The 56,097-nt window shown below is 64.6% G+C and carries 58 protein-coding genes (1 of these 58 only partly in view); 30 read left to right on the top strand and 28 right to left on the bottom strand.

From position 1 onward, the window contains the following. Positions 1–277, top strand: partial view of a hypothetical protein gene (locus tag E3T43_RS13385; RefSeq protein ID WP_241978979.1) — the 3' portion only. 149 nt of this gene lie to the left of the window's left edge; the window shows 277 of its 426 coding nt (coding positions 150–426); the start codon falls outside the window, past its left edge; its stop codon occupies positions 275–277. Positions 278–1,112: 835 nt separating this feature from the next. Next, positions 1,113–3,425 (top strand): catalase/peroxidase HPI, encoded by a 2,313-nt coding sequence (gene katG, locus E3T43_RS13380; RefSeq protein ID WP_134472795.1) that lies wholly within the window; start codon positions 1,113–1,115, stop codon positions 3,423–3,425. A gap of 439 nt (positions 3,426–3,864) precedes the next feature. Here the strand turns inward: katG and E3T43_RS13375 are convergent, their stop codons facing one another. From E3T43_RS13375 to E3T43_RS13360, 5 genes are all read right to left on the bottom strand, one after another. Then, positions 3,865–4,287 (bottom strand): YkvA family protein, encoded by a 423-nt coding sequence (locus E3T43_RS13375; RefSeq protein WP_134472794.1) that lies wholly within the window; start codon positions 4,285–4,287, stop codon positions 3,865–3,867. Next, entirely contained in the window at positions 4,284–4,427 is a 144-nt protein-coding gene (locus E3T43_RS18820) for a hypothetical protein (protein WP_166791331.1), read from the bottom strand. Before E3T43_RS18820 ends, E3T43_RS13375 begins: the two co-directional genes overlap by 4 nt. Positions 4,428–4,907: 480 nt before the next feature. Further along, positions 4,908–5,282, bottom strand: coding sequence for a rhodanese-like domain-containing protein (locus E3T43_RS13370; protein WP_134472793.1), 375 nt, complete (start codon positions 5,280–5,282; stop codon positions 4,908–4,910). Then, complete coding sequence (locus E3T43_RS13365; protein ID WP_134472792.1) at positions 5,279–5,812, bottom strand: hypothetical protein; 534 nt, start codon at positions 5,810–5,812, stop codon at positions 5,279–5,281. Before E3T43_RS13365 ends, E3T43_RS13370 begins: the two co-directional genes overlap by 4 nt. Further along, positions 5,802–6,362, bottom strand: a complete 561-nt coding sequence (locus E3T43_RS13360) for a hypothetical protein (protein ID WP_241978978.1) — start codon at positions 6,360–6,362, stop codon at positions 5,802–5,804. The genes E3T43_RS13365 and E3T43_RS13360 overlap by 11 nt, the downstream gene beginning before the upstream one ends. 131 nt (positions 6,363–6,493) lie before the next feature. Between E3T43_RS13360 and E3T43_RS13355 the strand changes: the two genes are divergently transcribed. Next, positions 6,494–6,784 (top strand): metal-sensitive transcriptional regulator, encoded by a 291-nt coding sequence (locus E3T43_RS13355; RefSeq protein ID WP_092453080.1) that lies wholly within the window; start codon positions 6,494–6,496, stop codon positions 6,782–6,784. Between the two features lie 15 nt (positions 6,785–6,799). Here the strand turns inward: E3T43_RS13355 and E3T43_RS13350 are convergent, their stop codons facing one another. The 3 genes from E3T43_RS13350 to E3T43_RS13340 form a co-directional block, all read right to left on the bottom strand. Beyond that, positions 6,800–7,564, bottom strand: a complete 765-nt coding sequence (locus tag E3T43_RS13350) for a sulfite exporter TauE/SafE family protein (protein WP_134472791.1) — start codon at positions 7,562–7,564, stop codon at positions 6,800–6,802. After that, a complete protein-coding gene (locus tag E3T43_RS13345; RefSeq protein WP_241978986.1) occupies positions 7,561–8,121 on the bottom strand; it encodes a rhodanese-like domain-containing protein in 561 nt (186 codons plus the stop codon). The genes E3T43_RS13350 and E3T43_RS13345 overlap by 4 nt, the downstream gene beginning before the upstream one ends. A gap of 178 nt (positions 8,122–8,299) precedes the next feature. Further along, on the bottom strand, positions 8,300–9,676 hold the full coding sequence (locus E3T43_RS13340; RefSeq protein ID WP_134472790.1) for a rhodanese-like domain-containing protein: 1,377 nt from the start codon (positions 9,674–9,676) through the stop codon (positions 8,300–8,302). Positions 9,677–9,801: 125 nt separating this feature from the next. On the opposite strand from E3T43_RS13340, the gene trxA reads away from it, so the two are divergent. From trxA to E3T43_RS13325, 3 genes are all read left to right on the top strand, one after another. Beyond that, complete coding sequence (gene trxA / locus E3T43_RS13335) at positions 9,802–10,158, top strand: thioredoxin (protein WP_104131200.1); 357 nt, start codon at positions 9,802–9,804, stop codon at positions 10,156–10,158. A 561-nt stretch (positions 10,159–10,719) separates the two neighbouring features. Next, positions 10,720–11,631, top strand: a complete 912-nt coding sequence (locus E3T43_RS13330; protein WP_134472789.1) for a hypothetical protein — start codon at positions 10,720–10,722, stop codon at positions 11,629–11,631. Next, positions 11,632–11,943 carry a transcriptional regulator gene (locus tag E3T43_RS13325; protein WP_134472788.1) on the top strand — a complete coding sequence of 104 codons (312 nt, stop codon included), beginning with the start codon at positions 11,632–11,634 and terminating at the stop codon, positions 11,941–11,943. Between the two features lie 120 nt (positions 11,944–12,063). Here E3T43_RS13325 and E3T43_RS13320 read toward each other — a convergent pair whose 3' ends face one another. From E3T43_RS13320 to E3T43_RS13300, 5 genes are all read right to left on the bottom strand, one after another. Next, complete coding sequence (locus tag E3T43_RS13320) at positions 12,064–12,591, bottom strand: hypothetical protein (protein ID WP_134472787.1); 528 nt, start codon at positions 12,589–12,591, stop codon at positions 12,064–12,066. An 839-nt stretch (positions 12,592–13,430) separates the two neighbouring features. Beyond that, the gene (locus E3T43_RS13315; RefSeq protein WP_241978977.1) at positions 13,431–13,757 is read right to left on the bottom strand and encodes a RidA family protein; all 327 of its coding nucleotides are present in this window, start codon (positions 13,755–13,757) and stop codon (positions 13,431–13,433) included. A gap of 78 nt (positions 13,758–13,835) precedes the next feature. Further along, positions 13,836–14,387, bottom strand: a complete 552-nt coding sequence (locus tag E3T43_RS13310) for a dihydrofolate reductase family protein (RefSeq protein ID WP_134472785.1) — start codon at positions 14,385–14,387, stop codon at positions 13,836–13,838. A gap of 33 nt (positions 14,388–14,420) precedes the next feature. Then, on the bottom strand, positions 14,421–15,347 hold the full coding sequence (locus E3T43_RS13305; RefSeq protein WP_134472784.1) for a Ppx/GppA phosphatase family protein: 927 nt from the start codon (positions 15,345–15,347) through the stop codon (positions 14,421–14,423). 26 nt (positions 15,348–15,373) lie between these two features. Beyond that, positions 15,374–17,608 carry a hypothetical protein gene (locus E3T43_RS13300; protein ID WP_134472783.1) on the bottom strand — a complete coding sequence of 745 codons (2,235 nt, stop codon included), beginning with the start codon at positions 17,606–17,608 and terminating at the stop codon, positions 15,374–15,376. A gap of 175 nt (positions 17,609–17,783) precedes the next feature. Here E3T43_RS13300 and E3T43_RS13295 point away from each other — a divergent pair, with 175 nt between their 5' ends. Beyond that, positions 17,784–19,244, top strand: a complete 1,461-nt coding sequence (locus E3T43_RS13295; RefSeq protein ID WP_134472782.1) for a glycoside hydrolase family 1 protein — start codon at positions 17,784–17,786, stop codon at positions 19,242–19,244. 9 nt (positions 19,245–19,253) lie between these two features. On the opposite strand, the gene E3T43_RS13290 is transcribed toward E3T43_RS13295, so the two are convergent. Then, entirely contained in the window at positions 19,254–19,988 is a 735-nt protein-coding gene (locus tag E3T43_RS13290; protein WP_134472781.1) for an ABC transporter permease, read from the bottom strand. Continuing rightward, positions 19,985–20,734, bottom strand: coding sequence for an ABC transporter ATP-binding protein (locus E3T43_RS13285; protein WP_134472780.1), 750 nt, complete (start codon positions 20,732–20,734; stop codon positions 19,985–19,987). Before E3T43_RS13285 ends, E3T43_RS13290 begins: the two co-directional genes overlap by 4 nt. Before the next feature lie 107 nt (positions 20,735–20,841). On the opposite strand from E3T43_RS13285, the gene E3T43_RS13280 reads away from it, so the two are divergent. The 3 genes from E3T43_RS13280 to E3T43_RS13270 all read left to right on the top strand — a co-directional run bounded on the left by E3T43_RS13280 (position 20,842) and on the right by E3T43_RS13270 (position 23,072). Next, the gene (locus E3T43_RS13280) at positions 20,842–21,426 is read left to right on the top strand and encodes a heme-binding protein (RefSeq protein ID WP_134472779.1); all 585 of its coding nucleotides are present in this window, start codon (positions 20,842–20,844) and stop codon (positions 21,424–21,426) included. A 181-nt stretch (positions 21,427–21,607) separates the two neighbouring features. Next, a complete protein-coding gene (locus E3T43_RS13275) occupies positions 21,608–22,174 on the top strand; it encodes a LemA family protein (protein WP_092450401.1) in 567 nt (188 codons plus the stop codon). Positions 22,175–22,187: 13 nt separating this feature from the next. Then, entirely contained in the window at positions 22,188–23,072 is an 885-nt protein-coding gene (locus tag E3T43_RS13270; protein WP_134472778.1) for a M48 family metalloprotease, read from the top strand. Positions 23,073–23,115: 43 nt separating this feature from the next. On the opposite strand, the gene E3T43_RS13265 is transcribed toward E3T43_RS13270, so the two are convergent. Further along, positions 23,116–24,306 carry a winged helix-turn-helix domain-containing protein gene (locus E3T43_RS13265; RefSeq protein ID WP_134472777.1) on the bottom strand — a complete coding sequence of 397 codons (1,191 nt, stop codon included), beginning with the start codon at positions 24,304–24,306 and terminating at the stop codon, positions 23,116–23,118. Positions 24,307–24,498: 192 nt separating this feature from the next. Between E3T43_RS13265 and E3T43_RS13260 the strand changes: the two genes are divergently transcribed. From E3T43_RS13260 to ilvA, 6 genes are read left to right on the top strand one after another with little or no spacing between them, the layout of a single operon-like run. Next, entirely contained in the window at positions 24,499–25,608 is a 1,110-nt protein-coding gene (locus E3T43_RS13260) for an ABC transporter substrate-binding protein (RefSeq protein WP_134472832.1), read from the top strand. Next, complete coding sequence (locus E3T43_RS13255; protein ID WP_370449962.1) at positions 25,505–26,458, top strand: ABC transporter permease; 954 nt, start codon at positions 25,505–25,507, stop codon at positions 26,456–26,458. Before E3T43_RS13260 ends, E3T43_RS13255 begins: the two co-directional genes overlap by 104 nt. After that, positions 26,455–27,300, top strand: coding sequence for an ABC transporter permease (locus E3T43_RS13250; RefSeq protein WP_134472776.1), 846 nt, complete (start codon positions 26,455–26,457; stop codon positions 27,298–27,300). The genes E3T43_RS13255 and E3T43_RS13250 overlap by 4 nt, the downstream gene beginning before the upstream one ends. Beyond that, positions 27,297–28,400, top strand: a complete 1,104-nt coding sequence (locus E3T43_RS13245) for an ABC transporter ATP-binding protein (RefSeq protein ID WP_166791330.1) — start codon at positions 27,297–27,299, stop codon at positions 28,398–28,400. Before E3T43_RS13250 ends, E3T43_RS13245 begins: the two co-directional genes overlap by 4 nt. A gap of 21 nt (positions 28,401–28,421) precedes the next feature. Further along, positions 28,422–29,840: an AI-2E family transporter gene (locus E3T43_RS13240; RefSeq protein ID WP_241978976.1), complete on the top strand. Its 1,419-nt coding sequence runs from the start codon at positions 28,422–28,424 to the stop codon at positions 29,838–29,840. A gap of 3 nt (positions 29,841–29,843) precedes the next feature. Beyond that, positions 29,844–31,079: a threonine ammonia-lyase gene (gene ilvA, locus E3T43_RS13235; protein WP_104132091.1), complete on the top strand. Its 1,236-nt coding sequence runs from the start codon at positions 29,844–29,846 to the stop codon at positions 31,077–31,079. 468 nt (positions 31,080–31,547) lie between these two features. On the opposite strand, the gene greA is transcribed toward ilvA, so the two are convergent. Continuing rightward, on the bottom strand, positions 31,548–32,039 hold the full coding sequence (gene greA, locus E3T43_RS13230; protein WP_092450387.1) for a transcription elongation factor GreA: 492 nt from the start codon (positions 32,037–32,039) through the stop codon (positions 31,548–31,550). 98 nt (positions 32,040–32,137) lie between these two features. Beyond that, positions 32,138–32,623, bottom strand: a complete 486-nt coding sequence (locus E3T43_RS13225; RefSeq protein ID WP_166787605.1) for a DUF4307 domain-containing protein — start codon at positions 32,621–32,623, stop codon at positions 32,138–32,140. 100 nt (positions 32,624–32,723) lie between these two features. On the opposite strand from E3T43_RS13225, the gene mca reads away from it, so the two are divergent. After that, positions 32,724–33,572 (top strand): mycothiol conjugate amidase Mca, encoded by an 849-nt coding sequence (gene mca / locus E3T43_RS13220; protein WP_092450462.1) that lies wholly within the window; start codon positions 32,724–32,726, stop codon positions 33,570–33,572. Next, complete coding sequence (locus E3T43_RS13215; RefSeq protein WP_134441560.1) at positions 33,569–33,826, top strand: hypothetical protein; 258 nt, start codon at positions 33,569–33,571, stop codon at positions 33,824–33,826. Before mca ends, E3T43_RS13215 begins: the two co-directional genes overlap by 4 nt. A gap of 4 nt (positions 33,827–33,830) precedes the next feature. On the opposite strand, the gene E3T43_RS13210 is transcribed toward E3T43_RS13215, so the two are convergent. Then, positions 33,831–34,532, bottom strand: a complete 702-nt coding sequence (locus E3T43_RS13210) for a hemolysin III family protein (RefSeq protein ID WP_092450381.1) — start codon at positions 34,530–34,532, stop codon at positions 33,831–33,833. A 67-nt stretch (positions 34,533–34,599) separates the two neighbouring features. On the opposite strand from E3T43_RS13210, the gene E3T43_RS13205 reads away from it, so the two are divergent. From E3T43_RS13205 to E3T43_RS13190, 4 genes are all read left to right on the top strand, one after another. Continuing rightward, the gene (locus E3T43_RS13205) at positions 34,600–35,385 is read left to right on the top strand and encodes an isoprenyl transferase (RefSeq protein ID WP_134441558.1); all 786 of its coding nucleotides are present in this window, start codon (positions 34,600–34,602) and stop codon (positions 35,383–35,385) included. Between the two features lie 36 nt (positions 35,386–35,421). Then, positions 35,422–36,543, top strand: a complete 1,122-nt coding sequence (locus E3T43_RS13200) for an aminotransferase class V-fold PLP-dependent enzyme (RefSeq protein ID WP_134472775.1) — start codon at positions 35,422–35,424, stop codon at positions 36,541–36,543. 217 nt (positions 36,544–36,760) lie between these two features. Then, on the top strand, positions 36,761–38,110 hold the full coding sequence (locus E3T43_RS13195) for a PhoH family protein (RefSeq protein WP_092450375.1): 1,350 nt from the start codon (positions 36,761–36,763) through the stop codon (positions 38,108–38,110). Positions 38,111–38,209: 99 nt separating this feature from the next. Then, entirely contained in the window at positions 38,210–38,740 is a 531-nt protein-coding gene (locus E3T43_RS13190; protein WP_134472774.1) for a GNAT family N-acetyltransferase, read from the top strand. Between the two features lie 182 nt (positions 38,741–38,922). Here the strand turns inward: E3T43_RS13190 and E3T43_RS13185 are convergent, their stop codons facing one another. The 5 genes from E3T43_RS13185 to xseA all read right to left on the bottom strand — a co-directional run bounded on the left by E3T43_RS13185 (position 38,923) and on the right by xseA (position 43,173). Further along, on the bottom strand, positions 38,923–40,338 hold the full coding sequence (locus E3T43_RS13185; protein WP_134441552.1) for an aspartate ammonia-lyase: 1,416 nt from the start codon (positions 40,336–40,338) through the stop codon (positions 38,923–38,925). A 63-nt stretch (positions 40,339–40,401) separates the two neighbouring features. After that, complete coding sequence (locus E3T43_RS13180) at positions 40,402–41,052, bottom strand: carbonic anhydrase (RefSeq protein ID WP_134441550.1); 651 nt, start codon at positions 41,050–41,052, stop codon at positions 40,402–40,404. Next, on the bottom strand, positions 41,049–41,702 hold the full coding sequence (locus tag E3T43_RS13175) for a DUF4245 domain-containing protein (RefSeq protein ID WP_166791329.1): 654 nt from the start codon (positions 41,700–41,702) through the stop codon (positions 41,049–41,051). Before E3T43_RS13175 ends, E3T43_RS13180 begins: the two co-directional genes overlap by 4 nt. Next, complete coding sequence (locus E3T43_RS13170; RefSeq protein ID WP_092450460.1) at positions 41,699–41,950, bottom strand: exodeoxyribonuclease VII small subunit; 252 nt, start codon at positions 41,948–41,950, stop codon at positions 41,699–41,701. Before E3T43_RS13170 ends, E3T43_RS13175 begins: the two co-directional genes overlap by 4 nt. Positions 41,951–41,955: 5 nt before the next feature. Next, complete coding sequence (xseA, locus tag E3T43_RS13165; RefSeq protein WP_092450365.1) at positions 41,956–43,173, bottom strand: exodeoxyribonuclease VII large subunit; 1,218 nt, start codon at positions 43,171–43,173, stop codon at positions 41,956–41,958. A gap of 132 nt (positions 43,174–43,305) precedes the next feature. Here xseA and E3T43_RS13160 point away from each other — a divergent pair, with 132 nt between their 5' ends. Then, a complete protein-coding gene (locus E3T43_RS13160; RefSeq protein WP_134467389.1) occupies positions 43,306–44,346 on the top strand; it encodes a 4-hydroxy-3-methylbut-2-enyl diphosphate reductase in 1,041 nt (346 codons plus the stop codon). Between the two features lie 28 nt (positions 44,347–44,374). On the opposite strand, the gene E3T43_RS13155 is transcribed toward E3T43_RS13160, so the two are convergent. Both E3T43_RS13155 and fbaA read right to left on the bottom strand, forming a co-directional pair. Continuing rightward, positions 44,375–44,989, bottom strand: a complete 615-nt coding sequence (locus tag E3T43_RS13155; protein WP_134472772.1) for a DUF6264 family protein — start codon at positions 44,987–44,989, stop codon at positions 44,375–44,377. A gap of 38 nt (positions 44,990–45,027) precedes the next feature. After that, the gene (gene fbaA / locus E3T43_RS13150) at positions 45,028–46,053 is read right to left on the bottom strand and encodes a class II fructose-bisphosphate aldolase (RefSeq protein ID WP_134472771.1); all 1,026 of its coding nucleotides are present in this window, start codon (positions 46,051–46,053) and stop codon (positions 45,028–45,030) included. Between the two features lie 171 nt (positions 46,054–46,224). Here fbaA and E3T43_RS13145 point away from each other — a divergent pair, with 171 nt between their 5' ends. The 5 genes from E3T43_RS13145 (at position 46,225) to glpX (ending at position 52,082) form a co-directional block, all read left to right on the top strand. After that, on the top strand, positions 46,225–46,935 hold the full coding sequence (locus E3T43_RS13145; protein ID WP_134441542.1) for a FadR/GntR family transcriptional regulator: 711 nt from the start codon (positions 46,225–46,227) through the stop codon (positions 46,933–46,935). Positions 46,936–47,030: 95 nt separating this feature from the next. Then, on the top strand, positions 47,031–48,488 hold the full coding sequence (locus E3T43_RS13140; RefSeq protein ID WP_134472770.1) for a four-carbon acid sugar kinase family protein: 1,458 nt from the start codon (positions 47,031–47,033) through the stop codon (positions 48,486–48,488). After that, on the top strand, positions 48,485–49,405 hold the full coding sequence (locus E3T43_RS13135) for an NAD(P)-dependent oxidoreductase (RefSeq protein WP_370449959.1): 921 nt from the start codon (positions 48,485–48,487) through the stop codon (positions 49,403–49,405). The genes E3T43_RS13140 and E3T43_RS13135 overlap by 4 nt, the downstream gene beginning before the upstream one ends. Positions 49,406–49,484: 79 nt before the next feature. Next, positions 49,485–50,954, top strand: a complete 1,470-nt coding sequence (locus E3T43_RS13130) for a GntP family transporter (protein WP_134472769.1) — start codon at positions 49,485–49,487, stop codon at positions 50,952–50,954. Positions 50,955–51,149: 195 nt separating this feature from the next. After that, positions 51,150–52,082, top strand: coding sequence for a class II fructose-bisphosphatase (gene glpX, locus E3T43_RS13125; RefSeq protein ID WP_092450458.1), 933 nt, complete (start codon positions 51,150–51,152; stop codon positions 52,080–52,082). Positions 52,083–52,202: 120 nt separating this feature from the next. Here the strand turns inward: glpX and rmuC are convergent, their stop codons facing one another. Together rmuC and E3T43_RS13115 are read right to left on the bottom strand one after the other, a co-directional pair. Continuing rightward, a complete protein-coding gene (gene rmuC / locus E3T43_RS13120; protein ID WP_134472768.1) occupies positions 52,203–53,630 on the bottom strand; it encodes a DNA recombination protein RmuC in 1,428 nt (475 codons plus the stop codon). Between the two features lie 64 nt (positions 53,631–53,694). Then, the gene (locus tag E3T43_RS13115; RefSeq protein WP_134472767.1) at positions 53,695–54,309 is read right to left on the bottom strand and encodes an exonuclease domain-containing protein; all 615 of its coding nucleotides are present in this window, start codon (positions 54,307–54,309) and stop codon (positions 53,695–53,697) included. A gap of 76 nt (positions 54,310–54,385) precedes the next feature. Between E3T43_RS13115 and ychF the strand changes: the two genes are divergently transcribed. Both ychF and E3T43_RS13105 read left to right on the top strand, forming a co-directional pair. Next, positions 54,386–55,459, top strand: a complete 1,074-nt coding sequence (ychF, locus tag E3T43_RS13110; RefSeq protein WP_134472766.1) for a redox-regulated ATPase YchF — start codon at positions 54,386–54,388, stop codon at positions 55,457–55,459. 125 nt (positions 55,460–55,584) lie between these two features. Continuing rightward, positions 55,585–56,004, top strand: coding sequence for a hypothetical protein (locus tag E3T43_RS13105; RefSeq protein WP_134472765.1), 420 nt, complete (start codon positions 55,585–55,587; stop codon positions 56,002–56,004). Positions 56,005–56,097: the final 93 nt, after the last annotated feature.

Here is a 56,097-nt window from a genome sequence, read left to right as displayed (position 1 = left end):
CTTCGCCCTTCCCTATCTGCAAGAAAACCTCTATCTCATGATGGCTATGAGCGGAATTTTCGCGGCTCTGCACGTGCTGGGCGCGGTCGGGCTTCTGAGGAACAGATTGTGGGGACTTGCGCTCTCCTTGATCAATTGCGTTGTGACGCTGGCGCTGATGGTTTTACTGCTTCCCGCTGGCCTGTTAGACGGGGTGTTGTCAGGCGCCGCCCTCGTACTCCTGCTCTTTGCCCGATTCGGTCAGACGCCAGATGGACGGCCGAAGCTGATTCTCTGATTGTCGGCCCACGCCGTCTAAGGGGGAGTCGGACGGGCCGTCCCGCACAGGGTTGGTCGTCAGGGGTGCGCTACTCCCTGATTCCGGTGGCCGGGTGGTCATCGTCAAGCCGAGAGTGCTGCCGTAGGGGATACTGCACTTATGGGGAAGAGAAAAGAAATGCTCGCATGGTGGTCAGTGATTGGGATCGCGGTCCCCGCGATGGGGTTTGGCGTGTTTTTACTCGCACAGGCCTCGTCCATGCAGACAATGTTGGCCGGAGGCGTTCTCGTTCTCGTCGCACTCACCACAGTGTTCAAAGCAGTGCTGAGTCTGCGGAGGCTATCGCGAGCGACCGCGCGGTTTTCTGCGCAATGACAAACCAAGATGCGGCCAAACGCTCCGGATTGATCTGACGGCAGCCGTCCCGCAGAGGGTTCCCCACTAGGAGCCTCTGGCGGGGGTGCTCCCAGGTCACCGCGAGTGGAACACGATTCTCGGAAATCAAGCTCTCGACAGCCCCCATCTTCCGGCGTCGGTTTCACCGGGCTTCGCACCGCCCGCACCGCAGCAATCGGCGCAGGGCTTTATTTGGGTTGGCCGTCGTGCGCTCGGCCACCGCACCACCGCCGTCTAGAAGTCAGTCACTTTCTTGGCATGCCACGCGCACCTTGCGGGAATACGATCTCTCTATCGGGCTTCCCGTCACGTCGGGAGCCCGCGACGCACCGCCTCACAGCAGCGTCGAAGCATCGCTGCACCACAGATTGACGCCGCTGCGATGCGGCGGCTAATCGTTAAATTGTGACCCCGACGACACCGTTTCTCATCCAGCTAAAGCACACAGGGAGCATCAATGAGCACTGACGACCAGACCAACACATGCAGTTTCCACATGAGCGGTGCGCTGCCAGCAGGTGGCGACCACCTCGGTGGCACCTTCGGTCAGTCGCCGACCCTGGACCGTTGGTACCCGCAGCGTCTCCGGGTTGAGCTTCTCCACCGGAACGGCGTAGACGCCGACCCGCTCGGCGCGGACTTCGACTACGCGGCGGCTTTCGCCACGATCGACCTCACGACGCTCAAGTCGGACATCAAGCGACTGCTCACCACATCGGTCGACTGGTGGCCGGCGGACTACGGCAACTACGGTCCACAGATGATCCGAATGGCGTGGCATGCCGCCGGCACGTACCGAATTGCCGACGGCCGTGGCGGAGCGGGCACCGCGATGCAGCGGTTCGCACCAATCGGAAGCTGGTGGGACAACGGCAACACCGACAAATCACGACGACTCCTACAGCCGATCAAGCACCAGTACGGCAACGCTCTGTCGTGGGCCGACCTGATGGTCTTGACCGGCAACTGCTCCCTCGAGTTGATGGGCCTGCCGACGTACGGCTTCGGTGGTGGACGACTCGATGCGTGGGAACCGGACGACGGCACCTGGTGGGGCCCGGAGGTCTGGAACCCGCACGCGGTCGCGAGCCCTGACGAGATGGTGAGCCGCGACGAACGCTGGCATGGTCAGAACGGCGACGCGGACTACGACTTGCAGAGCCCCCTGGCCGCGTCGCACCAGGCGCTCATCTACGTCAACCCTGAGGGGCCCTATTCGAACGGCGACCCGCTGGGCTCAGCACGCGACATTCGCATCACGTTCACGCGGATGGCGATGAACGACGAGGAAACGGTGGCATTGATCGCCGGTGGCCACGCGTTCGGTAAGAGCCACGGCCAGGTACCCGCATCCGACATCGGACCATCACCCGAGAAAGCCCCGATCGAGTCGATGGGGCTCGGTTGGCACAACCCGGTGGGTACCGGCAGTGCCGAGCACACTTCGACCAACGGCATCGAGGGCAGCTGGACTCCGAACCCGACACAGTGGGACAACGCCTACCTCGAGAACCTGTTCGCGTACGACTACGAGCAGACGAAAAGCCCGGCCGGCGCGCTGCAGTGGACACCGACTGACTCGGAGGCGCCGAAGACTCCGGACGCCCACGTACCCGGTCAGATGAACCCGCTCATGATGATGACCTCGGACATCGCACTCAAGGTCGACCCGGAGTATCGGGCCATATGCGAGCGTTTCCTGGCCGACTTCGATCTGTTCACCCTCGCGTTCTCGAAGGCCTGGTACAAGCTCACGCACCGCGACATGGGGCCGAAGCACCGGTACCTCGGCCCGGAGGTCACCATCGCCGACGACCTGCTCTGGCAGGACCCGCTCCCGGACGCAGCAGGATACTCACTCGACGAGGCCGACGTGGCAGCGCTCAAGGAAGCCGTCCTCGCGACCAGGCTGTCCGTGTCCGACCTCGTCTACACGGCGTTCTCCGCCGCCTCGACCTACCGCGACAGCGACAAGCGCGGAGGGGCGAACGGTGCCCGCCTGGCCTTATCGCCGCAGAAAGACTGGGCGGTCAACCGACGCACCGTCCCAGTCATCGACGCGCTGCGGAACGTGCAGGCGACTTTCACGGCGACGTCGGGCGGACGGAAGGTATCTCTCGCCGACCTCATCGTCCTCGCCGGCAGCGCCGCCGTGGAGCAGGCGGCACGGGCGGCAGTATCTGACGCCAGCGTGCCGTTTACGCCAGGCCGTGTCGACACGACGCAGGAGTTGACCGACATCGAGATGTTCGAGTGGCTGCGACCCATTGCGGACGGGTTCCGCAACTTCGTGTCCGAGCGCTTCGAAGAGTTTGCTCCGGGCGTCGCGCCCGAGGCGGCATTCCTCGACAAGGCGAACCTGTTCACTCTCACCGCACCGGAGTGGACCGTCCTGCACGCCGGGCTCCGCGTGCTCGGCAGCAACTGGGACGGTTCCGACGTGGGTGTGCTCACGGATCACGTCGGAGTCCTGACGACCGACTTCCTCGTGAATCTGACCGACACCGACCTCATCTGGACGAAGGACGACGAGACCGCGATGACCTTCACTGGTCGGGTTCAGGCGACCGGCGAGGCTCGCTGGAGGGCCTCCCGGAATGACCTGGTATTCGGCTCGAACGCGCAACTGCGGTCGATCGCCGACGCCTACGCGGGCAGCGACGGGCAAGAGCGGTTCGTCCGCGAATTCATCCGCGTCTGGTCGAAGGTCATGATGCTCGACCGCTACGACGTCAATGGCCACAAGCGTTACGGGGCGATGGCCGCCTGACTCCGGAGGTCGCGTCCCGGCGAGCTGACGGCGTGGAGGCACGGCGCGGTCACGCGCTGAGCCTCCAAGTCGTCGAGGCCTTGACCGAACGACGCTTGAGGCCGCGAGCCGAACGTTTCACGGATTGATCAGGCTGGGGACGGCCAAGGAACCTCCGCGGGCAGCACGTGGTCGACCACACTCGCACCTCGACGGCCTGCGAGGGTGGACGGGCCGCTATGCCCTGGAATCCGTTGCCCTCACTCGTAGAGACGCCGGCCGGATTTGCTTTGGCCTCGGGTCGCGAGAGGGTGCCGCTGATGTTCTCTGTGGCGGATCGTAAGGCCTGAGCCTTCCGGGGTCATGTCTCGCTGAGGAATGCGCGTGACCGGTAGAGGTTCGCCGAACCCTCAACGGGACGCCCGCCCGACGGTTTCGGATCGTTCGCTGAACGCGAGCATTACGGCGAGGGTTGCAAGCCAGCCAGTCTTAGCACGGCTGAGAGCCCTTCGGGAGTTCCTGGCCAATGTCTCTTTACCGCATCGCTGCCTGCCCGACGAGTCGCGAATCGTAGAGCGATCGCGACAACGATGGCGTCGTCGGCGTAACCGAGAACGGGTATGAAATCCGGAATGAGATCGATCGGCGACAGCAAGTAGAGCAAAAGCACCGCGATCCAGATTCGAACGCCGATCAACACGGTTCGATCGGCGGCGAGGCGTTTGAGTAGCCGGGCGACGTCGGGCGCGAGGCGCAAGAGATCACGAAGTGAAGCACCGCCAGGATGCCGGCGTTGCTCGATCCAGAGAACCAGAACAAGGGCCAGCCACAGCACCAGCAATCCGCCGAGCACGATCAGAGCGACGTCCCACCAGGTCGTCATGAGCTGCCCCCGTTCGAACGAAAGATGCTGAGGGCCTCACGAGCCGCGTAATAGACGATGATGAGGTTCCACTCCAGCGTGATCCCTTCGAGACCCTTTTCCCGCCCAACGAGCATCGCCGCGTAATCGATGGAGGTCATGTACTGATTCTCGCAGTCCGCGATCGGCTGCTGACAAGAAAGCCGCGGGTACATCGCTGCGAGGCATCACGGCCGTCAGAAAACGACCGCAAGCGGAACCTTGAGCGACACGGGTTCGGGCCCAGTCGCAAAGTCAGGGCTGGCCTCGCTCCTCGTTTCACAGGGGAACCCCGTGAGTGGCGGCAGCTAACCGTAGGCAGGCGTCGTATTCGCAAGTTTCGAGATCGACACGATCTTTTGGTAGTGAAGAACTTCGCGACGCCCGCGGGTGGTTAGGAGTTCGGGCGGGTGGCGCAGGTGCACTGCTGACTCGTTGGGACGTCGGCCATAACCTCATCGACGTGCATGCCGCATCCGGTCCAAGTGATTTTTCCGCAATTGTCGCATCGCATGGGACTGCACATAGTGACTCCTTAGTTGGTCGAGCTGAAGTGTCCAGTATACCCCGTGGGGTATAAAGCAAGTGCGGGCATAGGGAACTTATCTGTCGATGGCGATGGCCAGTCCGGTGGCGGCGGACGCGTCCGTGATGCCGCCAGCATCGGTCAGCGTGGTGAACCCGAGGTTGGCCATGCGGGTGGCTGCTGCAGCCGATCGGTTTCCGGTGGCGCAGTAGATGATGTAGTCCCCGTCGATTGGCAGCGCCGCGATCAGAGTGTCGAAGTTCGGGGATTGCACGTCAATATTGATGGCGTCCTGAAGGTGTCCACCGACATACTCTGGTGCGGTGCGCACATCGATGATGACCGTACTGGAGGTGACAGCGATGGAGGGCGCCGGCGCGGGGCTCGCGCAGGCGGCCATGCTGAGCAGTGCCGCCACGGCGATTGTGATGCCGGTGAGTGCTTTCTTCATGGCTGGGTATCCTGACCGGTGCGTGCAGTGGGTGGCAGTGTGATCGGCTCTGGGGTGACTTTCCGGGAGCGAGGGAACAAGGGCGTGCAGGTAGTGCAGACCTCACCCTCAGCGGACTCTGACGATTCGCGGCGGGTGGTGGCTCGGCGTTCACTGACCAGTCGTTCGCGCAGGGCCCAGATCAACAGGGTGAGGGCGGCGGCGGCCAGAACCGGGCGCGCAGCACCGCTCACTATCGGGTCGAGGGAGCGCACTTCGGTGGTCAGATACAGCGCTATCAGACCCAGAGCTGGCCACCGTGTGTCGCAGAGAGTTGCGTCGGCGCCGATGGGGGTGCCGATATAACTGGCAACGATCAAGCCGATCAAGCTCGCTCCGAGTGCGGTGGCCGCGACCGTCCACCACAGGGCACCGTCTACGTCGTCCGCCCGGGGCGCGTAGCCCGTTACAAAAGCAATGAACGCGGCTGCGGCAACGGGGGCCGCGATTATCCAGCGTCGAGTCGACCAAGATTGTAGGTCAGAGAACACGATCAAGGGCCTCTGTCACGGCAGTGGTCCGAGCGGGAAGACCGCAAGAATTTTCTCGAGTCATGCGCGCATAGAGAGCCCAGCCGAGCAAAACGATCGACGCGGCGGCCAGATACGGCTGGACCGGCTCGAAGAATTGCATCGCTCCGGTTGCGCCGAGGGCGAGGAGAACTAATTTGTTGCAGACGGGGCATCCCACCGCGAAGAACGTTACCAGCCAACCGGCCATGCCCAATCGTCCGGCGGCCCTACTGGGCGGGGCGCCTTCCGGGTGCGCCACATAGGTGGCGGTGACCATGCCCGTCAAGACCGCGCTGAGGATGAGCACCGGCCACGACCAGGCGGTCGGCGGGATCTGTCGCGAAAAGAATGGCGTGTCAATCAAGTCCGTCGGGATGGCAATGAAGACCACCGTAAATAGTGCTGTTGCCAGAGCAACCCACCAGCGGCGAGAGGGCCAGCGACGCAGGTCCCCGCCGAGCCCGGGCAGCTTGCCGCGCCAAGGGGCACGCCGTGGTGATTCGTCCCTGCTGGTGCGTTGGTCACGCATTCGAATAGCCCTCATTTACTGTTCATCGTGAAACGTTTGCTGCCATATTTGAATACACTGATACCCTAAGGGGTATCCTGGTCTTAGACAAAACCAGCCTCGCATCCGCCTACGAACAGGAGCACACCCTCATGGGGATCACCGAACCCGCGACCCACGCCAGCGACGACCTGCGCAAGACCCTCAATCGGCTCAAGCGCGCGCAGGGGCAACTCGGCGCCGTCATCACAGCCGTTGAGTCCGGCGCTGATTGTCGTGCCGTGGTCACCCAGCTGGCTGCTGTCTCGAGTGCCATTGACCGGGCGGGGTTCACGATCATCTCGTCGGCGATGAAGGAGTGTCTCATCGATAGCGGCGCGGATGGGGAAACCAAGCAGCTCAGTGTCAATGAGCTTGAAAAACTTTTCCTGTCCCTCGCCTGACCCCGCTCGCGAGAGCTAGCCAGCGACGGCGCGAATCGCGACGTACACGGCGATGCAGAGCACAAGGATCGCGAAGCTTGTTTTGAGAACGCGGTCGGGGAGTCTTCGGCTGAGTCTGCCCGCGATGAGGGATGCCAGCATGGCGGTGCCCGCGAAGGCGCCGGTGACGGCCCAGTCGATCTGCACGTCGCTCAGGTGGGCGCTGAAGCCGGCGACCGAATTGATGACGATGATCACGAGGGACGTGCCGATCGTGACGCCCATGGGGAGTCCGAGAACGAGGGCCAGTGCCGGAACGATGAGGAACCCGCCGCCGACGCCGAGCAGCCCAGTCAGGAACCCGACCACGGTGCCCGTTGCCAGCGCACGGGGCAGACAGCTGCGCCACCGGGTTCCGCCGCCGGGCAGCGCGCAGGGGCCGGTTGCGGCGGGGGTGGCAAAGAACATTCGCACGCCAGCGATGACCATGATCACGCTAAAAGCGCCGAGCAGAAGCTGAGGATCAACCAGTCGGTTTACGAGGGTGCCGAGGTAGGCGGTGGGAATGCCGGCGGCGCCGATGATACCGGCCAGACGCCAGTTCACGCCGGTGCGCAGCCGCGGAAGCACGGCGACCGCCGACGCCGCTCCCACGACGATCAGCGAGGTTGGTATCGCCTCGTCGAGGGGTAACCCGACACCGTAGACCAAGGCCGGAACGGCCAGGATTGACCCGCCCCCGCCGACCAGGCCGAGCAGCGCACCCACGATCACTCCCAGAAGCAGCGCAGTCAGGATCATGCGTGCGGCGCCAGTTGCGCGAGGACGTCGCTCTTCGTGGGTTCGGAAACCGGGCGGTTCCAGGGCATCCACGACAGAATTCGCCCCAGCGTGCAACTGTTGGTGGCGGCCGATACCGTGAGGCCGGCACCGATGACGCCGGCGAGAAGACGAAACTGCGGATGAATGAACCTTCCCGCCAGCACGCTCGCCAACACCAGAGATCCGGCCGTCATACGTACCTGTCGATCCATGGCCCACGTGGAGCGACCGCTGGTGATATCGCCGCCGGCGGCGGCATAGCCCGCCACACCACCGGTCAACACACGAGCACCGCTCAGGCCAGCTGTGTCAAGATTCTTTCGCGCTTCTTCCGCGCGTCGACCCGACTGGCACACCAGCACAACCCGCGGGGCCAGCTGCGCCGCAAACTCGTCAGTGTGTTCTTTGAGCAGGTGGAGCGGCACGTGATACGAACCCCGGATATGCCGTGCTTCAAACTCCGAGCCGTCCCTCACATCGATGACCATCAGGTCGTCATGATGGAGAACCCACTGATGGAATTCGTCTGCCCCAATCGGTGACGGGAAGGTGTTGACGGTGTGCGTGGTGTCAGAGATAGTAAATCCGTTTCAGTTTGGTGCGGGAGCGGAACAATGCCGGCAGCCCGGAGGCCTGCCGCTGAGGCAGGCCGCTGGCGATCGTGTCTGCCGTGAAGCCAACGTTGGTTAGGTGTTCAGCCGTGGGTCATCGCCATCAGGCTTTCACTGAATATTGGGCAGCCCATGCGGTATAGCCGCCGATGAGGTCGGTGACGTCCGCATGGCCAAGGCCCCGCAGCGCACTCGCGGCGACGCTCGAACGCCAGCCGCTGGCACAGTGGATGATCACGGGTCCGGCGGGTACTTCGGCGTGGCGCTGGCTCAGCTCGGCCAGGGGAATGCGCAGGGAGCCCGGGATCGCGCCCTGCTCGACCTCGCCGGGATTGCGTACGTCGAGGATCATTGCGGCGGTGTCCCGGCGAAGAGCCTCGAAGTCGTCAAGCTCGACCCGCGCACCGACCTGCACCAGCGGGCCGAGGTCGGTGAACGCCTGCGCCGGGTTTGTCAGATATCCGGCGACCCGGTCGAAGCCGATGCGGGCCAGCCGCATTCCGGCCTCGGCTTCACGGCCGGAGTCGGCGATGATCACGATGCTGTCGTCGTGCTCGATGACCATTCCGGCCGTCTCGGAGAAGCGTCCGTCCAGTCCCACGTTAATGGACCCGGCCAAGTGCCCGAGTGCGAAGTCTTCGGGGCTGCGGGTGTCGAGAACGCGGGCCCCGCGCTCAACGGATGCGCGAACATCCGTCAGATTCAGCGGTGCCAGTTCGCGGGTGGAACCTATGATTTCGTGCGCGCTACGGTTGATCATCGCGTCGACGGCGAAATAGCCGGGGATTGCGGGCTGACCGCTGCGGATCATCGTCACGAAGTCGTCTTCACTCATCGGCTGCACAGACGCGTTCGTCAGGCGCTGGTTGCCGATGGTGGATTCGAGCTCGTCGGAGAGGTTCTTGCCGCAGGCGGAACCAGCGCCGTGGGCGGGGAGAACACGCACCGCATCGGGCAAGGCGAGAAGCGTCGTGTGGATCGACGCGTACAGGGCGCGGGCCAGTTGGTCGGGATCTGCGCCGACGGATGCGGCCAGGTCGGGACGGCCCACGTCACCGATGAAGAGGGTATCGCCGGTGAGGACGGCATGGGCCACGGCATCGCTGGCGTGTTCACGAACGACGATGCTGATGGACTCCCAGGTGTGCCCGGGGGTGTCGAGAATTTCTAGTTCCACCTCTCCGAGCGAGATCTTCTCGCCATTGGCGAGGTGACGGATCTCGTACTCGGTCTCGGCGCGGGCACCGTAGCCGATCCAGGCGCCAGTAGCTGCGGCCAGCTCGAGGTGACCGGCGACGAAGTCAGCGTGAAAATGCGTGTTGATCACGCCGATAATGGTCAGGTTATTCGCCTGCGCATCGGCGAGGTATTCGTCGATGTCGCGGCGGGGGTCCACGACGACGGCTTGACCGCTCGTCGAATCACCGACGAGGTACGAGCCATGGGACAGGCAGTTGAGGTAATACTGGGTCAAAATCATCGTGGCCTCCAAAGGTCGGGGCCCACCACGCCGACACGAATTGGGGCGTGTAGTGGGTATGTGCCCCAGTCTCACACATACCCCGCACGGTATGCAAGATACCCCTAAGGGTATAGTCTGCGTGTATGGCTATTACGGATCTCACCGAGACCACCTTTGACGCGACTATTGCCCAGAGTCCCATCGTGTTGGTTGATTTTTGGGCCGAGTGGTGCGGCCCGTGTCGCAGTTTTGCCCCGACATTCAGCGCGGCGTCTGAAAAACACCCCGCAATCACCTTTGGAAAAGTCGACACCGAAGCGGAACAGGGATTGGCCGCAGCCGCGGGCATCCGTTCCATCCCCACGCTGATGGCGTTTCGGGACTCCGTACTCGTCTTTTCCCAAGCAGGCGCCCTGAACGCGGCCAGCCTGGAAGAGCTCATTGCCGGCGTCGAGAACCTGAACATGGACGACGTGCGCGCCAGTATCGCCACCCGCTAAACCTTGTTCCCTGTGAGAAACCGCATGACCGCTTCACAGCAGGGTCACATGAGCACGTCCCTGCCCTCCAGTAAGTAAATTACTCCCAGGGGTATAATTCTTTTAGCAGCTCACCTTATTGAATGGAGATCTATTATGTGTCGTGCCGTAACGTGCAAAGTGTGCCAAAAGACAACGTGGGCGGGCTGCGGTCAGCACGTTGATCAGGTCATGCGCGGCGTGCCTCGCAACCAGCAATGCGCCGGGCATATGAAAGAAAAATCGACCGGATCATTTTGGTCCCGGCTACTCGGACGCTAACGGCGGTACTCCTGCTCTCGACGCTCGACAGCGCTGGCCAGACCGCCAACCGGGCCACCGGCGCGGCTACGGCTGACACGGCCGGGGGCGAGGACGTCCTCGTTCCACGGTCGGGTATGTGCGCAGCCCTCATGTCAGAAAGAGCGCCGCCGCGCGCTGCTTTACACAGCATCAGCGACACCCTCCTGTCACTTGCAAGATGGAAACTAGATGTTATATTGACAGTAATGGATTGGGGCTTGGCCAGTTGGGGGATACAAGATGAGCGATCAATCTGAAGACACTTGCGATGGGATGACAGTTTCCGGAGCCACAGCTCATGCTCGATCACTGCTGAAAGCCGGGGATGACGTTGGTGTCCGGGTTGGGGAGGCCATCGACGCGCGCACTCGAGCCATTGCTGAAGCCTGGATGGCTATGGCAACCCTCACCTGCGCCCTGACGTTGATCTTGAGTAGTGCGAGCGTGGCGGCCGAAGGTTGGGCCGTGAGTCCCGGCATCGAGATACCCAGGCTCAACATTATTCATTTGCTCCTGGTTCCTTTTTTTGTAGCGTCCATGCTCGAAATGGGACTGCGCGATCAGCTGCCCGCGGAGCATACTGGAGAGACTCGCCGTCACGGACGGCTGGTCTCGACTGCGTCTGCGCTCGCGCTGGTAGTGCTTCTCTTGCTTTCCTTATTTCCCGGTGGGATCTCGTTGCCAATTCTGGTCGGGATCGTTACACTTGCCGTTTTGCCGCTTAGTACCTTGGCGCTCCGGTCTGCTCTGCGGGCCCGGGAAGCCGGTGTTCGCCGCTCGGCCGCCACATTGCTGGCGCCGTTGAGCCTGACCGCCCGTGTGGTGACACTTGTGCTCGGGACCTGGCTAGGAGTGCTCGGCGCAGCAGCAGGATTGTCCTCGTCCAATGCTTGGTCCATAGCCAGCGCGGCACTGATTCTTGCGATCATGTCCACGCGAGATAGCCGTTGGGGTTTATCTCGTCTCGCCCAAGAGTGGGGCCGCGTCCAGTGGATCGCCTTTGGTTGTACTTTTCTCCTGATGAATGCCCTCGCCGCCGTGCTTGCCCGCACGGATTGGGATCTCACCATCGTTGGCTTCGTTGGTGGCATCTGCGTTGCAGCTCCGTTGGTAGTTGCGTCGTTCAGGCCCGCCCCAATCCGGGAAGCTTGAATGGCCGGCCACCCTCGGCACGATCTAGACGATGCCTTGCTCACACCGCTGCGCTTCTCGGTGATGGCCGCTCTGCGATCAGATATTGAAATTGACTTCTCTTCCCTTCGCGATCTACTGGAAACCGACGACTCAGCCTTGAGTAAAGCGATCAGCACGCTAAAGACGGCGGGCTATCTAGTGGTGCGCAAGGGATACGTGGGCAACCGGCCGCGTACCTGGCTGACTGCGACACCGGCTGGGTCCGCGACCATGAAAATCCACATCGCCGCCCTGCAGGCCATCGCGGCGGGGATGGCGCCGACGGCATAGATCAATGCCTTACTCCAAACGCCGCACGCCGCTCCTGGATATGCCGTGGCGAATCGGATCAGGATTCCCGCAAGGGGTTCCCCTATCGGGAACGGACCCAGAGCCAGCGACCGCAGGGAGCTAAGAAGCCCACTCTTCAGCGACGATCTGCATCGATGCTGTTGCACGGTATGCCTCGATGTCGTCGGCGGCGAGAATGGCGGTGATCAGCTCTTCGGTTCCTGAGACATAGACGCTCGCGCCGTAGAGGTCGTTACCGACTGCCCACACACCATCCGCGGGCATCCACCACTGAGCACTTCTGCCGCCGGTCATCCCATCGAAGGGCTCCCCGCCATCGGCGAGGTCGCCGGCGAGAATGAGTACTTCACGACCGGGCAGGATCTTAATGCTTGCCGTGTCTCGTAGGTCATCGCGCATCCCGGCGTACCCTTCCCAGACGAGGAAGAAACACTCGGTGGGTGCCGGCGTGTGTGCTCGGAGAATCCGTGCGAGCGTTGCGGCGACACCGGGTTCGATGGTTCCAATTGTGCGATTTACTTCCCTCGCGCCGACGTTGAGGTCGGTCCACTTCGTAGTTGCGTCCACCTCGGACTGCTCCGCAGCAAAGGTCCACCAGGCCAGCGGTTGACCGTCATCGTCATGCATGGGATTCATTACACGCGCATATGAAGCGTGCCCACGAGGCAGGTAGTCACCCACGGTCATCGATCCACCCTGGAGAGAAGGCAGCTCAGCGATGACGTGCGGGACGAGGCCAATCGGATGCAATGCCATCTCCGCACCCTATCGAGTAATCAAGGTCAGCCCGATGACGATCTGTCGGGATAGAGCTCTCCCTCGCGGGTCGCCCCAAGCCATCGCGGCGTGTTAACGCCGACTGAAAACAGGGCCAAAAGCGCCGACTAAAAACAGNACTAAAAACAGGGCCACCAACCATTATGGAAGGTGATCAAATTGGATGATTGGGCTGAGATTCGCCACCTGCATTCGACGGGGAAGCATTCGAAACGGGAGATAGCACGGCTGATCGGGGTGTCTCGCGGGCACCAGCCTGGGGCGCGAGGTGAACGTGCGAATCGTGAGTGCGGCCGCATGGGAAGCTTCCGGCACGGACCCGTTCCTGCGCACCCTGACCGAGCGTCCAATCGTGAGCCTTGAACTTCGGGAGGACATTGGGAATTGACGCCGCCGTGGACGCGTCACACCGTCATCTATTTCCTGTCAGGAATGTCCCGATGACTGTCAGAGATGTCCTGATGCACCCAAGCAAACGCACCGAAAAATGCCCTCGGACTTGCCCACATTTTGCGCACACATTGCCCACAAAGATAGGAAAATGACGTGGTTGTACCACTACCCAAGTGGCAAAATAACGTTGATTTTATGCGGAAGTGGCCTGCTCGCGGGTGGCCCTTGGCCTCCCAATTGGTCTCAAGTCCCAACGGAGGGGGGCACCACACCAAAACAACGTGACAGTCCGTGCGTCAGCCGGCAGGGACCGCGGCTACGGCCTCGATCTCCACGAAAGCGCCCACCCGTGCCGGGGTGACCGCGAGCACCGTGACCGCGGTGCGGCGGTTGCCCCACACCGCAGCGGTGGCGGCATAGGCCTCACCGGGGTCGATTCCGGTCGCGAGATAGATCGTCAGCTTGACCACATGCTCCGGCCCGCTTCCGGCCTCAGCGAGCACGGCTAGCACGTTGCGGAGGGCCTGTTCGGTTTGCGCGCCAAGCCCGTCGGCCAGGGCGCCGGTGCCGTCTGTTCCGTTCTGCCCGCCGACGTACAGGGTGCGCCCGGCCGGAGCGATCATGCCCTGCGCGAAGGCAGGGCTCTGAAAAAGCTCGGGCGGGTCGATCGGTGTCGGAAATGAAGTAATGCTGGTGTCCCTTCAGTCGGTGCGCAGGCCGTAGGTGAGCAGGGCGTTTCCCCTGCTCGTCATCAAAGATTTCTGCAGCGTCAGCCGGATGACCGGGTCGGTCGGCTCGAACAGGTGACGCCCTACGCCTGCGATCACAGGGTGCGTCATAACGGTCAGTGAGTCGAGCAGACCGGCAAAGAGCAGCTGCCGCACGAGCGAAATACCGCCGACCAACGAGATTTCACCGCCCTCGGTGTTCTTCAGGTTGGTCACGAACTCGTTCAGATCACCCGGAATGAGCGTGGAATTCTGCCAGGCCAGGTCACCATTGAGAGTACGCGACGCGACAAACTTCTCTACCGGATTGATGAACGCCCCGAACGGGTCGTCGTGTTCGGCGTTCGGCCAGTAACCGGCCCACTGTTCGTAGCCCACCCGGCCGAGCAATACGGTGTCGACCCGGGTGATCATTGCCGTCATTTCAACGCCCAGCTCCTCGTCGAAGTTGTCGAATTGCCACAGGTTCGGCGACTCCACGACGCCATCCAGGGACATGAACAAGCCGGCGGTCAGTTTTCGCATGCGAATCGCTCCAGGGGTCGGTGAGCGAAAATGCTACCTCAGTCGGTCGAGATAGCGCAGGATGACACCCTCGCGCAGCGCCCACGGTGACACTTCAAGTTCCGCCGCCCCGAACGCGGCCATTGCCGCACCGAGCACGATGCCGCCGGCCACGATCTGAAAGGTGCGGTCGGCGGTGATACCGGGCAGCGCGGGGCGGGCTTCGGCAGGAATACGCGCGAGACGCGGCACCCAGTCATCGAGCTCCGCGCGACCCAACCGCAAGCGATCGGCGGCGCCGACGCCGTCCGAGGTGGTTCCGGCCAGTCGGGCCAGTGATCGAATCGCCTTCGACGACCCGACGATGTGGTGCGGTGCCGGCAGCTGCGCAAAGGCACCGACCGCATCGCGCAAAACGGATGCCGCATGCCTGCGCAGCGCAGACACCTCCTCCGGCAGGGGAGGATCGTGGTGCAGAAAACCGATCGTGCTGCGCCCGGCGCCGAGCGGCAGCGACAGTGCTACCTCGGGAAACTCAGCCCCGCCGGCCGCGATCTCGAGCGATCCACCGCCGATGTCGAACAGCAGAATGTGCCCGGCCGACCAGCCATACCAGCGCCGCACGGCAAGGAAGGTCAGCCGGGCTTCGTCCTCGCCCGACAGCACCTGCAGGGCGACACCGGTTTCCCGTTCGACCCGGTCGAGCAGTTCCGGACCGTTGGTCGCGTCGCGCAGGGCCGAGGTGGCGAACGGCAACAACTCGTCGATATTGTGCTGCTGGGCAACATCCGCTGCATGCTGCACCGCAGAGAGCACCGCAGCGACACCCTCGTCGTTGATGGCACCCTCTGGCGTGATGTACCGCATGAGGCGCAGAACGCTCTTGTCGGAGGCCATCGGCACCGGCGGGGCGCCTTCGTGCGCGTCGACAACTAACAGGTGGACGGTATTCGAACCGACATCGAGGACTCCAAGGCGCACATTCGTACGATACTGCCTCCGCCGGGTCAGCGTTGCGCGGGAGCGACGAAGCGCTGCCAGACCCAGCCGCTCGCGCACAGGGCCGCGAAGCTCGCGGCGACGATCCACAACACCGTGCCAGAGCCGCTGCTCTGCAGCTGATCGATCGCCGGGGCCAGCGCGGCGAACAAAATTCCATAGGCGACCACGGTCAGGCCGGTCCAGATCGGCGGTGACCAGGCGAGAATGCTGCGCCCACTGGTGTGACCGATCGGCACCAGGATGAGCACGGCCGAGCCGACTGAAGCGAGCACGATCGTGTTGACCGTCTCCGCCACGAGCGAGGTCGTGAAATCACTGGCGGTGGGCAGAAGTGCTCCGAGTGACCAGGCGAGCACGGCAAACAGGGAGAGGGCACCGACCCGCACTGCCGCAAGCTGGCCGCGCTGATGCGGCGTCGGCTGCGCGCTACCAGCATCCGCTTTGGCGAACAGGCTCACGCTGCCGAGCAGGCCGAATAGCAGGGCCGGGTGCACGTCGAAGACGCGCGAGGCGGTCGCCGCGGCCGCGATCAGCAACAGGTAGCGCGGCAGAAACCTGACCGCCCCGCGCAGCTCCAGCACGCGGGAACTCCACCAGAGCGGCACCAGAATGGCGACCCCGTTGACCAAGACCAGCCCGATAGTCACCGCGACCAGCAGACGCAGGTAGGCCGGCTGATCCACCACCGGTCCGGACAGCATGACGAAGGTTGCGGCGGCGACGAGCGCGGTGCCACCGCGCAGCCACCGATTGAGTCGCACGGTCGGTGCCACCTCGTACTCTTCGCGCACCCGATTGCGACCCGCCAGGGTGGGCCCTGACCAGAGCGGACGGCCGCCGCGCGTACGCGAGATGGTGCCCGCGAGCATCCGCAGCGGCAGAGCTATCAGCACCAGGGCACCCAGGGCGAGCAGCCCGGCCTGCAACCAGGGGAATGGCGAACTGGTGCCGCTTGGCCCGATCGGCAGTGCGAAGCGGGTCGGGTCATCCCACCGGCCGGTGAAAGTGGATGCCCCCGCCGAGTCGTCCGCCGGCTCCTCCTCAGCGGCTTCTGGTGCTGGTTCCTGCGTTTGGGGCGCCGCGGAAGGCGTCGGCTCCGCTGTGTCACCCGGTATGCCAACCGCACCGTCGGGCGACGGCGAAGCCGATGCGCTCGGAGCCGGCGTGTCCGCTGGCGTCTCCGAGGCGGACTGGGTCGGGGTCGGCGTCGGTGTGGCGGTGCTCGGGGCGGCATAGCTGACCGTCACGGGGGTGCTGCCCGGTCCGACATTGCCGGCGGAATCCTGCTGCACGGCGATGACGGAGTACGAACCCGCAGCCACGCCCCCGGCCAAGCAGGTCCACGCCCCGGCGGTCACCTCGGCGGTGCAGACCGAGTAGGCGCCGGCGAACACGGTGACGGTTGCGCCGGTCTCGCCGGTGCCGGTGTATTCGGTTCCCGCGACGGGCACCTGGGCGCCCTCGCGAGGAGTCGTCACGACCGGAGCCGCTGGGCCCTGAAGGTCAAAGACAATCGTGACCGGCTCGCTCGAATTCGACGACGACGGGCTGCTGAAGGTCGAACGCTGGCTCGCTGTCACCTCCCGGCTTCCGCTCTTGAGCGTGCCCTCGAACAGGCACGCCCAAGCACCCGAGTTGTCGACGTCACTTGAGCAGGAGTCTTCAGTCCCCAGGGACGCCGTCACAGTGGCCTGGGGATGCCCGGTTCCGCGAACCCAGCCGTCGGACTCGGAGCCGCTGCGGCCGCCCTGCACGGTCGGTGCACCCAGAACGGCAACCGTGATCTCGTCGCTCAGGGTGGAATCGCCGGTTACAACGACGCGCAGTTTGATCGTCGGACCGTTCTGCAGGTAGAGGTTGCTGCAGCTCCAGGAGGTTGATTTGTCATCGACGATGCACAGCGGGTCCCCGCCGCGCGGCGACAACAACTGAATCTCCTGATCGAGTGCTTTCGACCCAGACACAGTTGTACGGTTACTGCCGATGAACTGCCCGTTGCCGGGACTCTCGATCAGCGGCCTCGTCGTAGCTGGATCGGTCGCGGTGTTCGGGATGGGTTCTTCGGTGGCCGGAGCGGTCGATTCCGGTGTCGATTCCGGCGTCGCCTGCGCCGTCGCCAGCACGGGCCCGGCGAGGACGATCGCACACCCGAGTAGAAGGGCGACGACGGCCGCTAAGCTGCGGTAGCGTCGTGGACGCGCCGTTGCGCCCGATGCTTCGACCCGAGTCGATTCGGACATGACTCACCCCCTGCCCCAATTTGAGGGGCAGAGGGCGGTAAAGTCAACCTCCCGCGCCCGCAGAATGTAACAAACCGAGGGAATTCTTCGTGCTGCCGCCGCCCGCCGGTAAACATGACACCCTTTATACGAAGCGGATGCCCAGCATGAGACCGCCGAAGAGAGCCGCACCCTGATGAATCCCACGCCCCGCACCCCCGCCTCCACACGCGCCGTCGCCGCCCGGGACTGGGAACATCGCGCCGGCGAGCTCGGCGATGGCCTGCCGACCGGGTTCGAGGTGGCCGTCGCCACGTCCGCCTTTCAGATCGAGGGAGCCGCTCGCGACGGCGGCCGGGGCGACAGCGTCTGGGATTCCTTCAGTCAAAGATCCGGACGCATCCGCGATGGCTCGAACGCCTCCGTTTCGGCTGACCACATCAAGAATTACGCAGCGGATGCCGCCATTCTGCGCGACCTCGGCGTCGACGCCTACCGCTTCTCGCTGGGCTGGACCAGGTTGCAGCCCGAGGGCCGCGGCCCCCTCAACCGCAACGGACTCGCGTTCTACGATCGGTTGCTGGATGCGTTACTGGCCGACGGCATCCGTTCTACCGCCACTCTCTCGCACTGGGATCTGCCGGCTGCCCTGCGGGGCGGCTGGCTGAACCGCGACACCGCCGGCCGTTTCGCCGACTACGCCCATGCCGTGGGGGAGGCGTTCGGCGACCGTGTCGACGCCTGGGTCACCCTCAATGAGCCAGCCACGGTCACCATCAGGGGCTACGCGCTCGGCACCCACGCACCCGGTCGCACCCTGCTGTTCGACGCGCTTCCCAGTGCCCACCATCAGCTGCTCGCGCACGGTCTTGCCGTGCAGGGCCTGCGCGCCGCCGACGTGCGCGGACGCATCGGTCTGGTCAACTCCCACACCCCGGTGCAATCAGCGACCGACCGCGACCAGGACCGCTCCTATGCGGCCCTCTACGACCTGCTGCAGAACCGACTGTTCGCCGACCCGGTGCTGCTCGGCCACTATCCAGACCCGCTCGAACCGTTCGCGGTCGAACTACGCACCCTGCTCGAGGCAGACCCCGCCGACCTGCGCACGATCCAGCAGCCGCTCGACTTCTACGGGCTGAGCTACACGGGGCCGACCCGAATCGCCGCCGGTGCGACGGTGCTGAAGACCCCCGACGGCCAGCCGATCCCCGTCACCTCATGGCCGTTCCACCTCGAGCCGTTCCGCGAACACCCCACGACCTCCACCGGCGACGTGAACGCTCCCGAGTACGTCGCCGTGGCGCTCGCCGAACTGGCCGAACGCTACCCCGACCTGCCCCCCGTCTACCTCTCACTAGCCGGCGGCGCCTTCTGGGACCAGGCGGATGCCCGCCACCAGGTGCACGATCCCGCCCGCATCGACTACCTGGCCGAACACCTCGTGGCCGCCCTCGACGCCACCGCGGCCGGAGCCCCGGCCGCTGCCATTGACCTCGCCGGTGTGGCGTTCTGGTCGCTGCTCGACGGATTCGAGTGGGATGACGGCTACACCCAGCCGACCGGCCTGGTACACGTTGACTTCGCCGACGACCGCCGCACGCGCACGCCCAAGTCGAGCTACCGTTGGCTGCAACACGCGCTGGCCAATCGCTGAGGCGGCCAACTACGGCGTGCGCCGCCGCAGCGTCACCGACCCGAGCACGACGGCGCCCACGATCCACGCTCCGATGATGAGCAGTTCCCCGCCGACATAGGTGGCGTCCTGCGAATCGGCCGCGACCGCCTGCAACGCGTCGATCGCGTGCGACAGCGGCAACCAATCGCTGATCATTCGCAGCACATCGGGCAGCTGCTCGCGCGGCAGAAAAATGCCGCCGAGCAGAATCTGCGGAAACACCAGCGCCGGCATGAACTGCACGACCTGAAACTCCGTTCGGGCGAACGCGCTCGCCAGCAGGCCGAGGGACGTGCCGAGCACCGCATCGGCCACCGCGACGGCGAGCAGCAGCCAGATCGATCCGCTGATCTCGAGCCCGCACACCCAGACCGCGAATCCGACCGCGACGGCCGATTGCGCCACGGCGAGCAGGCCGAACGCGAGCGTGTAGCCGAGAATCAGGTCGCCCTTGCCGAGCGGCATCGACAGCAGCCGCTCGAGCGTGCCGGTGCGGCGTTCGCGCAGGGTTGTGATGCTGGTCACGAGAAACATCACGATGAACGGAAACAGGGCGATCATGTCGGGTCCGATCGAGGCGAACACGGGAGTGTCCGAGAAAATCCAGGCCAGCAGCCCGATCAGCAGGCTCGGCACCACGAGCAGTAGCACGATCGTGCGCGGGTCATGTCGCACCTGGCTGAGCACCCGGCCGGCCGTCGCGAGGGTGCGTTGCGGCGTCATGAGACGCTCCCAGTGGCTTCGCCGAGCGGATGCTGCGCGATCAGCGCCAGAAACGCCCCCTCGGTATCGCTGGTTCCGGTCGCGGCGAGCAGCCCCGCCGGGGTGTCATCGGCCAGAATCTCGCCGTCCCGCATGAGCAGCAGCCGGTCGCATCGGCTGGCCTCGTCCATCACGTGGCTGGAGACCAGCAGACTCGTTCCGACGGCGGCGAGTTGATGGAACAGGGTCCACAGCTCGACCCGCAGCACGGGGTCGAGTCCGACGGTCGGTTCGTCGAGCACGAGCAGATCGGGGGAGCCGAGCAGCGCTCCGGCCAGCGAGACCCGGCTGCGCTGTCCGCCGGAGAGCGATCCGACGAGCTGGCCGGCCTGTGCCGTGAGATCGGTCAGGGCCAACACTCGGTCGACGTCCCGGCGCGGGGCACCGAGCACGGCGCGAAAATAGTGCAGATTCTGCCGCACGGTGAGGTCGTCGTAGACGCTCACATCCTGTGTCACATAGCCCACGCGGTGCCGAAGCGGGGCGGCGCCAGCTGGCAGGCCGAGCACCGTGATTGTGCCGGACTGCACCACCTGCACGCCGACGATCGCTCTCAGGAGCGTGGTTTTGCCGCATCCGCTCGGGCCGAGCAGCCCCACCACGACTCCGCGGGGAACAGTGACGGTAAGCCCACGCAGCACCGGATGCTTTCCCCGTCGCACGTGTAAATCGATCACGTCTACCGCGGGGGCGGATGTGTTCACCATGTCCGAACTCTCCGCCGCTGCACACTCCCTGTCAAGCCCACAATGGGCGATTCCGCGGTGCTTCACGTTGAAAGCGGGTACCCAGCCACCTGCAGTAAATTCGGGGCGTGACCAAGCAGCAGCCCTACCGCGTCCTGCACTCCTACGACGATTTCGAACTTCGCCGATACCCAGCCCATCTCTTGGCCGAAATCACCACGGATGGCCCTTTCGAAGACGCCGGCAACCGTGCTTTCCGATACCTGTTTGCCTACATCAGCGGGGCAAACCAGTCCCGCCGGAAGGTGGCCATGACCGCGCCAGTGGTGCAGACCGGTGCGGCAGAAAAGATCGCGATGACCGCGCCCGTGCTGCAACAGCCTGTGACGCACCCGTCAAATCGAGTGGGCAGTGCGCAGTTCCAGGTTGCCTTCGTGCTGCCCGAGGAGCTGACGGCGCAAACGGCGCCGCAACCCACCGACCCCAACGTGCAACTGAGAACGGTACCGTCCGCACTGGTCGCTGCACTGCGGTTCGGTGGACGCTGGCGTGAGACTCGTTACGAACAGCATGTCGAGGAGTTGCGCGCGGCGCTCGCCGCCGCCGGTCTCACCGCCCTGGGGTCACCGAGATTCGCCCGATTCGACCCGCCGTTCAAACCGTGGTTTCTGCGTCGCAACGAGGTGTTGGTCGACGTCGAAGAGCCCGGCTGACCGCGCTCTCCCTGCCGCCTTGGGAAATCCCCGCACGCCTTGAGGTTGCTTGGAGTGTGATGGGAAGCGGGTGGGAGCCTCCGGGGTCGCGGTTAGTATTGGCAGGTACGCACGGGGGTCGTTGTCGCTAGTTCATGTCTCCGTGCCACCCTAGAAAGCCAATTTGCAAGGAGACGCTGCCATGGAATGGCTCATCCCGGTTCTGATCGTTGTCGCACTCGTCGCCATCGCTGGTATCTACCTGTGGTCGACGTACAACTCGCTCGTGACGCTCAATGTGCGCGTCGACGAAGCGTGGAGCGACATCACGGTGATGCTCAAGCGTCGTGCTGACCTGCTGCCCAATCTGATCGAAACGGTCAAGGGCTACGCAGCACACGAGAAGAACGTGTTTGAAAACGTGACCAAGGCTCGGGCCGAGACGCTGTCTGCCCAAGGCCCGGCCGACGCATCCGCTGCTGAGAATCACATGCAGACCGCGCTGAAGAGCATCTTTGCCGTCGCCGAGGCGTACCCGCAGCTGCAGGCCAGCCAGAACTACCTGCAGTTGCAGGGCGAACTCGTCGACACCGAAGACAAGATCCAGGCCGCGCGTCGTTTCTATAACGGTGGCGTGCGCGAAATGAACACCAAGATCAAGGTGTTCCCGAACCACTTGTTTGCCGTTAACCTCGGATTCACCGAGCGCGAGTTCTTTGAGGTGGCCGATTCCGCAGCGATTGCGGAGCCGCCCCGCGTGCAGTTCTAACGGGACTTAGCCGATGTACAGCGCGATAGCTAAGAACAAACGCAACACCGTTTTCATTATGATCCTGTTTTTCGTGATCATTGCGGGGCTCGGCTGGCTGGCCAACGCCGTCTATGGTGCCGGCGGCTACGGCATCCTCATCGCCACCGTCGTCATCACGGCGCTCTACGTGATCATTCAGTACTACGCCGCCGGTCGCCAGGCCATCTCGATGAGCGGCGGCATCAGGGTCAACAGCAAGGCCGACCACCCGCGCCTCTGGCGCATCGTCGAGAACCTGTCGATCACGACCGGCACACCGATGCCCGAGGTCTACATCATCAATGATCCGGCGCCGAACGCTTTCGCCACCGGTCGCGACCCCCAGCACGCGATCGTCGCCGCCACCACCGGCCTGCTCGACATCATGGACGACTCCGAACTTGAAGGCGTCATGGCCCACGAGATCGGCCACGTGCGCAATTACGACATTCGCGTGTCGATGGTCGTGTTCGGCCTCGTTGTCGCGATCGGCTTCATTTCCGACATGTTCCTGCGCATGGCGTTCTTCGGCCGCAGCAACAACAGCAACGGCAACCCCGTCGTCATGGTCTTCGGGCTCGTGGCCATGATCGTGGCCCCGCTCATCGCGACCGTCGTGCAGCTCGCCATCTCTCGCCAGCGCGAATATTTAGCGGATGCCACCAGCGCGTTGACGACGCGCCACCCGGATGCGCTCGCCTCTGCCCTGGCCAAACTGGGCGAATACGGTCGCCCCATGCAGAAGCAGAACAGCTCGATGGCCCACCTCTGGATCTCGGACCCGCTAAAGAAGGGCGCCATGGGCAAGCTGTTCGCGACGCATCCGCCGATCGCTGACCGCATAGAGCGCCTGACCGCCATGGGCAGCAAGTTCTGAATTAGTTTTCCCGCACATCGGCGGCGTAACCCGGCGGCGAGATCTACCGCAGTTCGGCGGCCAGACCCCCAGCCAGGTTTCCCCGCGGCGCGACGACGATCTCCTCAAGTCCCTGCCAGAGCGCGGCTTCCCGCAGTACCTGCGCGAGCCGACCCGCGGCATCCGTCGGCGCCGCCGGCTCAGCCCAGGCCGACTGCACCCGGAGCACGCCGGCCTGCCGGTCGTTCTTCAGATCGACCCGGCCGACGATCATGTCGCCCAGCAGAATTGGCAGTGAGTAGTAGCCGAACACGCGCTTTGGTTGCGGCGTGTAGATCTCGATGCGGTAGTGAAAATTGAACAGCCGCAGGGCGCGGGCACGCTCCCAGACCACCGGGTCGAACGGCGACAGTAGCGCCTGCGCGTCCATGGCCCGCGGCAGCCGGGCGTCGCGGTGCAGCCAGGCGCGCGCCCCCCAGCCCGCAACCTCCACCGGGAGTAACTCGCCGGCTTCTTCCAACTCAAGGATGGCTGAGAGTGCCGGCGCCGACTTCAGCCGAAAGTAGTCGGCGAAGTCCTTCACGGTGCCGATCCCGTGCGCGCGCGCCGAGCGGCGCACCAACTCGCGGTGGGCATCCGCTTCAGAAATTTCAGTGCCGAGCAGCTCGGGGGAGAAGACCTGCTCGGGCAGGGCATAGACCCGCTCAAAACGGATGCGCCCGGCACTGACCACATCACCCCAGCGGAACAGAATTTCCAGCCCGGTCTTCACCTCGGACCAGCCCCACCAGGGCCCGCTGCGCTTGTTGGCGTCGTGTTCGATTGCGCTGGCCCGCATCGGGCCGTTGGCGGCGAGCTCGGCCAGGAGCCAATCGAGCATCGGCCGGTTGGCGTTCGACCAGTCGTCGGGCGTGCGCGCTGAACGGTCGCGATGGTTCTGCATGCGCCAGTGGAAAAGCGGCCAGACATCGACCGGTAGAAAGGAGGCCTCGTGCGCCCAATACTCGGTTAAGCGGGCCTCGCGCCCCGTGGTCAACCGATCAAGCTGGGCCTTGTCATAGGCGCCGAGTCGGCTGAAGGCCGGCATGTAGTGGCTGCGCTCGAACACGTTGACCGAGTCGATCTGCAGCAGCTCGAGTCGATTCACGAGGGCCGTGAGCTGACGGATGCCGACGGCCGCTCCAGGTCGCGCGCCGAAGCCCTGCGCGGCGAGCGCAATCCGCCGCGCCAGTGCGGGGGAAACTGTCGTGACCATTCGTCTCACTCTAGCTGCACCCCCGTTCACCTGGTGTTTACCCGGAAAACATGTGGCAGCCATGTAGCCTTCGTATTGTCGGGCGACCGGCACACCCTGCCCCATAATCTGTTCACCCGGTGCGTTTGCACAGTAATCCAACGCTCCGGACCCGGTCATAATGGAGGAAAATTGTCACTCAAACGCACTCTGATGGTGTCCCTGGCCGCCGCAGTGGCCCTCACCCTCACGCTCAGCGGCTGTTCACCCGCCGCCGAGGCTCCGGCCTCGGGCGTCGACGCAGCGACCGCCACCAGCTTGAGTGCCTTCGGCGATCTGGCCGGCCTCGAAGAAGCCGCCATCGCGGAAGGTCAGCTGAACGTCATCGCGCTGCCGCGTGACTGGGCGAACTATGGCGCCGTTCTCGACCTGTTTGCCGAGAAATACCCGGACATCACGATCAACGAAGCATCCCCGGATGGGTCCAGCGCCGAGGAGATCCAGGCCGCCGACAACCTCAAGGGCCAGGACACGGCACCGGATGTCTTCGACCTCGGCCTGGCTGTGGCCCTCTCCAGCACCGACCGCTTTGCGCCGTACCAGGTTGCCAACTGGGCCGACATTCCCGACGCGCTCAAGGAAGCCTCCGGCCTCTACGTCGGCGACTACGGCGGATACCTGTCGGTGGGCTACGACCCCGACGCTGTTCCGGAGCCCAAGGAGTTGACCGACCTGCTCGGCGCCGACTACAAAGGAAAGGTGGCCATCAATGGTGACCCAACCCAGGCTGGTGCAGCGTTTGCCGCTGTCGGCCTCGCCACCGTGCAGAGTGGCGGAACGGTCGCTGACTTTCAGCCCGGCATTGACTTTTTCTCCGATCTCAATGCGGCCGGTAACTTTCTGAAGGTCAACCCGACGACGGCAACCGTCGCCTCCGGTGAGACCCCGGTGGTCTTCGACTGGGACTACCTCAACGTTGGCTACGGCGCCCAGCTGGAGGGCCAGCGCAACTGGAAGGTCGTCGTCTTCGACGGCACCGGTTACGCCGGCTACTACAACCAGGCGATCAACAAGGATGCTCCCAACCCCGCCGCAGCGCGGCTCTGGCAGGAATTCCTGTACAGCGATGAAGCACAGAACCTGTGGCTTGCGGGCGGCGCCCGCCCGGCGCGCGCCGAGGCTATGGCCGAGGCCGGCACCATCGACAGCGAGCTGTTCGATGCGCTGCCGAAGGCGCCGAGTGACACCGTCGTTCCGACCGAAGACCAGAGCACCGCAGCGGCAACGCTGCTCGGCGAGAAATGGGCTGCGGCTGTCCAGTAACATCCGTGGTCGGGCAGCAGCCTTAGGGCTGCTGCCCTTCGCGGTGTATGTGTTGTTGTTCCTGGCTGTGCCGACCCTGATTGCCATCGGCACGGGCTTTTTCGACAATACCGGCGCCTTCACCCTGGCCACGGTCGCGGCCCTCGGCGACCCCGTCGTGCTCACCACCTTCTTCAACTCCTTCTGGCTGTCGGCGCTGACCGCCGTCGTCGGTGCCGTTGTCGGTGCTGTGGTCTGCTACGCCCTGCTCGGCGCTCGCCCCGACGGTCCGCTGCGCACCACCATCGACTCGCTCAGCGGTGTGCTGGCCCAGTTCGGTGGCGTCATGCTCGCCTTCGCCTTCGTCGCGACCATTGGCATTCAGGGCATGGTCACCCTGTATCTGCGCGACACCTTCGGCCTGGATATTTTTGAGAACGGCGTCTGGCTGTATTCGACGACCGGCCTTATCCTGCCCTACATCTACTTTCAGGTTCCGCTTATGATCATCACCTTTATGCCCGCCCTGCAGGCCTTGAAACCGCAGTGGGCCGAGGCGAACGCCACTCTCGGCGGAAGCACAGCCAGCTACTGGTTCCGTATCGCCTTTCCGGTGCTCGCGCCGTCCTTCATCGGCAGCCTGCTGCTGCTGTTCGCCAACGCGTTCTCCTCTTACGCCACCGCGGCGGCGCTGGTGAGTCAGGGCTCGCAGATTGTGCCCCTGCAAATTCGCGCCGCACTCACCAGTGAGACGCTGCTCGGTCGGGAAAACCTGGCCGGCGCGCTGGCCCTCGGCATGATCGTGGTGATGGCCGTCGTCATGGTCGGCTATTCAGCGCTGCAGTCACGGGCCGCGCGGTGGCAGCAATGACCGGACTGACCACCAACGGTGTGGCTCACGCGCCCTCCCGCACGGTTCGCACCTCAATTCTCGGCGTGGTCGGGGTCATCTTCGCCGTGCCGATCGTGGCCATGATCGAATTCACCCTGCGTGCCGGGCTGGTCGGCGGCTACAACGTCGACCGCTGGGTCGCCCTGTTTCAGAGCGGATTCACCGGGGTGTACCGACCGGTGCTGGTAGCGCTCGGCAACTCGGTGGCTTTGGCCATTGGCACCGTCCTGATCGTGCTGCTGCTGCTCGTACCCACCATGCTGCTCGTGCACATCCGTTTTCCCCGGCTGCGCCGAGTATTGGAATTCATCTGTATTCTGCCCATCACCATTCCGGCCATTGTGCTTGTGGTCGGGCTCGCGCCGGTCTACGCCATTGTGGCTCGAATGCTGGGCAGCGGCGTGTGGACCCTGGCCTTCGCCTACGGCATTACGGTGTTGCCCTTCGCTTATCGGGCCATTCAATCCAACCTCGACGGCGTCGACGTGAAAACGCTCACCGAAGCTGCGCGCACTCTCGGGGCCGGCTGGGGCAGTGTGCTCCTGCGGGTGCTCGTACCCAACCTGCGCCGGGGCATCCTGGCCGGTGCCTTCATCGCCGTGGCCGTCGTGCTCGGCGAATTCACCATCGCGTCCTTGCTGAACCGGGTCAACCTGCAAACCGCTCTCGTCGTTGTGAGCAAGGTCGACCCGTACACGGCCGTGATCCTCTCGCTGCTGGCCCTCGCCTTCGCTTTCCTGCTGCTCCTCGTTATCGGACGACTCGGTGCCCCGCGCACCCGAACATCGCGCCGCCGTACCACCGTGAAAGGTCCAGCATGAATTCACAGCAGCTGACAGCCCAGCAGCCAACCGCACCGACCCGACCGGGAACCGTCGTCGAATTCACCGGCGTCGTCAAAGAATTCTCCGGAATGCGCGCCCTGGACGGCTTCAACCTCACCCTGCACGCGGGCGAATGTGTCGCGTTGCTCGGCCCGAGTGGCAGCGGCAAGACCACGGCGTTGCGCGTGCTGGCAGGGCTGGAATCCACCGATGCCGGCAGTATCACCATTGACGGCATCGACGTATCAGCACTCTCCACCAGCAAACGCGACATGGGTATGGTGTTTCAGTCGTACTCGCTGTTTCCGCACCTCAGTGCCGGCGAAAACGTCGAATTCGGGCTGCGGATGCGAAAGATCAAGCCGGCCGAGCGGCGCCGCAGGGCGGCAGCGTCCCTGGCCATGGTCGGCCTCGACGACCACTTCGATCGCTTTGCACACCAGCTCTCCGGCGGCCAGCAGCAGCGGGTCGCGCTCGCGCGCGCACTCGTGACCGAACCGCGTGTGCTGCTGCTCGACGAACCTCTCTCGGCGCTCGACGCCAAGGTGCGCGTGCAGCTGCGCGACGAGATTCGACGCATTCAAACCGAACTCGGCATCACGACCCTGTTCGTCACCCACGATCAGGATGAGGCCCTCGCGGTCGCCGACCGCGTCGCCGTGATGCGCGCCGGCAATATCGAGCAGGTCGGCACGCCCGAAGAACTCTATTCCCGTCCGGCCACCCCGTTCATCGCCGACTTCGTCGGGCTCAGCAACCGCATCGACGGTCTCGTGCGCTCGGCTCGAGCCGAGGTCTATGGAACGAGCCTGCCCCTGATCGACCCGGCGACGCCCGACGGACCAGTGACGGTCTCGATCCGCCCGGAAGACATCGAGTTCGTAGCCGAGGGCCTCGCGGCGACCGTGGTCACCTCCAGCTTTCTTGGGTCGCTCCGCCGCACGACCCTGCGCCTGGCCGACGGCACCATTCTGTTTCTTCAGCACGGCGTGCGCGTGCACCCGAAAGCGGGCGAGAACGTGTTTGTCAACTTCACCGGGGCACCGGTCTCGACCGAGCGGGTGGAGACCGCCAGTGTGGCGCAGCAACAGCCCTGACGGCAGTCCTAGACTGGTTGAGTGAGCGAATCCACGGGCAATCCAGGTGCACGCGCGCTGCTACGGCTGCGTCGCAGGCGTTCGGCAGAGCGCGCGCGGGAGCGCGTGCGGGAGAGCGCTGATCTCGCCGGATCCGAGCTCGTTGTCACGCCGATCGAGGTTGTGACCGGGGCCCCCGCCGCCAACGGCGTCGACGAGAACCTGCCGGCCGGCATCCGTTTGGCTGGGGCCTGGTCCTGGCGTCTGATTGTGATCGCCGCCGCTATCGCCATTCTGGTCTTTTTGGTTATTCAGTTGCGGTTGATTGTCATTCCGCTGCTCGTGGCCGTGCTGGTTTCCGCGCTCCTGGTTCCGTTTGTGGCATTCCTGGTGCGGCATCACTGGCCTAAGGGCGTCGCTGTGGCGCTGGCGATGGTGGGCACCCTGGTGCTCGTTGCCGGTCTGGTCACCCTCGCCTCGACGCAGATCGCCGAGGGCACCGTTGGGCTGAGCGAACGGCTCACCCGATCACTCGACTCGTTCAAGGCGTTCCTGGCCGGCTCACCGCTGCAGGTTTCCGAGACTGATATCAACACGTACGTGCAGCAGGCCTGGGAAGCGATCCAGAATGATAGTGCCGTCTTCATCAGCGGCGCCCTGTCGGTGGGAACCACGCTCGGTCACTTGTTGACCGGGCTTCTGCTGGCACTGTTCAGCCTGCTCTTTATCCTCATCGACGGTAAAGCCATCTGGAGCTGGATCGTACGGTTCTTCCCGCTGCGGGCCCAGGCCGCTGTCGACGGTGCGGGAATCGCAGGCTGGACCACCCTGGGCAACTTCGCCAAGGTGCAAATTCTGGTCGCTTCGATCGACGCGGTCGGCATTGGAGTGGGCGCGGCCCTGCTCGGGGTGCCGATGGCCATCCCGATTGGAATTCTGGTCTTCCTCGGCTCATTCATCCCCATCGTCGGCGCGGTCGCGACCGGATCGGTGGCGATTGTGATCGCGCTCATCTTCAACAACTGGGCCATCGCCCTGGCCATGCTCGGCGTCGTCCTGCTCGTGCAGCAGGTTGAAGGCCACGTACTGCAGCCGCTCATTATGGGAACCGCGGTGAAGGTGCATCCGCTTGCCGTCGTGCTCGTGGTGGCAGCCGGCGCCTTACTCGCCGGAATTCCGGGGGCACTGTTCGCCGTTCCGGTGGCCGCGGTTTTGAACGCGATGACCAGTTACATTGCCGGGGGCACATGGCGGTCGAGCCCGCCGACGGTGCCGACGACCGGATCGGTGCTCTGGCAGACCGTGCCGCAAAGCCGACCGGGATATCGCACGTCCGGCGCACCGGCGCGCACAGCACGGCTGCGCCCGCGGACCCTCCTCACATCGCGGGGGGCATCCGCGCGCGTCACCCCTACAGATTCGAGCGCACCCGGCGCCCCGCACGATAGTTCGGAGAACTAGAACATGCCAGAGACCACCCTCGTCGGACCGACCCTCGCCGAATTCGAGGCCGCTCGCGCGGTCGTCGCCCGGGTTGCGGATGTGACCCCGATGGAGAGTTCGCGCTACCTTGCCGATGTGTTGGGCGCGCCGGTGTACCTCAAGTGTGAAAATCTGCAGCGCACCGGCTCCTACAAGATTCGCGGTGCCTACAACCGACTGTCGAAACTGACCGAGGCGGAGAAAGCCCGGGGCGTCGTGGCGGCCTCGGCCGGAAACCACGCCCAGGGCGTGGCCTTCGCCGCGCGCGAGCTCGGCATCAAGGCGACCATCTTCATGCCCGTCGGAGTCGCGCTGCCGAAACTGTCAGCGACGCGGGACTACGGAGCAGAGGTCATTCTGCGCGGAACGACCGTGAGCGAACCGCTGCTCGCCGCAGCCGAATACGCCCGGGAGACCGGCGCGATCCTGATCCCACCCTTCGACCATGCCGATGTGGTCACCGGGCAGGGCACGCTCGGACTCGAAATTCTCGATCAGGTTCCCGACCTGGAGACAGTCATTGTGCCCATCGGCGGTGGCGGACTCATCTCCGGAGTGGCCAGCGCGCTCAAGCAGCGTGCCGCCCGGGAGGGGCGACACATCCGGGTGATTGGGGTGCAGGCGGAGAACGCGGCTGCGTATCCGCCCTCCCTCGCCGCCGGCGAAGCAGTGACGATCAACATGCTCCCAACCATCGCCGATGGCATCGCGGTGGCCAGGCCCGGGTTGCTTAATCTCGAGATTGTTCGGGACGCCGTCGACGAGATCGTCACCGTCACCGAAGACGACACCGCCCGCGCGCTCCTGGTGCTGCTGGAACGCGCCAAGCTCGTGGTTGAACCGGCCGGGGCAGTGGCGGTCGCCGCTATCCTGGCCGGCAAGATCACCCCTACCGGGCCGACCGTCGCCATCCTCTCGGGCGGAAACATCGACCCGCTGCTGATGCAACGCGTGATCAGCCACGGCCTCGCCGCGTCGGGACGGTACCTGACGCTGCGCATCATGCTGCCCGACCGTCCAGGTCAGCTGGCTCGAATCTCCGAGCTGCTCGCGGAGGCGACGGCCAACGTGATCGAGGTGCTGCACACCCGGCACGGCGTCGGCCTGCAGATCAGCGAAGTCGAACTCGACGTCAGCGTTGAAACTCGCGGGCCAGAGCACCGCCAGCACGTCGTCGACACGTTGCGCGCCGCCGGCTACGACCCCCAGATCGACTAGCCCGGTCGACTAGGCCGGTCGACTAGCCCGACAGCCCGACAGCCCGACAGCCAGACAGCCAGACAGCCAGCCAGCCAGACAGACAGACAGACAGACAGACAGACAGGCAGGCAGGCAGACAGACAGACAGACAGACAGACAGACAGACAGACAGACAGGCCGGGCGGCAGCTGCTGCCGCCGGCGCTGTCGGCCGTCGGCCGTCGGCCGTCGGCTGCGAGTTGATTGCTGCTGGCTGTGCAGCGTTGTAAGCGGGGCAGCCTCATCCGTTGTGCATTGACCGCGCGAGGTGCCACTTCTGGCCCCTTGGCGAGCTCTCAAGGGGCTAAAGATGACACCTCGCGTACGGGCGAGAGTGGTCAAGGGGCTAAAGATGGCACCTCGCGTGCAGTGGAAGGCCACGAGCAGCGAGTGGACAACCTGAGCCCCAATATCGGCGCGAATCGGCAGCCGAGCCTCGGCGGGGGAGTCAGGCGCCGGTGAACGTCTCCACGTTCGAGATCTGCACGGTGATCTCCTTGCCAGTGGGCGTGGTGTAGCTGGTCTTGGCGCCGACCTTGAGGCCGATGATCGCCGCGCCGAGCGGACTCTGCTCGCTGTACACGTCCAGGTCGCTGTTGGCGGCGATCTCGCGGCTGCCGATCAGAAAGCGGCTCTCGTCGCCGGCGATGGTGGCCGTGATGACGGTGCCCGGCATGACGGTGCCGTTGCTCTCTGGGGCGTGGCCGACCTCGGCGGTGCGCAGCAACAGGGTGAGCGTGCGAATGCGCGCCTCCATCTTGCCCTGCTCTTCTTTCGCCGCGTGGTAGCCCGAGTTCTCCTTGAGGTCACCCTCTTCTCGCGCGGACTCGATCTTCTTCGCGATGTCGCCCCGGCCGAAGTTGCTCAGTGTCGCCAGTTCCGCGGCGAGGCGGTCGTGGGCCTCCTGAGTTAGCCAGGTGACCGTTGTGTCGGTAATCACGAGTGATCTCCTTCAATACGCTCAAGCGCAGAAAGGCCGGTTGAGGGCCGCGCAGATATAGTCGTCGCCCGGGCGATTGCCGAGGCGAATACGTCAGTTTAGGTCAGCCAGCACTGGTAAATCAAACCCGTGTTGCTCAGATCGGTGGTGCGCAGAACCTCGGTGAACGACCGGTTGTACAGGCTGGAGGGCGGTAGATCGATGATCTTCCAGCCGACGACCGAATAGCTCTCGTTGAGAGCCTGTACCGCGCAACTCGCCGTGCGGTTCACCGGCAGCGCTACCTCGAAGGTGACGCTCACGCTGTGCTCATCGATGATGGTGTGCCCGATATCGCGCGCTTCTATCTGAGTGGATGCCCCGTCCAGGCCGGTCCACAGAACCCACGCTCCCAGCACCAACACGAAAACGCCACCGAGCCCCCACAGGATGCGGCGGTCGCGAACCCGGCGGGCCGGGGTGCGCCCGTAGCGCGATTGGATCGCGGCGCTCTCGGGGGCCGGTGCCGCGGCGACGTCAGATTCGTCGAGGCGCTCGGGCTGGCGGCTCGACTGAACTCCGGTGGGCGTGCTGTTGAGGGGCACTGGCGATTTCACACTTCCGATGGAGCGATTAGGCTGGTATCTAGGTTATCTGGCCTAAGGTTATCTGGCATTCCTGAGGAGTATGGTGACGCTGCGATTGATGGCTGTGCACGCCCATCCCGACGACGAATCGAGCAAGGGCGCGGCAACGTATGCCTACTACCGCAGCCTCGGCGTCGAGGTGATGATCGTGAGCTGCACCGGTGGCGAGCGCGGCAGCATCCTGAACCCGTCCCTGACCGGCCATGCCATGGCCGAGCGTGACCTGCCCGGGCTGCGCCGCCTGGAGATGCAGGGTGCCCAGGAGGCGCTGAACGTGCAGCATCGCTGGCTCGGCTACGAGGATTCCGGTATGGACGAGGGCCAGGAGGCGCCACCGAACAGCTTTGCGGCCATTCCGCTCGACTACTCGGCTGAGCCGCTGGTGAATTTGATTCGGGAGTTCCGTCCGCAGGTGCTGATCACCTACGACGAAAACGGCGGCTACCCGCACCCGGATCACATCCGCTGCCACGAGGTCTCGATGGAGGCCTATCGTGCCGCCGCCGACCCGAGTCGCTACCCGCACACCGGGCAGCCGTGGCAGATCGACAAGGTGTACTACGACCGCATCTTCAACCTTGAACGTATCGATGCCATGTACCTCGCGCTGAGCGTGGCTGAGCCGGACTCTCCGCTGCTGGAGCCACTCGGTGCAGCCCGCGAGCGCATGGAGAATTACCCCAAGCTGGCCACCACGCACGTTCCCGCCGGTGATTTTCTTGAAGCTCGAGATGCCGCCCTACGCTCGCACGCGAGCCAGGTCACACCCGACAGCAGCTTCTTCTTCTGGCCCAACGATCTTGTCCGCGAGGCCTGGCCCTACGAAGACTTCCAACTCGTCGAATCGAAAGTAGACACCGCAATGCCCGAATCCGATCTGTTCGCCGGAATCCAGGACGACGCATGACCTCGCTGCTGACCGTCGTGCTCGCCGCAACTCCCGACCCCGACTTCGACCCCAACACCGTCACCCCGGGCGTCGTCGGTTTTCTGGTCTTTTTCTTGATCGCGTTGGCAACCCTGCTGCTCTGCCTAGATGTGGTGCGTCGCATCCGTCGTACGACCTATCGCGCCGAGATCAAGGCACGCCTCGATGCCGAGGTCGCCGCCCGCGATGCCGACCCGAGCGCACCGCCGACGCCGAGCGACAAGCCCGAATAAGCCGTTACGGGTAGAGCGGATGCGTGGCGATCAGCAATATCGCCGCGAAATGACACAGAAACGCCACGACCGTCAAGGTGTGGAAGATCTCGTGAAAGCCGAACACACCGGGAACCGGGTTGGGCTTCTTCAGCCCGTAGACGACCGCGCCGACCGTGTAGCAGAGCCCACCGACGAGGATGAGCGTCATCATGGCCGCGTTGGCCTGGAAGAAATCCACGATGAACAGCAGCGCGCCATAGCCGAGCACCAGGTAGAGCGGCACGTACAGCCAGCGCGGGGCGTGAATCCAAAACACTCGAAAGAGGATGCCCAGCCCGGCTCCGCCCCAGACCAGCCAGAGCAGCAGGGTCGCCTTTTCCGGCGGCAGCGCGAGCACCGTGATCGGCGTGTACGACCCGGCGATGAGCAGAAAAATATTCGCGTGGTCGATGCGCTTGAGAATGATGCGGGTGCGCGGCTGCCAGTTGAAGCGGTGGTACAGCGCTGAATTGCCAAACAGCAGCATCGAACTGAGTACGAACACGGCCGAGCTGATCTTCGCCGCCGACCCCTCAGCGAGCACGAGCAGCACGATGCCGGCAGCGATCGTCACCGGAAATGTGCCAGCGTGAATCCAGCCGCGCCAGGTCGGTTTGACGTCTTCAGGGTGGGCGTCAGCAGCCTCGATCAGCGGCAGATTGGGGATATCGTGCTCGGTGGCCATGCTGCAAGGATACGACAGCGCCTGGCCGGGTGCCGCGAACGCCCGGGGAGTGGACTAGCGTAACTGTGTGCAGAAACCCCAGGTACCCTCGCCGCGTGGCATCCTCTATGGGCTGTATCAGCGCCGGCTGAGGCGTGGGCTCACTCCGGCACACATGCCGCACCACGTTGCCATGATCATCGACGGCAACCGGCGTTGGGCCCGGCAATTGGGGTTTCAAACCGCCGCGCACGGCCATCGAGCTGGCGCCGCCAAAATGCGCGAGTTTCTGGAATGGTGCGACGACCTCGGCATTTCGGTCGTTACCCTGTACCTGCTCTCCTCCGACAACCTCACCCAGCGCCCGAGCGATGAACTCGCCGATCTGATCGAAATCATCGCCGATCTCGCTGAGGAGCTCTCGCACTACCGCAACTGGCGGGTGCAACAGGTGGGGTCCAAGGCCGGCCTGCCCGAGCCGCTGGTCGCGGCTCTCGATGCAGCGGATGCCCGCACCAGCGGCCATAAGGGACTGCACGTCAACCTCGCGGTCGGCTACGGCGGCCGCACCGAGATCACCGACGCCATGCGCAGCATCGTCGCCACCCACCACGCGCACGGCGGCACCCTGGAAGACCTCGTAGAGACCCTCACGCCCGAACTCATCGGTCAGCACCTGTACACCGGCGGTCAGCCCGACCCCGACCTCGTCATCCGTACCTCGGGCGAGCAGCGGCTGAGCGACTTCATGCTCTGGCAGAGCGCGCACAGCGAGTTCTACTTCGTTGAAGCGCTGGGGCCGGACCTGCGGCAGATCGACTTTCTGCGGGCTTTGCGCGACTTTTCCCGCCGGCAGCGGCGCTTCGGGGGGTAGCCACCCTGTGTTTGACAACCGATTGGAATTGCGCGCATGAATTCACTGCTCAGCTTCACCGACGGTTTTCGTGAGGAACCCGGCTACCTCGACTTCGGTCGGGTCGGCCCGCTCTCCGAGGCCGTGGTGGCTGAGACCCTCGGCCAGACCGAGGTGTTGTCCCGCGCCCGCCACGGCAGCCTCGACCATCTGGTCGACCAAGATCTGCGTGCTCGCACCGCAGTGTCAGAGCTCACCGGCTTTGCCGCCGATCAGATCGTGCTGCAGCCCAACACGAGCTCCGGACTCATGCAGGCCATGTTTGGTCTCACCGGATCCGTGCTGCTCTCGGCCGGTGACTTTCCGAGCGTTCCGTTCGCCGCAGTGCGCGCCGCCGAAGCCCTGCACGTGGTGACTCCGCTCTGGTTGGAGACGGATCACGGCCGCGTCACCCCCGGACAGATCCGCGACCAGCTGACCCCGGCCGTCGCTGCCGTCGCCGTCTGCCTGGTCGATTCGCGCACCGGGTATCGCACCGACCTCGAGGGCATCCGCCAGGTCATCGGCGATCGCCTGCTCATCGTCGACGCGATTCAGGGCTTCGGCGTCGTCGATGCCGCCTATGAGGCAGCGGATGTCGTCACTTCTGGTGGTCAGACATGGACGCGGGCCGGCTGGGGCACCGGGTTTCTCGCCCTCAGTGAACGGGCACTCGAGCGCCTGGTGCCCGTGATTTCCGGTTACGTCGGTACCGACACGGACGATCCCTGGGACGAGGTCACCCCGCCCAGTCACGCTGCCCGAGCCTTTCGGGTGACCAATGGGGACGCCATCGCGCAGGCGCGGTTCGCTGCTGCGCTCGAGCAGAGTTTCGACGTCGGTGTCGACGTGATCCAGAAGGCTATGAACGAGAATGTGTCGGAGATCATCGAGCTGGTCGATGAGTTCGTCGTCGATATCGTGTCGCCGCGGGATGTCGTCTCACGGGCCGGCATCGTGGTCCTGGAGCCGCCAGCCGAACTCCTGACCACCCTGGTAGCCAGCCTGCACAACCACGGAATCACCGCAACCACCCGCGGCCGGACCGTGCGACTGTGTGTGCACGCGGCCCTCGACCCCGACACGGTAACCATGCTGAGGGGTGCGCTCACGGCGTACGCACTCTCAGCAACCTACTAGGAGTCGGCGCCGGCGTACCTGTCGTCTGCCTCAACGTCAGGTGAACGACAAATTTCGGTGGGCGTGTCGGGTTTCTTTTTTCTGTCGTAGGTCGTAGCGTCGCTTTCATCAGGTACGGCACCTGATCGAGACGGCCATATAAGTACGGCTCGAGAATTGCTTGATGGCCAGCTCGCCAAAGTGATCCGCGTCCTCGTGACGCAGGGTGGGAGTGGCCATGACCGCTAATCGAACCGATCGCAAGGCGACTGACCGGGTGGAGACATCCGCTTCGCAAACCGAGCGCACCTACGTGCTGGACACCTCGGTGCTTCTGTCCGATCCGAAGGCGATTTTCCGGTTTGCCGAGCACGCCGTGGTGTTGCCCGTGGTGGTGATCAGCGAACTGGAGTCCAAGCGAAACGACCCGGAGATCGGCTATTTCGCCCGGCAGGCGCTGCGCAACCTCGACGAGTTGCGGCTCAAGCATGAGCGCCTGGACTTTCCAATTCCGGTCGGCGAGGGCGGCAGCCTGCGGGTGGAGTTGAACCATTCCAACATGTCGGTGCTGCCGTCTGGCCTGCAGCTGGGTGACAACGACTCGCGCATTCTGGCTGTGGCGCTCAACCTCGCCAATGAAGGAATGACCGTGACGGTCGTCTCCAAAGACCTGCCGCTGCGCGTGAAGGCCGCGTCGCTCGGCCTCGCCGCTGACGAGTACCGGCACGAACTCGCCGTTGATTCCGGATGGACCGGCATGGACGAGATCACCCTCAGCGCCGAGCAGATGAGCGTGCTCTACGACAAGGAAACGCTCGATTCGCGCACGGTGCAGGACATGCCGATCAACACCGGGCTGGTCATCCACTCCGATCGGGGCTCTGCTCTCGGCCGGGTGACCAGCCGAGGCACGCTCAAGCTGGTGCGCGGCGACCGGGACGTCTTTGGGCTGCACGGACGGTCGGCGGAGCAGCGACTCGCCATTGACCTGCTGCTCGACCCGGAGATCGGCATTCTGTCGCTGGGAGGTCGAGCCGGAACGGGGAAGTCGGCGCTCGCCCTGTGCGCCGGTCTGGAAGCGGTACTGGAGCGTCAGCAGTACCGCAAGATCATGGTCTTCCGGCCTCTGTATGCGGTCGGCGGCCAGGACCTCGGCTTTCTGCCGGGGGACCAGGGCGAGAAAATGGGGCCCTGGGCGCAAGCGGTATTCGACACCCTCGGCGCGATCGTGTCGGAGAACGTGGTCGAGGAGGTGATCGAGCGCGGCATCCTCGAGGTACTCCCGCTCACTCACATTCGCGGCCGGTCCCTGCACGACGCCTTCGTGATCGTCGACGAAGCGCAGTCCCTCGAACGCAACGTGCTGCTGACCGTGCTGAGCCGCATCGGTCAGAACTCGCGCGTTGTGCTCACCCACGACGTCGCCCAGCGCGACAATTTGCGGGTCGGCCGCTTCGACGGCGTGGCCAGCGTGATTGAAACGCTGAAGGGGCATCCGCTGTTCGCGCACATGACCCTGACCCGTTCGGAGCGCAGCGCGATCGCGGCGCTCGTGACCGAGATGCTGGAGGGCAACGAGGTGATGTAGTTTCGGCGGGGGAGTGGATGTCTGTGGTCGCTGGTTGCCGTTGGCGACAGCCCACGCGGCAGGTCGTTTGATTTGCGGCTCATGTGGGAGCATTCTTTGATGCCTGCTACTACTCGACTCATTTCCGCCGATGATGCGGAGCGCCTTGCCGTCCTCCAGCGAACTGGTCGGATCTTCTTCGCTCCGTGGGAACCAGTGCGCCCAGATCCCTACTTCACGGTCGCAGGTCAGCAGGCAGAGGTCGAAAATGTTCTCGCTCGGCACAGCCGAGGCGAGGCTCTGCCACACGTGATTCTCGACGAGGACGCCCAGGTCGTGGGTCGGATCACGTTCAGCGGGATCACCTATGGGGCATTTCAGTCGTGCAACATGGGTTACTGGGTCGCTGAAGCGAACAACGGACGCGGCTACGCCACTGACGCAGTTCGAGCAATGACCACGCGGGCATTCGAAGAGTTGGGGCTGCACAGGGTGCAAGCCGAGACGCTGATTCCGAACGTGCGCTCCCAACGGGTGCTTCAACGTGTGGGCTTCGTGCGTTATGGATTGGCGCCCGCATACCTCAAAATAGCGGGCCGGTGGCAAGACCATCTCATGTATCAGCTGTTGGCCGATCCCCGCGGAACGTGAACTCCGCCCTGATCCCGATGCGCCCCGCAGGGCATTGCCGTATCGGGACGACAGCGACGATCGTTCTATTGGTGGCGGTGAAGAAAGTGTGTCGCGATGCCCGCGGCGTGAGCGGTTAACGACAGCGAGTGTTGCCGATAACGCCTGAGGCGCATCGGCAACACTCGCTGTCGGTCGTGCGGTTACTTCTTTTGCGGGGGGCGCGTCATGCTCAGCACGTCGAGCGCGGTGTCGAGCTCGGCGAGCGTGAGGTCGCCGCGTTCGACGTGGCCGAGCGCGATGACAGACTCACGCACGGTGAGGCCCTCGGCGACAGCCTTCTTGGCCACTTTGGCTGCGGCTTCGTAGCCGATGACGCGGTTGAGCGGCGTCACGATCGACGGCGACTTCTCGGCCAGGGCGCGGGCGTGCTCAAGGTTGGCTTCGAGGCCGTCGACGGTCTTGTCGGCGAGTACCCGGGTGGCGTTGGTGAGCAGGCGGATCGACTCCAGCAGGGCGGTTCCCATCACCGGGATTCCGACGTTGAGCTCGAACGAGCCCGACGCACCGGACCAGGCGATCGTGGCATCGTTGCCGATGACGCGTGAGCAGACCATGAGCACGGCCTCGGGGATAACCGGGTTGACCTTGCCGGGCATGATTGACGAGCCGGGCTGCAGATCGGGGATGTTGATCTCGCCGAAACCCGTGTTCGGGCCGGAGCCCATCCAGCGCAGGTCGTTGCAGATCTTGGTAAGCGAAACGGCGATGGTGCGCAACGCCCCGGATGCGTCGACGAGGCCGTCGCGGTTGGCCTGGGCTTCGAAGTGGTCGCGTGCCTCGGTGATCGGCAGTTCGGTTTCCTGCACCAGCAACTCGATGACCAGCTGCGGAAAGCCATAGGGCGTGTTGATGCCGGTGCCGACCGCGGTGCCGCCGAGCGGAACCTCGGCGATGCGGGGCAGGGCGGTGCGGATGCGCTCGATGCCGAGGCGCATCTGGCGGGCGTAGCCGCCGAATTCCTGGCCGAGGGTGACCGGCGTGGCATCCATCAGGTGGGTGCGGCCGGCCTTGACGGCCTCTTTCCACAGTTCGGCCTTGGCCTCGAAGGAGACGGCGAGGTGGTCGAGCGAGGGGATGAGCTCGTCGATCAGGGCGCTCGTGACGGCGATGTGCACCGAGGTCGGAAACACGTCGTTGGAGGACTGGCTCGCGTTGACGTGGTCATTCGGGTGCACCGAACGGCCGAGCGCGCGGGTCGCCAAGGTCGCGATGACCTCGTTCATGTTCATATTCGAGGAGGTGCCGCTGCCGGTCTGATATACATCGATCGGAAACTCGGAGTCGAACTGCCCGGTGATGACCTCGTCAGCGGCCGAGGCGATCGCGTCAGCGATGTCCGCATCGAGCACGCCGAGCTGAGCGTTGGCGAGAGCCGCCGACTTCTTGATGCGGGCGAGAGCCGCGATCTGCGCGGACTCAAGTGTGGAGCCGGAGATCGGAAAATTCTCGACCGCGCGCTGGGTTTGGGCACCGTAGAGAGCGTCCGTTGGAACGCGGACCTCACCCATCGTGTCGTGTTCGATCCGGTAGCCGGTTTGTGCGGAGGTGTCCACCACTGTGTGCGTTCCCTTTCGGTGCTGTATGAGAGTCGTGCTGTGCGCAACGGGTGCGCCGGTGAGCTAAATATCGCCCACCACGATGTTGGGGTCGGCGTGCCCTTCGAAAAGAACGTAGTTCGCACCGACGATAGCCAATGTACCGGCTGCGATGGCCGCGCTGATCACCTCGGACTGTTCGAGCAGTTCGGTGACCGTGTCCTTGAGGTGTTCCCGGCCGACCTGGCCGGCGTCGACCCGGGCCGGGTCCAGCTGAGTGGATGCCGCCTGCCCGCTGACCCGACGCACGGCCGGCACGATCTTCTCGATAATGCTCGCGATATGCACGGGCAAAGCCGGGGCATCCGCTGTCTGAGAATCGATCGCAGCACGTACCGCTCCGCACTCGTCGTGGCCGAGCACGAGAATGAGCGGAACGCGCAGCACGGCGACCGCGTATTCCAGCGAACCGAGCACGGACGACGAGATGACCTGGCCGGCGTTGCGCACGACGAAGAGGTCGCCGAGCCCCTGGTCGAAGATGATCTCGGCGGCGAGCCGGGAGTCGCTGCAGCCAAACAGTGCAGCGTGCGGTGTCTGCGCTCCGACGAGTTCGGCCCGCCGGTCAACGTCCTCGCGGTGCCGGGGGGTGCCGGCAACAAAACGCGCATTGCCCTCGCATAGTTCGTTCCAGGCCTGCGCCGGAGAAGGGACGGCCGTCGATGACCGGTTCATTCCGCTCCATTTTGTGCGATGTTGGCGGCCAGCGCGGTGGCGAGGGTCTCGAAGTCGTCGGTGGGCGCCGTTCCGATCAGCAGATAGGTGCTCGGGCCGGCTGTTGTCACGAGCGCGTAGTCGAAATTTCCCCGGTCAGCGGCCGGCGCGCTGTTGCGATAGACGTCCCAGGTGACGCCAGAGATACTGACCGTGTCGACGACGGGGGAGCCGGGCAGCTTCTGGGCCAGCCAGGTGGGGTTGGCGTCGAAGGCCTGGTTGAAGCCGATGAACTGGTTTTCGGGCGTGATCAGGCCGATATACCAGGACGGAACCTGGTCGTTCGCTCCGGCCCGCCACTCGGCGTCGTTGGCGCTCCAGCCGTCTGGTAGTTCCGGGCTGGCCAGGGTGTGGTCGACGACCGGAGCCAGCTGGGCGGCGATGTTGGGATAGTCGGCGTCGCGGGTGATCGGATTGTCGTTGCGCGGCACCAGCAACACGAGCACGAGCACGGCTCCCAACGTCACCAGCAGCGACAGCACGAGGTTGTTCACGGTCTTGTGCGACCGGTACTTGCGCGAATTCTCGGCGAGGCGATCGGCGGTCTCCTGCGGAGTCTCCGGTCGGCCGAGCTCGGCGACGACGCGCGGCGGCTTGGGGGCGCGGCTCATCTGGTGGGTGTGGCGTCTTCGGAAGGTGTGGTGGCGGCCAGGCGGGCCGCGTCGAGGCGGGCCTTGGCACCGATCAGCCATTCCTCGCAGCGACGGGCCAGAGCTTCGCCGCGTTCCCACAGCGCGAGCGACTGCTCCAGGGTGCTCGACCCCTGTTCGAGTTCGTTGACGACGCGAATGAGCTCGTCGCGGGCCTGTTCGTAGCTGAGTTCACTGATGGTGGGGGCAGGCGAGGTCATGGCATCCATTCTAATTATTTCGGCGCGGCGGCGTTTGTGGTGACGGGCACGGTGCCATTAGCCAGGGTGAGCAGCAGCGCGGTGCCCTCGGGGGCATCCTCGGCTCGGCGCAGCACGTGGCCGCCCGGCAGCTGGGCGATCGCATAGCCGCGATCCAGGGTGCCCTGCGGCGAGAGCGCGCGCAGCTGTGAGCGCAGGTCAACGACGACGCTGCCGGCGCGCTCCAGAACGCGCCCCGTCAACTCAGCGCCGCGGGCGACGTAGCGGGTGAGGTCTTCGCTGCGGGAATCGATGATCCAGCGCGGGTCGACGAGCGCCGGGCGGCTGCGCAGCTGAGAGATTCGGTCGATCTCCGACGAGAGGATGCCGGTGAGCCGGCTGCTGAGGCGTGCCCGGGCCTGCTGTACCCGGTTCAGTTCGTCGCTGACGTCGGGAACGACGCGCTTGGCGGCATCCGTTGGTGTGGACGCTCGCAGGTCGGCCACCTCGTCGAGCAGCGGCCGGTCGGCCTCATGCCCGATCGCGCTGACCAGCGGCGTCACGCAGGCGGCGGCGGCGCGCACGAGACTCTCGTCGCTGAAGGTGAGCAGGTTTTGAAAGTCACCGCCGCCGCGGGCGACGATGATGACATCGACCTCCGGGTCGGCGTCGAGGCGTTGGATGGCGCTCGTGACCTCGCCGACGGCACGGTCTCCCTGCACGGCGGCGTGCGCGACCCGAAAGTTCACGGCCGGCCAGCGCAATTGCGCGTTGCGAATGACGTCCTTCTCGGCGTCGGAGTCCTTGCCGGTCACGAGGCCGATGCAGTGCGGCAGAAACGGCAGACGCTTCTTGTGGGAGGCATCGAACAGCCCCTCGCTCGCGAGCTGCTTGCGCAGCCGTTCGAGCCGTTCCAGCAGGTCGCCGAGCCCGACGTGACGCATTTCGAAGGCCTGCATGGTGAGCGTGCCGCCCTTGACCCAGAAGTTGGGTTTGACCAGTGCGACGACGCGGTCGCCGGCCTTGAAGTCAGCGGTCAGTTTGGCCCGCACCGAGGACCAGATTGTGAAACTCACGGTGGCGTCTTCGGTGAGGTCTTTGAGCTTGCCGTAGACGTTGCCGCCGCTGGCACCCCACTGGGTGATTTCCCCCTCGACCCAGACCATGCCGAGGCGCTCGATGTAGCCGCGAATCTTGCCTGAGAGCAGGGCGACCGGCCACGGCGTTTCGACTGTGGCGGGGGCATCCGTCATGTGGCTGTCCTTGGCGTTGCGCTGGCGTGGGGCACAGGCTGGTCCTCCCAGAGTTCTTCGGTCGTGCGTGCGTAGACTGAGGCGGTGAATACAGCGCAAACGAAGAGCACTCCGCCCGTTATCGGCTTGGGCATGCCACGCATTCCAAGCGCCCGCAACAGGCTCAAGGATACCCCGGTGGTCGGACACAAGCGGGTGCTGCTCGCCGCCCCCCGCGGCTACTGCGCCGGAGTCGACCGTGCGGTCATCGCCGTCGAGAAGGCGCTTACGCACTACGGCGCCCCGGTGTACGTGCGCAAGCAGATCGTGCACAACATTCACGTGGTCTCCGAACTCGAAAATCTCGGTGCCATCTTTGTGGACGAGGTCGACGAGGTTCCACGCGGCGCGCACATCGTGTTCAGCGCGCACGGTGTCTCTCCGGCCGTCGTCAACGCCGCCGCCGAGCGCGGCCTGCAGGCCATCGACGCCACCTGCCCGCTCGTGACCAAGGTGCACCGCGAAGCTGTGCGCTTCGCCCGTGACGACTTTCAGATTCTGCTGATCGGTCACGAAGGCCATGAAGAGGTCGAGGGCACCGCCGGTGAGGCGCCGGAGCACACAACGCTCGTCGGCAGCCCGGATGCCGCCGACACGGTCGTCGTGCGCGATCCCGACAAGGTGGTCTGGCTGTCGCAGACCACGCTGAGCGTCGACGAGACCATGGAAACCGTGCGCCGGCTGCGGGCACGGTTTCCGAACCTGCAGGATCCGCCGAGCGACGACATTTGCTACGCCACTCAGAACCGTCAGGTCGCCATCAAGAAGGTCGCCCGCGACTCCGACCTGGTGATTGTGGTCGGCTCAGCGAATTCGTCCAACTCCGTGCGCCTCGTCGAGGTGGCGCTGGAATACGGCGCGAAGGCCGCCTACCGCGTGGACTTCGCGAGCGAGGTCAAACAGGAGTGGCTCGACAACGCGACGACCGTGGGGGTGACGAGCGGGGCATCCGTTCCCGAAGAACTGGTCGAAGAGCTGCTCGAGGCCCTCGCTGATGCCGGCTATGCCGACGTTCAGCAGGTCAAGACCGCCGAAGAAGACCTGGTCTTCTCGCTTCCCAAGGAGCTGCGCACCAACGTCTCCGGCGAAACGGATGCCCGTGCCTTCGGTGGTCGCGCCGCCCCCGCCGAGTAGACGGCCGGGGCGGTTCAGCCGCTGAAAGCTACTGGCGGCTGAGGAACTCGATCAGGGTCGGGTCATTCAGCATGGCGGCGAGCATGAAGGCGAACATCGTCACGGTCGACACTGCGCCGGCGATCAGCGACACGTAGAACGCACGGCGGCGCCGCAGCAGCAGACGCACCGACACTGCGGCAGCGGCGAGCCAGATAAACACCACCGCAATGGCCCCGACCGAGGTCAACGGGCCAATGCTGGCACCCGAAGTGTAGGTGCCCAGGCCCTGCTGCGTGTAGATGAGCTGCATGGCATCGGGGAGTGCGCCGAGCGAAAACGCGCCATACAGGGTGGCCAAAAGACCGACGGTCAATAGCCCGATAGTGAGCGGCCGGTCCCAGCGGGGCACGGTGCGCGAGGAGGGCTGGTGCGGCTGCCCCGTCTGGAACGGCTGCCCCGTCTGGAACGGGGGTGCCGGAACGGCGGGCGGCTGCGCGGTCGGGTGCACGCCTGCTCCCGCCCCAACGGTGGGGGCGGGAGCGTCAACCCGGTCCTGGTCCTGCGGAGGTTGCCAGGTCCAGCCCTCAGGGGCGAGTTCGCCGTACTGGGGGCGGGGACGAGGTTCTTTCGCGGGGGGAATGGAGTCCGGATTCTCTGTCATGGTTTAACCGCTGTCATGATCTAACTGCTGTCAGTGCTCTAACTGTTTGAGTGCCCGGCGGAGCCGAGCTGGCGGGTGGCATCGACGACGCGAGCGGCCATGGCCGACTCGGCCACCTTGCCCCAGGCGCGCGGGTCGTAAATCTTCTTGTTGCCGACCTCGCCGTCGACCTTGATCACGCTGTCGTAGTTCTTGAGCATGTAGTCGGCGATCGAGCGGGTGAAGGCGTACTGGGTGTCGGTGTCGATGTTCATCTTGACGACGCCGTTGGCGACCGCTTCGGCGATTTCGGCATCCGTTGAGCCCGAGCCGCCGTGAAAGACCAGGTCGAGCGGCAGAGCAGCGAGCCCGAATTTGGCCGAGAGGCCGGTCTGGATCTCCTTGAGCAATTCCGGGCGCAGCTTGACGTTGCCGGGCTTGTAGACGCCGTGCACGTTGCCGAATGTCAGCGCGGCCATATAGCGGCCCTGCTCGCCCAGGCCGAGAGCCTCGACCATTTTGATCGCGTCGTCGAGCGTCGTGTACAGGTTCTCGTTGACGTCGGCCTGAACGCCGTCTTCTTCGCCGCCGACGGCGCCGATCTCAACCTCGAGAATGGCGTTGATCGCGCGGGTGCGCTTGAGAACGTCGGTCGCGATGTCGAGGTTCTTGTCGAGCGCGATGGCCGAACCGTCCCACATGTGCGACTGGAAGATGGGGTGGCCGCCATCGGCGACCGCTGACTCCGAGGCTTCGATGAGCGGGATAACGAAGTCGCCGAGTGCGCCTTCGGGGCAGTGATCGGTGTGCAGCGCGACGGTGATCGGGTAGTTGTCCGCGACCGCGTGCGCGAAGCGGGCGAAGGCGAGAGCGCCGGAGGCCCGGTTCTTTACGGTGTGGCCGGCAAAGTAGTCGGCGCCTCCCGTGGTGACCTGGATGATGCCGTCAGATCCGGCCTCGGTGAGGCCCTGAAGTACGGCGTTGATGCTCTGCGACGAAGACACGTTGAATGCCGGGTAGGCGAACCCGCCGGTCTTCGCTTTGTCGAGCATTTCGGCGTACTGGTCCGGGGTTGCGATGGGCATTGCGTCTCCTCGAAAGTGTGCGGGGGGTGTGAATCGAGTCTAGCCACGCCCGCCTAACGTCAACTCCATGGTTCTACTGCGGGGAGGAGCCCTTCGGCACACGACTCGGCCGGAACCGGGCACAATGGAACACATCCGGATGTCGGACAGCAGCTATCTGATGGAGATCCCGTGGCACGCAAATCCCTCGTCAGCGTTGTCGCCGACGATGTTCTCGACCAGATCATTCGCGGCTCCCTCGCCATCGACGCCGGGCTTCCCAGCGAGGCGGAGATCGGTGACACCCATGACGTGAGCCGCATGACCGTGCGCGAGGCCATGAAAACGCTGCAGGCTATGGGCGTTGTGCGAGTCGTCTCCGGAACCGGGAGTTTCGTCAACCCCGTGGCCCGATGGACCTCCCTGGACGCCGTGTTGCGCGTGGCCGCGGTGGGGACGAGCGACGTCGACGTGGCCGTACAGCTCGTCGAGGTGCGGCGCATGTTCGAGACCGGCGCGGCGGCGCTCGCCGCGAGCCGGCGCACCGAACACGACCTGCAATCCCTCGCGACCGAACTCGAACTCATGCGGGACGCGCACGAACGCGGCGATGTCGATTTGTTCGTTCGGGCGGATCTCGCCTTTCACGATGTCATCCTGCATGCGTCCGGCAACGTCATTCTGGGGGTGTTGTTCGAGCCGCTTACCCGGGTGATGGCAGAACGGCGCACCGAAACGTCCAGCGTGGTTGAGATTCAGGCGCACGCCATCGTGCAACACCAGGGCGTGCTCACCGCACTCCGGGCAGGCGACCCGGAAGCAAGCCGCAAGGCGATGGACAGTCACATGGATCAGACGCTCGCCGACCTGCGGTACTACGTGCTGGACTCCCGCAGGGCCTAACGACGGCGTCGTGTGGATCTTGACTTCCGCTCTGCAATCTGTATGCTGTCAGACAGCTGACATCTGGCAGTGATTTACAAGGGAGTAACGAAAACATGGACGAACGCGAAATTCTCGCTGCCTATCCGGTCGCCGTGCGAGTGCCGGCCGCTGAAGTCGCGGCGCGCGTGGCCGAGACCGAGCGCATCCTCGTTGTCCTCGATGACGATCCCACCGGAACGCAGTCAGTCTCTGACCTCCCGGTGCTGACCCGTTGGGCGGCAAGCGACTTTGAATGGGCTTTTGACCAGGGTGCCGCAGCGATCTACGTGCTCACCAATACCCGCAGTCTCGATGCCGAGGCTGCAGCCGCCCGCAATCGTGAGGTCGTGCAGAATGCTGTGGCAGCTGCGGCCCGGACCGACCGGAGCATCGGGTTTGTCAGTCGCAGCGATTCCACGCTGCGCGGCCACTTTCCGCTTGAAACCGATGTCATCGCCGAAGAAATCCTTGCTACGACGGGTATCGCCGTTGATGGCGTCGTCATGGTTCCTGCCTTCCCCGACGCCAATCGGGTGACCATTGGCGGCGTGCACTACATGCGCCTGGCGACCGTGCTTACCCCGGTCGCCGAGACCGAGTTCGCCCGCGACTCCACCTTCGGCTTCGTGCACTCCGACTTGCCCGGCTACGTCGAGGAGAAGACCGGGGGCCGGATTCGGGCCGCCGATGTCATTGTGCTCGACCTCGGCATCATTCGTTCCGGTGCGGCGGCTATCGCGGCGGCTATCGCGCCCGCTACCCACGCGACGCCGATCTGCGCTGACGCTGTCACCGAAGACGATCTCCGAATGCTCGCCCTCGGCCTGGATCTGGCCGAACGTGCCGGCAAGAAGCTCCTCTACCGGGTCGGCCCGCCGTTTGTGCGGGCTCGCATCGGCCAGGAATGCCGCGCACCCCTCATCGCGGCTGAGGTCTTCCACCGCGGTGATCCCGCACCGGGTGGCGGGATGGTCGTGGTTGGCTCTCACGTCGGCGTCACCACCCGGCAGCTCGCGGCACTGGTCGCTGCTCGCCCGACCGCGACAACGATCGAAATCGATGTTGCCACCGTGATCGATGCTGCGGACCCGGTCGCCTACCTCGATACCGTCGTCGCTCGCGTCGCCGACCGGCTCAGCACCGGCGACGTCATCGTGCACACCAGCCGCCTGCTCGTGAAAACGGATGACCCGGCGGCGAGTCTCGAGATCTCTCGCCGGGTATCGGCTGCGGTCGTCGCCATCGTGCAGGGCACGCTCGCGCTGCGTGCACCGCGGTTCGTGATTGCCAAGGGCGGGATCACCTCGAGCGACGTGGCCAGCGAGGGGCTCGGCATTCGTCATGCGATCGTGCGCGGGCCGATGCTGCCCGGCATCGTCTCGCTCTGGGAACCCATGGACGGCCCGGCCGCCGGTATTCCCTACATCGTCTTTGCGGGCAACGTCGGCGACGACGACTCGCTCGCCCACGTGGTCGCGACTTTGAGCACCACCACCACTCGTACCGAAGAATTGACTGGAGTTCACCAATGACAGCTGTCACCCCCGCTACCATCCCCACGGACTACCGGGTCGCCGTGCTCGGCCTCGGGGCCATGGGGCTGCCGATGGCTACCCGACTGGCCACTGCGCTGACCGTGCACGGTTTCGATATCGCTCCGGCCCGCCTCGCCCTGGCAGCGGATGCCGGCATCACCCCGTTTAATTCTGCCAGGAGCGCTGCTCAGGGTGTCAACGCCGTGCTGCTCGCGGTGCGCAACGGCCAGCAATTGCGTGAGGTCCTGTTCGGTGACGCCGGCATCGCCGACGTACTCACACCGGGTGCCGTGGTCATCATGACCAGTACGGTCGGTATCGATGATGTCGTCTCGGTCGCGGCCCGGCTCGCCGAGACCGGCGTGCAGCTCGTCGACGCGCCGCTCAGCGGCGGCCCGATGCGTGCCGGTCAGGGCGACCTTCTCATCGTGGTCGGCGCCGAGCCGAGCGCGCGCGAGAAGGCCAGCCCGGTGCTCGATCTGCTCGCCTCCACCCTCAGCATCATCGGAGACAAGGCCGGCGATGGACAGGCGTTCAAAACGGTCAACCAACTGCTCTGTGGTGTGCACATCGCTGTCGCCGCCGAGGCGCTTGCCCTCGCAGAATCGCTCGGGCTCGACGTGGAAAGCACCCTCGCGACGCTGTCAGCGGGTGCTGCAGGTTCGTTCATGCTCTCCAACCGAGGACCGCGCATGCTCGACGCGTACACGGAAGACGGAGCCGAGGTCCTCAGCCGTCTAGACATTTTCGTCAAGGACATGGGCATCGTCACCGCGGCAGCACGTAGCTTCGGCTTGGCCACTCCCGTCGCCGCCGCGGCGGAGCAGGTATACCTGCTGGGGCAGGCCAGCGGTCTCGCTGCGCACGATGACTCGGCGGTAATTCGCGTTATCGCTCCGCGCAGTTCGGTGTAGTTCTCGCGCCCTAAATTCGCACGATTACTCGCGTTCACTTCGTAAATCACTCTCACCTCGTTCGTCAAAGGAGACCCCGATGGAAACCGCCGTACTCTTGGGCATCGCAGGGGCAGGCATAGCCCTGCTGCTCGTTCTCATTATCAAATTCAAGGTGCAGGCGTTCGTCGCGCTTCTGCTCGTCAGCATTCTCGTGGCGCTCGCCGCTGGCATCCCGCTTGCAACCATCCCGGCGACCGCCGATGCCCCGGAGCGCCTGGGTATCATTCCGACGATTGTCGCCGGTATGGGCGGAACCCTGGGCACGGTCGCCATCCTGGTCGCGCTCGGCGCCATGCTCGGACGTCTGATCGAGGTGTCCGGGGGAGCGGCGAGCCTGGCCGGCCGGTTCACTACCCTGCTTGGGCCGAAGCGCGTCGCCGCGGCACTCACTGCGGCTGCCCTCGTGCTGGCGATTCCCGTCTTTTTCGACGTCGGATTCATTATTTTGGTGCCGATCATTTATGGTTTCTCCAAGATCGCCGGTCTCGACCCGGTCAAGTTCGGGCTTCCTGTCGCGGCCATCATGCTCACTGTTCACGTGGCCGTACCGCCGCACCCCGGAATCGTGGGTGGATCCGCACTCCTCGGCACCGACCTCGGCTGGGTTACCATGCTCGGTCTTGCTATCGCCTTGCCCCTCGGCTTGCTCGCCCACTATGTGGCAAAATGGCTCAACCGTCGCGATTTCATCATGCTGCCCGCTACTGCAAAGCAGTTCGCGTCGTTCGGTGCCTCTAATTCGAGCGATTCCACGGGATCGACCCCGACCGGCGCGATCGGCCGATCGGGCGGAGTCGGCACGTTGACCAAGACCGAAGCGCCGCCCACGGCCGGAACGATCCTCACGCTCATTCTGGTTCCGCTCGTGCTGATCATGTCCGGCACGGTCGCCTCGACCCTTCTGCCCGCCGATGCCGGGCTGCGCCCGCTGTTCGCGTTCATCGGCAATCCCGTGTTCGCGCTGCTGGTCGCACTTGCTCTCGCGTTCTACCTGCTGACCGTGCGCCGCGGCTGGTCACTGTCGCACACCGGGGACGTTCTCGAAGCCGCCCTGCCGCCCGCCGCTATCGTCATCCTGGTCACCGGTGCCGGTGGCGCATTTGCCCGAGTGCTCACCGAAAGCGGCGTCGGCACGGCGCTGTCGGACACTCTCGCCGCAACCGGTCTTCCGGTGCTTGTGCTCGCCTTTGTGATATCGCTGGTCTTGCGGGTATCGCAGGGGTCGGCGACCGTCGCCATCCTCACGACCGCCGGATTGGTAGCGGAAACGGTGGCATCCGCGGAGTACTCTCCGATCCAGGTGGCACTCATCACACTCGCTATCGCCTTCGGTGCCCTCGGGCTGTCGCACGTCAACGACTCCGGGTTCTGGGTGGTGACGCGATATCTCGGATTGAGCGTCGCTGACGGATTGCGAACGTGGACCGTGCTCACGACCGTCCTTGGTGTTGCCGGCTTCCTGATCGTGGGAGTGCTGTGGATCCTCGTTGGCGCTGCGGGGGCCTGAACCGCAGTTCCCTCCACCGGCGTGCGAAGGCCGTGACAGCCTCCGTACGCCGGTCGCGATAAGGTGACTCGGGCGGACACTCCGCGCGACCCGCCGCGCATCCGTCGTAATCGAAGTCGAACTTACGTCCGGGAGGACCTTTTGAACAGCACTGAGACCGCCACCCTGTTTCAACACCCCGATCGTAACCTCGCCATGGAGCTTGTGCGCGCCACCGAGGCCGCAGCCATCCGCGCCGTGCCGTTCATCGGCCGCGGCGACAAGAACGCCGCTGATAAGGCCGCCGTCGACGCCATGCGCGCCTTCCTCGGCACCGTCAACTTCGATGGCCTCATTGTCATCGGCGAGGGCGAAAAAGACGAAGCCCCCATGCTCTTTAACGGTGAGCACGTCGGCAACGGCCGTGGCCCCGCCTGCGACATCGCCGTGGACCCTATCGACGGAACGAGCCTCACCGCCGCCGGCCGTCAGAACGCCGTCTCCGTCATCGCCGTGTCTGACCGCGGCACCATGCTCGACGCTTCGTCGATCTTCTACATGGACAAAATCGTTACCGGTGGCGCCGGTCGTGGCGTGGTCAGCCTCGACCAGTCCATCGGCGACAACCTTCGCGACCTTGCCCAGGCACTGAAGAAGCCGGTCGGTGAACTGACGGTGGCCGTGCTCGACCGTCCGCGCCATGCTGGCCTGATTGATGCCATCCGCACGGCCGGTGCCGGCACGCGCCTCATGCTCGACGGCGATGTGGCCGGCGGCATCAATGCTGCTCGCTACGAGACTCGCATTGACATGTGCGTCGGTATCGGCGGAAGCCCGGAAGGCATCACGACGGCCTGCGCTCTCAAGGCCCTCGACGGCTACATGCAGGGGCGCCTCGCCCCGAAGGACGACGCCGAACGCGCCCGTGGCGTCGCGGCCGGGCTCGACATCGACAAGCTGCTTGAGATCGACGACATGGTCAGTGGCGACAACACGTTCTTCGTGGCGACCGGTGTGACCGATGGCGGACTCGTCGACGGCGTGCGCCGTAAGGGGCCGATGATCCGCACCGAGAGCATCGTGCTGCGCTCCCGTTCGGGCACGGCCCGTCGCGTCATCGCGGAGCACCTCGCGGCGAAGTGGCTGTAGTCGCTTCGCACTAGGTCTTCACACAATTGCACGTCTCGGGTCTGTCCATTCAGGCTTGGGGCGTGCTTCTTTGTGCCGTCTGCCGGTAATTACCCGCACAGGTCGGATTCGCAAAGCGTCTTATTCTGGATCGTCTAATTCGGGATCGTCTAATTCTTGCAGGCGAGCTTTGATGGCGCTGTGCTGAGCCGCGTTCAGTTCGGCACCGTCCAGGTCAACGGGAAGATTCAGCGTGTCGAGTTCTTCGGCCGGCGTCTCCAACTCGGGCGCGGTTAGTTTGCGCGGTGAATCATGAATGATGGCTGGTTCGGTGAGCAGCCCGATCTTGGTCTGGTCGATCCCCGGAAACTGCCGCGCGGTCACGAGCACCCGGGATTCGAGCGAGTTGGCGAACTTGTTATAGCTGTCCACCGTGCGTTCGAGCGCCTTGCGCAGTGACTCCGCGTGGCCGGACAGCGCACCGAGCCGCTGATAGAGGGCGTTGCCGAGGTCGAACAGTTTCTGGGCCTCGTCGGTGACCGCTTGCTGCTGCCAGGTGAACGCCACGGTCTTGAGCACGGCCCACAGGTTCACCGGTGACGCCAGAGCGACTCGTTTGCTGAACGAGTAGTCGAGGATCGACGGATCGGCTTCGAGTGCTGCCGACAGCAGGGATTCGCTCGGGATGAAGGCAATCACGAACTCCGGGCTGGCATCGAAACCTTCCCAGTAGGTCTTCTTGGCCAGAGCGTCGATGTGGGCCCGTACGGCCTTTACGTGCTTGTCGATCAGCAGCTTACGGCGGGCGCCCTCCTCACCGGTGGCCGTGAACGGAATGGTGCTCGCCTCGATGTAGTGCTCAAGCGGAACCTTGGCATCGATGGCGATCGACTTGTTCCCGGGCAGGCGAACGACCATGTCCGGTCGGCCGAGCCCGGCATCCGTCGTGATATTGGTCTGCGTGTTGAAATCGACATACTGGGCTAGTCCGGCCGCTTCGACCACGCGTCGCAGCTGCGTCTCGCCCCAGACACCGCGGGTGCTGTTGGAGCGCAGGGCACTCGCGAGCGATTCGGTGGTCACCCGCAGCTGCTGGTCGGAGATCTGCGCCTGCTTGAGCTGCTCCGACAGTGATCCGTATTGTTCGCTGCGTTGCGTTTCGAGCTCGGTGACCTTCTCCTGCATGGTGCGTAGGGTCTCGCGCACCGGGCTGAGGGCTTCGAGCACGAGGTGCTCGCGTTTTTCCCGCTCGGACTGCAACTGCTGGTCAGACCGCGCCCGTTCCGCAGCCTCACGCGTCGACGCCCGGTCGTGGTCGATCTGCGAACTGAGCCCGTCAACGGTCGCGAGGGCGGCAGACAGCTCGCTCTGCAGCGCCGCGCGCACGGTCGCCTCGCTGGCTCGCGCCTCGGCGAGGGCGACCTGGTGGCGGGCCTGGAGAACGTCGGGGTCGATCGAGCCTTCAGTCTCGCTGTTGCTGCGGCGACGTAGCACCAACACCAGGGTCAGCAGGGCGCCCAACGCGGCGCCGATGACGAGACCGACGATCAAACTCAGCAGTGGTTCCATGCTTGAAGTTTGCCAGCGACCACCGACATTGCCGGAATGACACTCGGATCAGGCTAAATGCACGCTAGTTGAGCGCCATTGGCCCGTGCATCGACGCGTGTTCCTGGGTGGCCACCGGCCCGATCACACCGACCTTGACCCGGGTCACGTGGGCGAGCTGTTCGAGCGTGTCGACCTCGTGGCGCTTGGCCGCGTGAATCATGATGGCCGCGCACGCCTCGGCATCGGCCAGTGCGTTGTGGTGCGAGAAGTCTTCAAAGCCGGCCGCCATCGCCGCGACCGGCAGGCGATACGACTCCAAGTGATAGGTGCGGCGAGCGACCTGCAGGCTGCAGACGTAGCGAAAGTCCGGCACCGGCTGGCCGGTCACGATCGACGCCGTCTTGATCACTCCGAGGTCGAAACCGGCGTTGTGGGCAACGAGATAGTCGTCACCGACGAAGGTGACCAGCTGCGGAAGCTGCTCGGCCCAGGTAGCCGCGCCCACGACATCCGCTGCAACAATGCCGTGAATGCGGGTGTTCCACTCGGAGAAAGCGTCGTGGTCGGGCGGCGGCTGGATGAGCCAGTAGGCCGAATCGACGACCAGGCCGTCACGCACTTTCACCATGCCCACCGAGCACGCCGAGGCGCCCGAGGAGTTGGCGGTTTCGAAATCGATCGCGGTGAAATTCAGCACGCCTTATGGTCTCACGGGCCACCGACATGAGCCTCCGACAAGGGCCGCGGTGACCTGGCCGGTAGAATGGTCTCTCGTGGCTCTTACTATTGCAATCGTCGGACTCCCCAATGTGGGCAAGTCAACCCTGTTCAACGCCCTGACCAAGAACAACGTGCTCGCCGCGAACTACCCGTTCGCCACGATCGAGCCCAACGTTGGAATCGTGAACCTTCCCGATTCGCGCCTGGCCGACCTGGCAACCATCTACGGCAGCAAGACCCTGCTTCCGGCGCCCGTGTCCTTCGTCGACATCGCCGGCATCGTGCGTGGTGCGAGCGAAGGAGAGGGACTCGGCAACAAGTTCCTCGCCAACATTCGCGAAGCGGATGCCATCGCCCAGGTTATCCGCGGATTCGCCGACCCCGACGTCGTGCACGTCGACGGGAAGGTCAACCCGGCCGGTGACATGGAAACCATCAACACCGAGCTGATCCTCGCCGACCTACAGACCCTCGAGAAGGCCGTGCTGCGCTTCGAGAAAGAGGTCAAGGGCCGCAAGATGGCGCCGCTCGTTTTGGAGACCGCGCTCAAGGCGCAGGCCATCCTCGACGGTGGCCAGCCGCTGTCCTCGGCCACGCTCGACATCGAGCCGATCCGCGAACTCGGCCTGCTAACCGCAAAGCCGTTCATCTATGTCTTCAACGTCGACGAGGCCGTGCTGCAGGACCAGTCCAAGCTCGACACCCTCGCCGCCCTCGTCGCACCGGCGAACGCCGTGTTCCTTGATGCCAAGCTCGAGAGCGAACTGAGCGAGCTCGACGCCGAAGACGCCGCCGAGATGCTCGCGTCGACCGGTCAGGCCGAGAGCGGTCTCGACCAGCTTGCCCGCATCGGTTTCGACACCCTCGGCCTGCAGACCTACCTCACGGCCGGTCCGAAAGAGTGCCGCGCCTGGACCATTCACAAGGGCTGGACCGCACCGCAGGCCGCCGGAGTCATCCACACCGACTTCCAGAAGGGCTTCATCAAGGCGGAGATCTTCTCCTTCGAAGACCTCATGGCCGCCGGCTCGATCGCCGAGGCCCGCTCGAAGGGCAAGGCGCGGATCGAGGGCAAGGAATACGTCATGCAAGACGGCGACGTAGTGGAGTTCAGGTTTAACGTTTGAGCTCGTACTGGGCCGGCGTATACAATTTGACTCCCTGCGAGGAGTGACATGCGCAGATAGCTGATCGTCGTCCCGTGCCTGCGTGACCGCGACGCGAACGCCGGTCGCGAGAGGGGAACAAGGCCATGGTTTCTGGATTGGGACAGTCCATCTCGCGTGATGCGCAGAGGGAATGGATGCAGTCGCTGCGAGCCAGAATTGCCCATATAGAACTGGTCTTCAACAACGGTGACGACGGTCACCCGCTGGTCGCGAAACTGGCGCACCTGGAATCGACGAGAACTGTCGGTGTTAAGCCTGGGAACGGCTACGCGCGACAGCGCCTCACCGCGGTGAAGCGTAGGTTCGCCTACGACCGCGAAATCATTCAGGCGCTCGACGGTCTGGGAGGCTTCTTCCCTGATGTTGCGAGCACGGAGCCCTGGACCGAGCTGGGTGATGTTGATGTGGTGTTCCTCGACAAGCACGGCGAGGTGCTCGGAGCGACAGTGACGCATGAAGGAATGGTCATCACACCGGACGATGACGAGCGCCTCGATCGCTAGGAGCGTGAGTCAGTAACGCCTATTTCGGCTTGATGCCGCGGAATACGGGTCCATGTCTCGGCGTGGGTTGGGTGTTGCTGGCGCGGTAGCCAA

The organism is Cryobacterium sp. Hh7 (assembly GCF_004403155.1).
GTDB classification, from domain to species: Bacteria; Actinomycetota; Actinomycetes; order Actinomycetales; family Microbacteriaceae; genus Cryobacterium; species Cryobacterium levicorallinum.
Note: the sequence above shows the minus strand (reverse complement) of the source record. Positions and strands in the feature narration are given on the sequence as shown.

Bases quoted from the DNA above. Each gene is read 5' to 3' on its own strand.
- katG (WP_134472795.1), top strand. From the start codon at position 1,113: ATGAGCACTGACGACCAGACCAACACATGCAGTTTCCACATGAGCGGT.
- E3T43_RS13375 (WP_134472794.1), bottom strand. From the start codon at position 4,287: ATGACGACCTGGTGGGACGTCGCTCTGATCGTGCTCGGCGGATTGCTG.
- E3T43_RS18820 (WP_166791331.1), bottom strand. From the start codon at position 4,427: ATGACCTCCATCGATTACGCGGCGATGCTCGTTGGGCGGGAAAAGGGT.
- E3T43_RS13370 (WP_134472793.1), bottom strand. From the start codon at position 5,282: ATGAAGAAAGCACTCACCGGCATCACAATCGCCGTGGCGGCACTGCTC.
- E3T43_RS13360 (WP_241978978.1), bottom strand. From the start codon at position 6,362: ATGCGTGACCAACGCACCAGCAGGGACGAATCACCACGGCGTGCCCCT.
- E3T43_RS13355 (WP_092453080.1), top strand. From the start codon at position 6,494: ATGGGGATCACCGAACCCGCGACCCACGCCAGCGACGACCTGCGCAAG.
- E3T43_RS13350 (WP_134472791.1), bottom strand. From the start codon at position 7,564: ATGATCCTGACTGCGCTGCTTCTGGGAGTGATCGTGGGTGCGCTGCTC.
- E3T43_RS13340 (WP_134472790.1), bottom strand. From the start codon at position 9,676: ATGATTTTGACCCAGTATTACCTCAACTGCCTGTCCCATGGCTCGTAC.
- trxA (WP_104131200.1), top strand. From the start codon at position 9,802: ATGGCTATTACGGATCTCACCGAGACCACCTTTGACGCGACTATTGCC.
- E3T43_RS13330 (WP_134472789.1), top strand. From the start codon at position 10,720: ATGAGCGATCAATCTGAAGACACTTGCGATGGGATGACAGTTTCCGGA.
- E3T43_RS13325 (WP_134472788.1), top strand. From the start codon at position 11,632: ATGGCCGGCCACCCTCGGCACGATCTAGACGATGCCTTGCTCACACCG.
- E3T43_RS13320 (WP_134472787.1), bottom strand. From the start codon at position 12,591: ATGCATGACGATGACGGTCAACCGCTGGCCTGGTGGACCTTTGCTGCG.
- E3T43_RS13315 (WP_241978977.1), bottom strand. From the start codon at position 13,757: ATGATCGCTCCGGCCGGGCGCACCCTGTACGTCGGCGGGCAGAACGGA.
- E3T43_RS13310 (WP_134472785.1), bottom strand. From the start codon at position 14,387: ATGCGAAAACTGACCGCCGGCTTGTTCATGTCCCTGGATGGCGTCGTG.
- E3T43_RS13300 (WP_134472783.1), bottom strand. From the start codon at position 17,608: ATGTCCGAATCGACTCGGGTCGAAGCATCGGGCGCAACGGCGCGTCCA.
- E3T43_RS13295 (WP_134472782.1), top strand. From the start codon at position 17,784: ATGAATCCCACGCCCCGCACCCCCGCCTCCACACGCGCCGTCGCCGCC.
- E3T43_RS13290 (WP_134472781.1), bottom strand. From the start codon at position 19,988: ATGACGCCGCAACGCACCCTCGCGACGGCCGGCCGGGTGCTCAGCCAG.
- E3T43_RS13285 (WP_134472780.1), bottom strand. From the start codon at position 20,734: ATGGTGAACACATCCGCCCCCGCGGTAGACGTGATCGATTTACACGTG.
- E3T43_RS13275 (WP_092450401.1), top strand. From the start codon at position 21,608: ATGGAATGGCTCATCCCGGTTCTGATCGTTGTCGCACTCGTCGCCATC.
- E3T43_RS13270 (WP_134472778.1), top strand. From the start codon at position 22,188: ATGTACAGCGCGATAGCTAAGAACAAACGCAACACCGTTTTCATTATG.
- E3T43_RS13265 (WP_134472777.1), bottom strand. From the start codon at position 24,306: ATGGTCACGACAGTTTCCCCCGCACTGGCGCGGCGGATTGCGCTCGCC.
- E3T43_RS13260 (WP_134472832.1), top strand. From the start codon at position 24,499: ATGGTGTCCCTGGCCGCCGCAGTGGCCCTCACCCTCACGCTCAGCGGC.
- E3T43_RS13255 (WP_370449962.1), top strand. From the start codon at position 25,505: ATGCGCTGCCGAAGGCGCCGAGTGACACCGTCGTTCCGACCGAAGACC.
- E3T43_RS13250 (WP_134472776.1), top strand. From the start codon at position 26,455: ATGACCGGACTGACCACCAACGGTGTGGCTCACGCGCCCTCCCGCACG.
- E3T43_RS13245 (WP_166791330.1), top strand. From the start codon at position 27,297: ATGAATTCACAGCAGCTGACAGCCCAGCAGCCAACCGCACCGACCCGA.
- ilvA (WP_104132091.1), top strand. From the start codon at position 29,844: ATGCCAGAGACCACCCTCGTCGGACCGACCCTCGCCGAATTCGAGGCC.
- mca (WP_092450462.1), top strand. From the start codon at position 32,724: ATGGCTGTGCACGCCCATCCCGACGACGAATCGAGCAAGGGCGCGGCA.
- E3T43_RS13215 (WP_134441560.1), top strand. From the start codon at position 33,569: ATGACCTCGCTGCTGACCGTCGTGCTCGCCGCAACTCCCGACCCCGAC.
- E3T43_RS13210 (WP_092450381.1), bottom strand. From the start codon at position 34,532: ATGGCCACCGAGCACGATATCCCCAATCTGCCGCTGATCGAGGCTGCT.
- E3T43_RS13200 (WP_134472775.1), top strand. From the start codon at position 35,422: ATGAATTCACTGCTCAGCTTCACCGACGGTTTTCGTGAGGAACCCGGC.
- E3T43_RS13195 (WP_092450375.1), top strand. From the start codon at position 36,761: ATGACCGCTAATCGAACCGATCGCAAGGCGACTGACCGGGTGGAGACA.
- E3T43_RS13190 (WP_134472774.1), top strand. From the start codon at position 38,210: ATGCCTGCTACTACTCGACTCATTTCCGCCGATGATGCGGAGCGCCTT.
- E3T43_RS13180 (WP_134441550.1), bottom strand. From the start codon at position 41,052: ATGAACCGGTCATCGACGGCCGTCCCTTCTCCGGCGCAGGCCTGGAAC.
- E3T43_RS13175 (WP_166791329.1), bottom strand. From the start codon at position 41,702: ATGAGCCGCGCCCCCAAGCCGCCGCGCGTCGTCGCCGAGCTCGGCCGA.
- E3T43_RS13170 (WP_092450460.1), bottom strand. From the start codon at position 41,950: ATGGATGCCATGACCTCGCCTGCCCCCACCATCAGTGAACTCAGCTAC.
- xseA (WP_092450365.1), bottom strand. From the start codon at position 43,173: ATGACGGATGCCCCCGCCACAGTCGAAACGCCGTGGCCGGTCGCCCTG.
- E3T43_RS13160 (WP_134467389.1), top strand. From the start codon at position 43,306: ATGCCACGCATTCCAAGCGCCCGCAACAGGCTCAAGGATACCCCGGTG.
- E3T43_RS13155 (WP_134472772.1), bottom strand. From the start codon at position 44,989: ATGACAGAGAATCCGGACTCCATTCCCCCCGCGAAAGAACCTCGTCCC.
- fbaA (WP_134472771.1), bottom strand. From the start codon at position 46,053: ATGCCCATCGCAACCCCGGACCAGTACGCCGAAATGCTCGACAAAGCG.
- E3T43_RS13140 (WP_134472770.1), top strand. From the start codon at position 47,031: ATGGACGAACGCGAAATTCTCGCTGCCTATCCGGTCGCCGTGCGAGTG.
- E3T43_RS13135 (WP_370449959.1), top strand. From the start codon at position 48,485: ATGACAGCTGTCACCCCCGCTACCATCCCCACGGACTACCGGGTCGCC.
- E3T43_RS13130 (WP_134472769.1), top strand. From the start codon at position 49,485: ATGGAAACCGCCGTACTCTTGGGCATCGCAGGGGCAGGCATAGCCCTG.
- glpX (WP_092450458.1), top strand. From the start codon at position 51,150: ATGGAGCTTGTGCGCGCCACCGAGGCCGCAGCCATCCGCGCCGTGCCG.
- rmuC (WP_134472768.1), bottom strand. From the start codon at position 53,630: ATGGAACCACTGCTGAGTTTGATCGTCGGTCTCGTCATCGGCGCCGCG.
- E3T43_RS13105 (WP_134472765.1), top strand. From the start codon at position 55,585: ATGGTTTCTGGATTGGGACAGTCCATCTCGCGTGATGCGCAGAGGGAA.